Origin of the sequence: Psychrosphaera sp. B3R10 (assembly GCF_018861025.1) — a bacterium.
GTDB lineage: Bacteria > Pseudomonadota > Gammaproteobacteria > Enterobacterales > Alteromonadaceae > Psychrosphaera > Psychrosphaera algicola.
On the sequence record NZ_JAHKQH010000045.1, the window covers coordinates 191,413 to 249,083 of the forward strand.

The 57,671-nt window shown below is 39.9% G+C and carries 56 protein-coding genes and 1 pseudogene (1 of these 57 running past the window's edge); 49 read left to right on the top strand and 8 right to left on the bottom strand.

Annotated features, from left to right (window positions below):
* From KO525_RS18635 to KO525_RS18665, 7 genes are all read left to right on the top strand, one after another.
* Positions 1-202 (top strand): hypothetical protein (locus KO525_RS18635; RefSeq protein ID WP_215965344.1); only part of this gene is annotated, 202 nt, incomplete at its 5' end.
* A 2-nt stretch (positions 203-204) separates the two neighbouring features.
* Positions 205-576 carry a hypothetical protein gene (locus tag KO525_RS18640; RefSeq protein WP_215965345.1) on the top strand — a complete coding sequence of 124 codons (372 nt, stop codon included), beginning with the start codon at positions 205-207 and terminating at the stop codon, positions 574-576.
* A 215-nt stretch (positions 577-791) separates the two neighbouring features.
* Positions 792-1,688, top strand: coding sequence for a DUF6387 family protein (locus tag KO525_RS18645; RefSeq protein WP_215965346.1), 897 nt, complete (start codon positions 792-794; stop codon positions 1,686-1,688).
* An 88-nt stretch (positions 1,689-1,776) separates the two neighbouring features.
* Positions 1,777-2,031, top strand: coding sequence for an AlpA family transcriptional regulator (locus KO525_RS18650; RefSeq protein ID WP_215965347.1), 255 nt, complete (start codon positions 1,777-1,779; stop codon positions 2,029-2,031).
* A gap of 9 nt (positions 2,032-2,040) precedes the next feature.
* Positions 2,041-2,376 carry a hypothetical protein gene (locus KO525_RS18655; protein ID WP_215965348.1) on the top strand — a complete coding sequence of 112 codons (336 nt, stop codon included), beginning with the start codon at positions 2,041-2,043 and terminating at the stop codon, positions 2,374-2,376.
* Positions 2,377-2,381: 5 nt separating this feature from the next.
* Entirely contained in the window at positions 2,382-3,230 is an 849-nt protein-coding gene (locus KO525_RS18660) for a hypothetical protein (protein WP_215965349.1), read from the top strand.
* Positions 3,231-3,305: 75 nt separating this feature from the next.
* Positions 3,306-3,527: a hypothetical protein gene (locus tag KO525_RS18665; RefSeq protein ID WP_215965350.1), complete on the top strand. Its 222-nt coding sequence runs from the start codon at positions 3,306-3,308 to the stop codon at positions 3,525-3,527.
* An 821-nt stretch (positions 3,528-4,348) separates the two neighbouring features.
* Here the strand turns inward: KO525_RS18665 and KO525_RS18670 are convergent.
* The 4 genes from KO525_RS18670 to KO525_RS18685 all read right to left on the bottom strand — a co-directional run bounded on the left by KO525_RS18670 (position 4,349) and on the right by KO525_RS18685 (position 6,963).
* The gene (locus KO525_RS18670; RefSeq protein ID WP_215965351.1) at positions 4,349-4,954 is read right to left on the bottom strand and encodes a MarC family protein; all 606 of its coding nucleotides are present in this window, start codon (positions 4,952-4,954) and stop codon (positions 4,349-4,351) included.
* A 128-nt stretch (positions 4,955-5,082) separates the two neighbouring features.
* Complete coding sequence (locus tag KO525_RS18675) at positions 5,083-5,442, bottom strand: hypothetical protein (RefSeq protein WP_371744433.1); 360 nt, start codon at positions 5,440-5,442, stop codon at positions 5,083-5,085.
* 159 nt (positions 5,443-5,601) lie between these two features.
* Positions 5,602-5,763, bottom strand: a complete 162-nt coding sequence (locus KO525_RS18680; protein ID WP_215965353.1) for a hypothetical protein — start codon at positions 5,761-5,763, stop codon at positions 5,602-5,604.
* A gap of 777 nt (positions 5,764-6,540) precedes the next feature.
* The gene (locus KO525_RS18685) at positions 6,541-6,963 is read right to left on the bottom strand and encodes a MarR family winged helix-turn-helix transcriptional regulator (protein ID WP_215965354.1); all 423 of its coding nucleotides are present in this window, start codon (positions 6,961-6,963) and stop codon (positions 6,541-6,543) included.
* A gap of 213 nt (positions 6,964-7,176) precedes the next feature.
* Between KO525_RS18685 and KO525_RS18690 the strand changes: the two genes are divergently transcribed.
* From KO525_RS18690 to KO525_RS18705, 4 genes are all read left to right on the top strand, one after another.
* On the top strand, positions 7,177-7,659 hold the full coding sequence (locus KO525_RS18690; protein ID WP_215965355.1) for a TlpA disulfide reductase family protein: 483 nt from the start codon (positions 7,177-7,179) through the stop codon (positions 7,657-7,659).
* A gap of 67 nt (positions 7,660-7,726) precedes the next feature.
* Positions 7,727-7,951 (top strand): DUF4266 domain-containing protein, encoded by a 225-nt coding sequence (locus tag KO525_RS18695; protein WP_215965356.1) that lies wholly within the window; start codon positions 7,727-7,729, stop codon positions 7,949-7,951.
* Positions 7,942-9,249, top strand: coding sequence for a DUF3570 domain-containing protein (locus KO525_RS18700; protein ID WP_215965357.1), 1,308 nt, complete (start codon positions 7,942-7,944; stop codon positions 9,247-9,249). Before KO525_RS18695 ends, KO525_RS18700 begins: the two co-directional genes overlap by 10 nt.
* A gap of 32 nt (positions 9,250-9,281) precedes the next feature.
* Positions 9,282-10,244, top strand: a complete 963-nt coding sequence (locus KO525_RS18705) for an FAD:protein FMN transferase (RefSeq protein ID WP_215965358.1) — start codon at positions 9,282-9,284, stop codon at positions 10,242-10,244.
* Between the two features lie 58 nt (positions 10,245-10,302).
* Here the strand turns inward: KO525_RS18705 and KO525_RS18710 are convergent, their stop codons facing one another.
* Entirely contained in the window at positions 10,303-10,803 is a 501-nt protein-coding gene (locus KO525_RS18710; protein WP_215965359.1) for a lactoylglutathione lyase family protein, read from the bottom strand.
* 94 nt (positions 10,804-10,897) lie between these two features.
* Between KO525_RS18710 and KO525_RS18715 the strand changes: the two genes are divergently transcribed.
* From KO525_RS18715 to ybaK, 4 genes are all read left to right on the top strand, one after another.
* Positions 10,898-11,779, top strand: a complete 882-nt coding sequence (locus KO525_RS18715; RefSeq protein WP_215965360.1) for a LysR family transcriptional regulator — start codon at positions 10,898-10,900, stop codon at positions 11,777-11,779.
* A 147-nt stretch (positions 11,780-11,926) separates the two neighbouring features.
* Positions 11,927-12,343, top strand: coding sequence for a GFA family protein (locus KO525_RS18720; protein ID WP_215965361.1), 417 nt, complete (start codon positions 11,927-11,929; stop codon positions 12,341-12,343).
* Positions 12,344-12,472: 129 nt separating this feature from the next.
* Positions 12,473-13,348: a CPBP family intramembrane glutamic endopeptidase gene (locus tag KO525_RS18725; RefSeq protein ID WP_215965362.1), complete on the top strand. Its 876-nt coding sequence runs from the start codon at positions 12,473-12,475 to the stop codon at positions 13,346-13,348.
* The gene (gene ybaK, locus KO525_RS18730; protein ID WP_215965363.1) at positions 13,349-13,816 is read left to right on the top strand and encodes a Cys-tRNA(Pro) deacylase; all 468 of its coding nucleotides are present in this window, start codon (positions 13,349-13,351) and stop codon (positions 13,814-13,816) included. It abuts the gene before it with no gap.
* A 12-nt stretch (positions 13,817-13,828) separates the two neighbouring features.
* On the opposite strand, the gene KO525_RS18735 is transcribed toward ybaK, so the two are convergent.
* The 3 genes and pseudogenes from KO525_RS18735 to KO525_RS20040 all read right to left on the bottom strand — a co-directional run.
* Entirely contained in the window at positions 13,829-15,067 is a 1,239-nt protein-coding gene (locus tag KO525_RS18735; protein ID WP_215965364.1) for an exo-beta-N-acetylmuramidase NamZ domain-containing protein, read from the bottom strand.
* Positions 15,068-15,140: 73 nt separating this feature from the next.
* Positions 15,141-16,106, bottom strand: coding sequence for an N-acetylmuramic acid 6-phosphate etherase (gene murQ, locus KO525_RS19765; RefSeq protein ID WP_368668238.1), 966 nt, complete (start codon positions 16,104-16,106; stop codon positions 15,141-15,143).
* Between the two features lie 129 nt (positions 16,107-16,235).
* Positions 16,236-16,988, bottom strand: a pseudogene (locus KO525_RS20040) (BadF/BadG/BcrA/BcrD ATPase family protein); the annotation flags it as partial.
* A 571-nt stretch (positions 16,989-17,559) separates the two neighbouring features.
* Here KO525_RS20040 and KO525_RS18745 point away from each other — a divergent pair.
* The 34 genes from KO525_RS18745 to KO525_RS18910 form a co-directional block, all read left to right on the top strand.
* The gene (locus KO525_RS18745) at positions 17,560-18,009 is read left to right on the top strand and encodes a hypothetical protein (protein ID WP_215965366.1); all 450 of its coding nucleotides are present in this window, start codon (positions 17,560-17,562) and stop codon (positions 18,007-18,009) included.
* A 155-nt stretch (positions 18,010-18,164) separates the two neighbouring features.
* Positions 18,165-18,503 carry a hypothetical protein gene (locus KO525_RS18750; protein ID WP_215965367.1) on the top strand — a complete coding sequence of 113 codons (339 nt, stop codon included), beginning with the start codon at positions 18,165-18,167 and terminating at the stop codon, positions 18,501-18,503.
* Positions 18,504-18,891: 388 nt separating this feature from the next.
* Entirely contained in the window at positions 18,892-19,068 is a 177-nt protein-coding gene (locus KO525_RS18755) for a hypothetical protein (RefSeq protein WP_215965368.1), read from the top strand.
* 121 nt (positions 19,069-19,189) lie between these two features.
* Positions 19,190-19,540: a hypothetical protein gene (locus tag KO525_RS18760; RefSeq protein WP_215965369.1), complete on the top strand. Its 351-nt coding sequence runs from the start codon at positions 19,190-19,192 to the stop codon at positions 19,538-19,540.
* Between the two features lie 104 nt (positions 19,541-19,644).
* On the top strand, positions 19,645-19,869 hold the full coding sequence (locus tag KO525_RS18765; RefSeq protein ID WP_215965370.1) for a hypothetical protein: 225 nt from the start codon (positions 19,645-19,647) through the stop codon (positions 19,867-19,869).
* A 77-nt stretch (positions 19,870-19,946) separates the two neighbouring features.
* Positions 19,947-20,249 (top strand): hypothetical protein, encoded by a 303-nt coding sequence (locus KO525_RS18770; protein WP_215965371.1) that lies wholly within the window; start codon positions 19,947-19,949, stop codon positions 20,247-20,249.
* Positions 20,250-20,947: 698 nt separating this feature from the next.
* Complete coding sequence (locus tag KO525_RS18775; protein ID WP_215965372.1) at positions 20,948-21,835, top strand: SH3 domain-containing protein; 888 nt, start codon at positions 20,948-20,950, stop codon at positions 21,833-21,835.
* A gap of 30 nt (positions 21,836-21,865) precedes the next feature.
* Positions 21,866-22,954 (top strand): hypothetical protein, encoded by a 1,089-nt coding sequence (locus KO525_RS18780; protein WP_215965373.1) that lies wholly within the window; start codon positions 21,866-21,868, stop codon positions 22,952-22,954.
* A 661-nt stretch (positions 22,955-23,615) separates the two neighbouring features.
* Positions 23,616-24,074, top strand: coding sequence for a division/cell wall cluster transcriptional repressor MraZ (gene mraZ / locus KO525_RS18785; RefSeq protein ID WP_215965374.1), 459 nt, complete (start codon positions 23,616-23,618; stop codon positions 24,072-24,074).
* Positions 24,075-24,097: 23 nt separating this feature from the next.
* Positions 24,098-25,042: a 16S rRNA (cytosine(1402)-N(4))-methyltransferase RsmH gene (gene rsmH / locus KO525_RS18790; RefSeq protein ID WP_215965375.1), complete on the top strand. Its 945-nt coding sequence runs from the start codon at positions 24,098-24,100 to the stop codon at positions 25,040-25,042.
* A complete protein-coding gene (gene ftsL / locus KO525_RS18795) occupies positions 25,032-25,355 on the top strand; it encodes a cell division protein FtsL (RefSeq protein ID WP_215965376.1) in 324 nt (107 codons plus the stop codon). Before rsmH ends, ftsL begins: the two co-directional genes overlap by 11 nt.
* Positions 25,352-27,172, top strand: coding sequence for a penicillin-binding transpeptidase domain-containing protein (locus tag KO525_RS18800; RefSeq protein WP_303523142.1), 1,821 nt, complete (start codon positions 25,352-25,354; stop codon positions 27,170-27,172). Before ftsL ends, KO525_RS18800 begins: the two co-directional genes overlap by 4 nt.
* A complete protein-coding gene (locus tag KO525_RS18805) occupies positions 27,162-28,712 on the top strand; it encodes a UDP-N-acetylmuramoyl-L-alanyl-D-glutamate--2,6-diaminopimelate ligase (RefSeq protein ID WP_215965377.1) in 1,551 nt (516 codons plus the stop codon). The genes KO525_RS18800 and KO525_RS18805 overlap by 11 nt, the downstream gene beginning before the upstream one ends.
* On the top strand, positions 28,709-30,208 hold the full coding sequence (murF, locus tag KO525_RS18810) for a UDP-N-acetylmuramoyl-tripeptide--D-alanyl-D-alanine ligase (protein WP_215965378.1): 1,500 nt from the start codon (positions 28,709-28,711) through the stop codon (positions 30,206-30,208). The genes KO525_RS18805 and murF overlap by 4 nt, the downstream gene beginning before the upstream one ends.
* Complete coding sequence (mraY, locus tag KO525_RS18815; protein ID WP_215965379.1) at positions 30,202-31,284, top strand: phospho-N-acetylmuramoyl-pentapeptide-transferase; 1,083 nt, start codon at positions 30,202-30,204, stop codon at positions 31,282-31,284. Before murF ends, mraY begins: the two co-directional genes overlap by 7 nt.
* A gap of 9 nt (positions 31,285-31,293) precedes the next feature.
* On the top strand, positions 31,294-32,655 hold the full coding sequence (gene murD / locus KO525_RS18820) for a UDP-N-acetylmuramoyl-L-alanine--D-glutamate ligase (protein WP_215965380.1): 1,362 nt from the start codon (positions 31,294-31,296) through the stop codon (positions 32,653-32,655).
* A gap of 1 nt (position 32,656) precedes the next feature.
* The gene (gene ftsW, locus KO525_RS18825) at positions 32,657-33,862 is read left to right on the top strand and encodes a cell division protein FtsW (protein ID WP_215965381.1); all 1,206 of its coding nucleotides are present in this window, start codon (positions 32,657-32,659) and stop codon (positions 33,860-33,862) included.
* Positions 33,852-34,949 carry an undecaprenyldiphospho-muramoylpentapeptide beta-N-acetylglucosaminyltransferase gene (gene murG, locus KO525_RS18830; protein ID WP_215965382.1) on the top strand — a complete coding sequence of 366 codons (1,098 nt, stop codon included), beginning with the start codon at positions 33,852-33,854 and terminating at the stop codon, positions 34,947-34,949. Before ftsW ends, murG begins: the two co-directional genes overlap by 11 nt.
* 29 nt (positions 34,950-34,978) lie before the next feature.
* The gene (murC, locus tag KO525_RS18835; RefSeq protein WP_215965511.1) at positions 34,979-36,385 is read left to right on the top strand and encodes a UDP-N-acetylmuramate--L-alanine ligase; all 1,407 of its coding nucleotides are present in this window, start codon (positions 34,979-34,981) and stop codon (positions 36,383-36,385) included.
* Position 36,386: 1 nt separating this feature from the next.
* On the top strand, positions 36,387-37,316 hold the full coding sequence (locus KO525_RS18840) for a D-alanine--D-alanine ligase (RefSeq protein WP_215965383.1): 930 nt from the start codon (positions 36,387-36,389) through the stop codon (positions 37,314-37,316).
* Positions 37,313-38,059: a cell division protein FtsQ/DivIB gene (locus tag KO525_RS18845; RefSeq protein WP_215965384.1), complete on the top strand. Its 747-nt coding sequence runs from the start codon at positions 37,313-37,315 to the stop codon at positions 38,057-38,059. The genes KO525_RS18840 and KO525_RS18845 overlap by 4 nt, the downstream gene beginning before the upstream one ends.
* A 16-nt stretch (positions 38,060-38,075) precedes the next feature.
* Positions 38,076-39,305, top strand: coding sequence for a cell division protein FtsA (gene ftsA, locus KO525_RS18850; protein WP_215965385.1), 1,230 nt, complete (start codon positions 38,076-38,078; stop codon positions 39,303-39,305).
* Between the two features lie 26 nt (positions 39,306-39,331).
* Positions 39,332-40,495 carry a cell division protein FtsZ gene (gene ftsZ / locus KO525_RS18855; RefSeq protein WP_215965386.1) on the top strand — a complete coding sequence of 388 codons (1,164 nt, stop codon included), beginning with the start codon at positions 39,332-39,334 and terminating at the stop codon, positions 40,493-40,495.
* Between the two features lie 89 nt (positions 40,496-40,584).
* On the top strand, positions 40,585-41,496 hold the full coding sequence (gene lpxC / locus KO525_RS18860; protein ID WP_215965387.1) for a UDP-3-O-acyl-N-acetylglucosamine deacetylase: 912 nt from the start codon (positions 40,585-40,587) through the stop codon (positions 41,494-41,496).
* A gap of 316 nt (positions 41,497-41,812) precedes the next feature.
* Positions 41,813-42,892, top strand: a complete 1,080-nt coding sequence (gene hppD / locus KO525_RS18865) for a 4-hydroxyphenylpyruvate dioxygenase (RefSeq protein ID WP_215965388.1) — start codon at positions 41,813-41,815, stop codon at positions 42,890-42,892.
* Positions 42,893-42,910: 18 nt separating this feature from the next.
* A complete protein-coding gene (locus tag KO525_RS18870; RefSeq protein ID WP_215965389.1) occupies positions 42,911-43,453 on the top strand; it encodes a VOC family protein in 543 nt (180 codons plus the stop codon).
* Position 43,454: 1 nt separating this feature from the next.
* The gene (locus KO525_RS18875; RefSeq protein ID WP_215965390.1) at positions 43,455-44,462 is read left to right on the top strand and encodes a fumarylacetoacetate hydrolase family protein; all 1,008 of its coding nucleotides are present in this window, start codon (positions 43,455-43,457) and stop codon (positions 44,460-44,462) included.
* Between the two features lie 230 nt (positions 44,463-44,692).
* Positions 44,693-46,486 carry a cyclic nucleotide-binding and patatin-like phospholipase domain-containing protein gene (locus tag KO525_RS18880; protein ID WP_215965391.1) on the top strand — a complete coding sequence of 598 codons (1,794 nt, stop codon included), beginning with the start codon at positions 44,693-44,695 and terminating at the stop codon, positions 46,484-46,486.
* Between the two features lie 19 nt (positions 46,487-46,505).
* Complete coding sequence (locus tag KO525_RS18885) at positions 46,506-50,327, top strand: non-ribosomal peptide synthetase (RefSeq protein WP_215965392.1); 3,822 nt, start codon at positions 46,506-46,508, stop codon at positions 50,325-50,327.
* 1,541 nt (positions 50,328-51,868) lie between these two features.
* Positions 51,869-52,483 (top strand): hypothetical protein, encoded by a 615-nt coding sequence (locus KO525_RS18890; protein WP_215965393.1) that lies wholly within the window; start codon positions 51,869-51,871, stop codon positions 52,481-52,483.
* A gap of 40 nt (positions 52,484-52,523) precedes the next feature.
* Positions 52,524-53,462 carry a slipin family protein gene (locus KO525_RS18895; protein WP_215965394.1) on the top strand — a complete coding sequence of 313 codons (939 nt, stop codon included), beginning with the start codon at positions 52,524-52,526 and terminating at the stop codon, positions 53,460-53,462.
* Positions 53,463-53,474: 12 nt separating this feature from the next.
* A complete protein-coding gene (locus tag KO525_RS18900) occupies positions 53,475-53,936 on the top strand; it encodes an NfeD family protein (RefSeq protein ID WP_215965395.1) in 462 nt (153 codons plus the stop codon).
* Between the two features lie 117 nt (positions 53,937-54,053).
* Entirely contained in the window at positions 54,054-56,759 is a 2,706-nt protein-coding gene (locus KO525_RS18905) for a CHASE domain-containing protein (protein WP_215965396.1), read from the top strand.
* 75 nt (positions 56,760-56,834) lie between these two features.
* On the top strand, positions 56,835-57,671 hold the 5' portion of the coding sequence (locus KO525_RS18910; RefSeq protein WP_215965397.1) for an acyltransferase family protein. It continues 366 nt past the right edge of the window; the window shows 837 of its 1,203 coding nt (coding positions 1-837); its start codon is at positions 56,835-56,837; its stop codon lies off the right edge, out of view.

A 57,671-nucleotide genomic window follows, 5' to 3' on the forward strand; every position in this document is an offset into this window, starting at 1 on the left:
TGAATCAAAGAGTGAATCAATAAATGGTTTTGAACTAGGCAACCATACAATTGAAAACCTTAACTTAGAGGCCGCCTGTTTAGTTGATGAATACCTCAAGGCTCAAAAAGTACATGAGCTTAATGAATTTGGTGATCTGATGGATAGCATTAAAGCCAGAATGAAAACCAATCGTGATCTACGAAACAGCATTGGAGCGTAACTATGGCTGAGTTAAAAGCGGTTGTAAGCATTCAGAACGTTTTGGAGGCTGAGTTATATAAGCCTATTTCATTATTGCGGGTTTTGCGGTTAGCGTGTCAGCAGTTAGACACCCCAAGCGCAATATCGTTTATTTCTAAACTTAATTCATTCGAATTGTGGTTACAGGAATTAACCAGGGGCGAATCAAAACAATATTGTTTTATTGAAAGCTCATTAACTCAATTGTCGCTAATTTTAGAGGCTGTTACTGCTGAACGGGTGGTTTACTCAAAACAATTTGGAGAAGATATAACAAACGTTTTGTGTGAGGTTGAAAGCAGCGTTAAACAGATTTTAACTAACGTCAAAAACAGTAAACTAATAGCCGCATAAGTGGAAAATTCATTTATTAAATAGGTTTGTTTTAGATGACCGAGTTCATAAACATGAGAATCAAACAAAGTTATATTGGAGTGACCACCAGCATTAAGGTAGTCTTATTCCATCCCTAAGCGGGGATAGTTAATCAAAACCTAGGGTAGCTCCCGAAAAAGGCGATCACCCAATCGCCTTGGTTTTGGTCTTAATTTGGGTGTCGCGGGGGCGATATGAAAAAGATAAAAACTATCAGTGATATTCCTGATTGGTTTAACTTAGATAATTACTCTTATTTAGATACAGCTGATGCAACAGAAATTTATGATGCGTTAGAAGATCGCGGGCAGTGGGTATCAGGTTTGAATTCTCCCTCCGTTGTAGCTCAAAAAGACGCTGAACTTATCACTAAAATGATAAAATTAGGCAAAAAAACAACTGAACGATATAAAGGTTACAAACAGTCACCATTCATTACCAAGTTCGATAGGGTAGTGACAGAGATAGAAACAGTTGAACGCCTTGATTTGGGTGGTGGTGGTCTTGTTGAACCGCTTTCATGTAATCACTTAGATAAACTTTATTCCACAATGATTAACGAGTTACCAAAGGTTGAGGAATATAAACAAAGACAATCCGAAATTACTAAAACTCTCCTCGAGATGGAAAATAGAAACAGTACTGGTAATAGTAAATTATATTTAAACGAAATAGCCTTATGGGATTGCCCAGTTGACGCAGTGTTTAATGAAAAAAATATTAAACCATTTCGGGAGAAAAGCATTCACATTTCATTAGATTTGGCTGGTGGAAGTGATGAGCAGATCTTAGAAGAGTTATCAAAACTTTTACCTAAGTGGCGCCAGCGTTTAGTGATCCCAGAACCAGACTTACCAAAAATCCGAACAAATGATTTAAACAAAATTGTTGGAAATAAAATTATTCCTTTAATTGATCTAATTTGTATATCTAGTCTAGAGGGGTATTCAATCACGAATGCCGTTTTAGCTCGCATTTTACATCCTACGGGCGATCGTGGGGAGATCCAATTAACCCAGACAGATATCCCATTTAGCCATAAGGTTTTAACTTTGGAATATAGAAAAAGTTTATCTGAAAAAATCTTATAAAAAGAAAATTTTGGTAATTCGATAAACAATCATAATTATATGAATAAAATTTCATACCTGTTACTAACCCATTCAAAGGAAAACAGGTATGAACCAACAAAATCAAACACGTATTATTAGAAAGCCCGAAGTTATCCAGCTTTTAGGTATTTCTAAAACCACTTTACACTACCGCATTAAAGACGGCCTTTTACCGCAGCCTTTCCCTCTTGGCGCTAATTCCGTTGGTTGGTTAAACACAGAGATAAGACATATACAGGCTGTTATTGTTTCTGGCGCATCCACCAGCGAGCTAAAAGCGGCAGTTAAAGAAATTGTATCGCAACGTAAAGAAATGGCTTAAGGGGGTTGTATGGATAACAAACACAGCAACCAAAACAAGCGAACGCAGCCAACTAAACAAGAATTATGCTTAAGAGAGTTAATATCCAGAGGTAAACGAGGCATGTTCCAATTGGAGGCGTTAAGTTCTTATGGCGAAACGTGCTTAAATTCCACTATTTCAACTTTAGCCAATGAGCATGGTCTTATAGTAAGGCGTGTTCCTCATTACCACAAAAACCAGCATGGAGGTAAAACTAGGTTTACTAGATATAGCTTGGTTCATCCGGCCTCAATAGTTAAAGCTCAATCAATGATCGAGCATTATAAAGCGGAAAGGCTTAAGTTAATTGATGGCCTGAGGTAATTCCTATGCTACTAAGAGAGCATTTAGCCTCCGGTGGCCTTGTTGAGTTACAAAGCGGCCTGTTAGTAATGAAATGCGCAGAGGGAAAGCCAATGCCCGCTGAGTGGCAGGAAAAACACCAATCTGAAATAGTACAATCAATCGCTAAGTTGATTAATATTCCTGTATTTCAATATCTAGGCTTTAGTACTGGTAGGTTCGCTGGTGGAAGATACTCAGGTGTTAAACTTGATTACTTGAACCTATTAGATTGGACAAGCCCATTTGCCATATTTAACGCTGAACTAGCACATAAAAGAAGTACTCGATCTCACAAAGCGGGAACGCCATACAAAGGTAATAAGTTTCTTGTGGGTGATCGTTCAGCCTTTAAGATGATGTGGTTAAAGATGGGTTTGTCTTTACCTCAAAACAATTCTAAATACTTTGAATGTATGGGAAGACTTAAACCAATTTTTATTACAGCTCAGGGTAAACAGCGCCATTCAGTAAGCAAAACAGTAAAGCTAGATAACGGAACTATTGAACCAGTCCATGTAACACGTAACACTTTATGTGGTCTTTTAGGTATCGATATAACTACTAATTTACTACCTAATATCTACCAAAATACTACTAATTTACTACCAACAGTAACTACTAAGGAAAGCCACCAAAGCGCCACCATTAAAGGCTTGGAGGATGATTTAAACTGCGGGGTTGATAACTACGGGTTAAGTGTAAAGGGGGAACGGGTAAAGGGTGTTAATGAAACCTTTAATAATGAATTAATAAGGGAGCAATCTATAAAAGAACAATCTACAAAAGAGTGGTTATCAAGTTATGGCGAAGTAGACTTTAATATCAACAATTAGGTGGTGTTATCCCTAAATGGGATTAAGTAAAAAGAGAAAGATCATTCAAGGCCTTAATTTAAATCTGGGCAAATTATGAATAAAAAATTAAATAACTTAAAAGAAGAATTAAACGACTACAAAGACGAACTAAGCTTTGTATTGAGGGCTACACACTGTTTAGTAAGTGATAGTGGCCTAGTAAGCGATAATTACATCATGGGCATGTTACACACAGAACGAAGACTATTAGAAACGCTTTCAAGGCTCATTGATGGTATTAGTTATCCAGAGGAAGATAACGGCAGCATTAAATAATAAAAAGGTACTCCGGCAGGGTTTCACCTAAGGGTACGCAGCTCCGCAGAAAGCACATTGTGCGAGCATTTTTGAACCTGTTCAACGACAACATCGATTTGTTAAGAGTTGATAAACAAAGCGGTAAATAAAAAAGTAACGCACAGTCGAAAACGTATTGGTACCAAAAACGGTAACATTTAAAACTACTGGCCAGAATGGGAGGGGTAACAATTCGTTACCCCTCGAGGTTAAGCAATGTTCGACCAGGTCAATACATGAAATAGAACGGTGATATTTAAAACTACTGGCCAAAATGGGAGGGGTAGACGAAATCTTTAGGCCTTTTAAACATAGTACCGCTGCCATAGCTTTTAATATACCTCCGCAACTTACAGACTTTTTTTGTGGTCGGTTTTGATCGGATCAATAAAGTTAACCTAAGTATTATTTAGGGTAAAGCTGGTGGATTATTATCATTGGGGGAGGGGTGGTTTTATACCTGGTCGAAAACATTTATTAAAACCGCCCTCTTAGACAAATTTAGACAACCGCATAATTAAAACTTTTTTAGCATTAGAAAAATAATTGATTTTATTTTTTGGTGGTACTGCTGGTGGTACTGGCCTAAGTTGTGATTATTAAAGTGTATGAAATACAGTGGTTTAGATTGGATTGTCGGGGTACGGTGGGGACGCCAACTTTCCTTTCTAACCAATTCAAACAAATTCAAAGCGGTTACGGCAAAAATTACAACTGGCTAAATGCGTTTAGTGTGAACAGCGACAGCCTTGGTTTTAAACCAATCGCCGCTGTTTTTTATGTTTAGTAATTGAGAAGTATTAATAATATTCGCCGAGGCCCGCGAGGATGTTAGTTGTTGCAATCGAAGATAATATTAGCCCCATAACTCGGCTAATAACGCTTGCGCCACTCTTGCCAACAACCTTGTTTATAAACCCTGCAAGTAACATAAAAATGTAAGTGATAAGTAAAACCGACAACATAACCATTGCAGTTTGCGTTTGTTCCCAAATCGTATAAACCGAATTTTTAGTTAGTAACACAGCTGCTAACATTGCCCCTGGACTGGCTATCGATGGCACAGCTAATGGGAATATTGCCGTTTCTTTGTGGGAGTCCTGTAGTAGTTTTATTTCTTCATCGGGTTTGCTGTCGCCAAAGATCATATTTAATGCGAATAAAAACAAAACAATTCCCCCTGAGATTTGAAAAGCAGGAAGTGGTATGGCTAAGGCGGTTAGTACAATTTCACCCACCATTAGAAAGAACATAAGGACACAGGCGGAAACGATAGTGGCAAGCAAAGCGACACGGCGTCTGGTCTTTTGATCGTATTGTTCGGTGACCGCAATAAATACTGGGATGGTTCCGATGGGGTCGATAACAGCAAAAAATGTAATAAATACGGCAATAAAATCTATCATTTAAAGTTGCTCCAATTTAAGAGAATTGAGAAGTAATCGATGTCATTACCGGCATCGATTTAAGGGTCATCATTTCAACCATGTAGATGGTTTGAAAAGAGTAATAAGTGATCTCTTGGTTGATAAGGCTATGCTAAATACGCTTTGATAAAACATATTGTACTCACTATTAAAAAAGCGATCCAAGATAAATGTTTGCCTTTAGTGAACCAAATTGCGAGTAAGGCACTGAGTAGAAACACAACACCAATGACCTTGAGGGTAAAAACGTCACCTGTAGAAGCGTTATGTAAAATAGCCGCAAATCCCAGTGCGGCGACCGACATAATATGCCAACAAAAACGTAGCGTACCTTTTGTGAATTGATCACTGCCAAAAAGGTGTGGGATATTATCGCGTTTAAACAACCTCATTAGAATGTATTTTTCACCAAGGTATGAATGTACAAAAGCAATTAAAATCAAAATAATTGATGCGACTAAAATCACAGACATACTCCTGAGTGATGGAGGTTATAAAAATAATTCGTGATCACCGACGCAGTTGAAAAAGCGCAAGCAACACAACAATTGCATTAAATATCGATAAGTGAATAGCACAGTTATACCAATTAAAATGTTAACGTTGTTTTAACTCAAGCCAAACAGCTATTCGCTCTCTACATTGCCACCTGGTGTTGTATCATCTTGACTAATTTCATCTTGAGGTTCTTCTTTTGCCTTTGCTTTTAGTAGACGTTTTTCTTCTTTCTTTTTCTTTTTAGCGAGTTCTTTTTGGCGCTTTTCGTAAGCGTAGTTTTGCTTAGCCATGGTATCGTTCTCTCATTACTTGAATAGCAGTACCTTTAGAATACGATATTTTTCAAACGATTACGCAGATGATTACTTTTAAAAGCCAAAAATATGCTCTTACCCTAAATATCTTTGGGGTAATGTCTTAAAAAACTACGCAATAATATAAAAATAGTGTTCATTTATGTTTATACAAACTGAGGTGGTTTTAATTTATTAAAACATTTAAATATTATAGGGTTATGGAATTTCGTGGTCCTTAAGGGGCGAACTTTTGAAAGTTGAAAGTTTAAAGATAAGATCTGGGTTCATTTAATTGCAAATATAAAATGCTCTGGCCGCAGGAAAGCGAGCATACACTTAGCCGGTAATAAAGCAGAAATGGTTTGTGTTGCTACTAGGTTGTGTTTCTAAATTGGGCACTTAAAAGAGCGCTACGAGCCAGTCGAAAGTTAAAACGGTTGTAAATACTTTAAGCGCGATAAGTCCAATAGTGGAAATAATGATTAAGAATTTAACCCTGCGGCTTTTTAGATTATTCCAATACAATAACTTTGCACCGAATTCCCGCTTAATTTGTTCAACTGAATTTTTCACATATTCCTGCTTTTACGTAGTGATCAATGATAAATAGTTCTTATTAAAAAGGGGCAATGACTTTAACAAAGTTACTGTGCTTGTTTTTATTACCACATTCTATTTTTTGTTGGTTTCTTCGTAACCGTAATTCAGTAGGTTATTTTTATAAACTGATTTTTACCAACAGAATCGAATAGTGCGCCCCTTTGATGAAAACTAACATTTAATTTTGTTTAATAAATGTAACAACATATCTATTTCTGACTCGTCAAGTAACGAAAAAGCCGATGTACAACTGTGGACAAAAGTAACATAAGCGTCGTTATATAAGGTGCGACCGACATCGGAAAGTCCAACTAAACTTTGACGAGCATCACGTGGATTTGCCAACTTTTCCGTTATATTATTTTTTTCCATTGGTGCGAGTAGGCGAGTGACACCTGAAGCCGTAAGGCCTACCGCATCAGCGAGGGCGATTCTGCTCATGTTACCCGTTGCTGAGGATGCAAGCTTATGCATGATAACAAATTCTGTCGTACTTATACCATGAACGCTTAATCCACCATCGAGCCGTTTATTTAGCAGCGTGCTTACATAGCCTTGTTCTAACATTAAGGTAACGATTTTTTTAGAGTTCATATTTTAACCTCTTAGCAATGTGTGTTTGAATTTGATTGCAATATACTTGAATAATCAAGTATATTGCAAGTTGTTTTTTGAAGCCATTAGATGAAGTCAGGAGTAGTATGTGTCTAGGGAAATGCGAAAGTTATAGTATTAATATAATAATTAAGCACCCTAAACTGATAAAATCCGCTAGAGTTAAATTAGACGTTTATGTTTTGGACCGTTATGACTAAATCTTTACTAAGTTGTTCCACGTTATTTTTATTGATATTTAGTTTAGCAGTAACTGCTTTGGAGCAACCTAAAGCGTTGAATGATCCGCAGGCTCAACTGCAACAACTGTTAGAGCAAAATAAAGGGAAAGTTATTTATCTCGACTTCTGGGCGTCGTGGTGTATTCCTTGTCGACGCTCTTTTCCTTGGATGAATCAAATTAAATCAGATTTTGGTGCTGAGTCATTTACAGTTATCAGTGTTAACCTCGACGAAGAACGTCAACTTGCCGACGAGTTTCTACTTCAAAACACCGCTAACTTTGCTGTAGTTTTTAATCCAACGGGCAGCATCGCAGAGCAGTATAAAATTTTAGGCATGCCAAGCAGTTTCATTATCGACAAAACGGGTCAATTTCGTTTTGCTCACACTGGTTTTTTTAGCAATAAACAAGACCAATATGAATTGCAAATTAAGCAATTGTTAACTGAATAGAACGCCTAGCAATAAATTAGAAAACTCAACCGTGGTTTGAGAAAAAGAATCGAAAGGAGTGAACACATTGTCGTTTCAAGTTCGTAAATTACTACTGGTTATAGTGGTATTGCATGTTTCTGCGTGCAGTTCGTTGGGTGTTAAACCTTGGGAGCGAAACCTATTAGCTAAAAAGCAAATGGCGTTAACATCGTCACCGATTAATGCGGCTCTGGATGATCATATTTATTTTAGTAAAGAGGCATCGAGTGGCGGTCGTGGATTTGCCGGTGGTGGTTGCGGATGCAATTGAATAAATCCTTAAGTTTTTCTGCTGCCTTATCAGCGGCGGTTAGCGCATTATTTGTTGCGCCAGTAACGTCAGTTAAGGCAGAAGAAAGTAATGCTTGGAAACTCGACTCAGCTGTAATGTATTACGGAGAAACCGACCGAGTTCAAGCGGTCGAAGTTATTGTTGGTGGTAAAAAAGAATTTGAAGACGGTCACTTTTTGGATCTGAAATTTACCTTCGATACGCTAACTGGCGCATCGGCAACCGGCGCGGTGGCGCAACCCAATATTCAGTCCTTTACGCGGCCATCCGGTAATGGAAGATACACAGTTTCGGCAAATGAAACGCCTCTGGACGATACGTTCAAAGATACACGTGTGCAACTTAATGCTCAGTGGACACAGCCACTTAAAGGAGAGTATACATTAAGCACTGGGGCTCATTTATCAAAAGAATATGATTATTTGTCATTGGGGATAAATGCTGGATTAGCACGAGAATTTAATCAAAAAAATACGACGGTATCGGCAGGCCTGTCTTTAGGTCAAGACACGATAACGCCGGAAGGTGGGTTGCCAATTCCACTTTATGAAATGCCTCATTATATTAACTCGCCAAATGGTCAGCCAAATAATACCGAGGGCTCGAGTAGTGACTTTGACGCGAGTCGCGATCGTAGTTCAGATTCTAAGCAAATTGTCGATCTATTGTTTGGGGTAACTCAGGTGATAAATAGACGATTTATTACCCAATTTAATTACTCTTATTCTAATGTTGATGGTTACCAAACGGACCCATTTAAAGTCGTGAGTGTCGTCGACGAAAACGGTGTAACCCTCAATAATATCTACGAATCTCGACCTGATAAACGTCAAAAAAACAGTGTGTATGCTCAAGGAAAATACCACCTAAGTAAGTCAGTTGTTGACGTGTCTTATCGTTATTTTTGGGATGACTGGGGAATAAAATCAAATTCAATCGACGCTAAATATTGGATGCCTATGGGCAAGGGGTATTTAGAGCCACACATTCGTTATTATCAACAAGACGAAGCTGATTTCTATCAACCTTTTGTGACACGGCAACCTGAGGTTGATTCTAATGTCAGTGCCGATTATCGCATTGGCAAACTGACAGGTCTAACATTAGGGCTCAGCTATGGATTTCCGTTAAATAACGGTCATGAGATCTCTTTTCGTGCAGAGTTATATCGCCAAAAAGTAACAGATCCAGGAGTGAATAACATTGGCGTCATTAATCAACTTGATATTTTTCCGGATGTAGACGCGGTCATTTTTCAAACCAATTATTCGTTTTGAGCGAATGGTTAAAAGCCATATTTACAAGCAACATGAAAGACCAAAAAATCGATAAACGTACATTTAAAATAAGCCAGCGGCCAAACGGTTTAGCCATATTGTTCAACGCAATGGCTAGCCCCTGCGAGGTGTTAATAGAAACTGACGATTTTAATGAAACAGGCCGTATTGCTAAATTAATATGCGAACGTACGTGGCAAATTGAAGATAAATTCAGTCGATATAACCCATTAAGTATTGTTAGCAAGATTAATAACTCAAACAACAAACCTGTAGCAATAGACCCTGAAACCTACAGGTTATTACAGTTTTCCCATTCATGTTTTCAGATAAGTGGTGGTTTGTTTGACATCACTTCCGGAATTTTACGACAAGTTTGGACTTTTGATGGCAGTGATAGAATCCCTAAAAAATCGGACGTTAATCGGTTGCTAAAAAGTATTGGTTGGCAGCATGTAAAGTGGGATGAGTCGTCGATTACTTTGCCTAACAATATGGAAATAGATTTAGGTGGCATTGGCAAAGAATACGCTGTAGATGTAGCCGTTCAGTTACTCAGAGCCGAAACACCGTACTCTGCTTTAGTTAATTTTGGTGGTGATATTGCCGTTACAAATCAACCGAAGTTTGACCCAGCACCGCAACAGCAATTACATCAAAATAAAACAATAAATAGGGTAAAAACGGCTCACCCTTGGCATATCGCTATTGAACTGGGCGATAAACAAACATCAGATTTAACGACAATTGAACTAACTACAGGAGCAATCGCCACAAGTGGTGATGCCAATCGATATCTAGTAAAAGATGGTCAACGTTACTGTCATATATTAAATCCAAAGACTGGCTGGCCGGTTGCTGGGGGACCGAGTTCAGTAACGGTCGCCGCGCCAACATGTATCGAAGCCGGCATCGCGGCTACGATAGCAATGCTGAAGGGGAATTCTGCGAAAGCTTTTTTAACTGAGAATCAAATTCAGCATTGGATTTATTGATCAAACTAACATTATTCAAGGCAACCAAACTGTCTCAACAGTTCAATACGTCGAGGGTTTAATAAGCGCCAGCTGCGTATGTCAACTCATAACTGTGGCTATATATTTCAAGAATATTGCCAAACGGGTCTTCCATATAGATCATTCGGTATGGCTTTTCATCTGGGTAATAATAGCGCGGCGCTGCCATTCGTTTTTTTCCGCCAGCGTCGACAATTTTTTCAACAAGTTCTTCTAAATTAGGATCTTGCACACAAAAATGGAATACGCCTGTTTTCCAATACTCAAAATTGTCTTCTGGTTGTTGTTGATTAACAAACTCAAACAATTCTACGCCAATGCGGTCGCCAGTAGATAGGTGCGCTATTTTAAATTTTTGCCAATTGGCACCAAATACATCAGTACACATTTCACCAATTGGACTTTTGTCTTCCGTTATTTCAGTCGGCTCCATAATGAGATACCAACCTAAAACGTCGGTATAAAATTTAACGGCTTGCTCTAAATTAGGTACTGAAATTCCAATGTGTGAAAACGTTCTTGGATAAGGTTTAGTCATGTTTTTTTCCTTTATTCATTTGATGGTTAAACTATACCGCCAGTGTTAAAGTATAAAAAATTATCGATTGTTATATTTATGAGTACATTTTGTAATGATTAATCAAACTTGGTTAAATACGTTTTGCACATTGGTTGAGGTAGGGCACTTTACCAAAACGGCAGAGAATCTTTTTATGACCCAGTCTGGTGTTAGCCAGCATATAAAAAAATTAGAAAACCAACTTGGTGTAGCTTTGTTAATTAGGCATGGCAAGTCATTTTCGCTAACGAATGCCGGAGAGCAACTTCATAAACGCGGAAGAGAATTACTTAATTCTTTCCAAGAATTAGAGGGGGTGATCAAATTTGACGAGCAATACGAAGGTAAAGTTAAAATTTCATCGCCGGGTAGCATTGGTCTAAAGCTATACCCCCATTTGCTCAACATTCAGCAAGTACATCCAAAGTTGATAATGGACTATACGTTTGCGCCGAATAAAAACATTGAGCAAAACTTATTAGAGCGAAAAATCGATTTAGGCCTGCTGACCGAACTCAGCGATTCAAGTCGGTTAGTGAGTAAAAAAATCGCAAATGAACCTTTGGTTTTAGTAACAGCAAGTGATGTCAAATCAATAGATTGGGGGGTATTAATCGAGCTTGGGTTTATATCACATCCAGATGCAGCGCATCATGGCCGACTTCTCCTCAGTAAAAATTTTGAACAATTCGAAACCATAGAACAGTTTCAAATCAAGGGGTTTTCTAATCAAATAAGTCTTATTTTAGAACCGGTTAGCAAAGGATTCGGCTTTACCATTTTACCACTTTATGCAGCCAAGGCATTTTATCAACAAGACAAGATTTACATTCATCAACTCGCCAAGCCTGTAGCCGAAAGTTTATTCCTGTGCACTAATCGACATTCCATAATGGCAAATCGAATTAAATTTATTAGCCAAGTGGTGACGACTTACCTTGAAAGCAGCGATTAATATAATCAAAGGTTGTTATGCAACGCCTTGCTTAAATCTATATCTTCAGTACATTAGAATTTGGTGTAAGTAACATCAACTTAAATTTGATGGATATATTGAAGGAAAGTGATTACTTGTATTGATAACGGTAAATGGAAATTAGAAATGTTAAATGCGAAAGCGAGTTGTCTGTGCGGTAACGTTAAGATTACCGCCAATGAAATAAATCCTAAATTCACGGTTTGTCATTGTGATTCCTGTCGAGTGTGGGGCGGTGCGCCATTTTTCGCGGTGCAGTGTGGCACAAATGTCGAATTTGAGGGTGAGAATAACATCACTATGTTTGATTCATCGAGTTGGGCATCGCGTGGTTTTTGTGCACAATGCGGTACGCATCTGTTTTATAAACTTAAAACAAGCGGTGAATATAATATGCCAGTCGGCTTCTTCCAAGATTTGACTGACCTAACCATGGATATGCAATATTTTAGTGACCAACGGCCAGCTTATTATTGTTTTTCTAACCAAACCAAAGAAATGACAAAGGCTGAAATTATGGAATATTTCGCCAATAAAATATGACAATCCATATTTTGTAGCGCGTAAAGTGTTTAATTCTTTTTTCTGTTTAGACTCATATCGATTTTGAGTTTTAGTGATCTAGTTAGGTTGAAATAGAAATATTATGCAATTGCAAAATAAGGCAAGCTAATGATAATACTCCGCACTTTAATGACAATAATGATTAAAATTGTATTAGCTTGTCTGGCGATATTTGCAGGGATATTCGCGGTTAAGTTTTTGTTGTTTCCAGCCGTCTATTTTATTTTTAACATGCAAAGTGGTCAGTTGAAAGTAGTAGAGCAGTTTACAACGCTCATGTTTATCGGCTTGGGATACTACTTATATGTTAAATATTATGAAAAGCGCAGGCCTGACGAGCTAACGTTTAGAGCGAGTCACCTCTTTTACGGCGCAGTTTCCGGTGCGGCTTTGATCTCGGTAACTAGCTTATTGCTCTTTTATTTGGGCTATTATGAAGTTGTGTCGTTTCAGGGATTAGAGGGCATACCGATTGTAGGGAGTACGATATTAGTCGCTGCAATGTTAGAAGAGTTTTTGTTTAGAGGTGTACTATTCCGTGTAATTGAAGCGCATGTTGGGACACTTTTCTCGTTGTCTTTTGTTGCAACCCTGTTTGGTCTGCTTCACCTCTTTAATGAAAATACGACCGTTGTAACCGCATTTTCTGTAACCCTACTCGGTGTTTTTTGGGGAGGGATTTATGTATTAACGCGCAATATATGGGTTGTGGGGCTTAACCATGCGGCTTGGAACTTCTCAATTTTCTCTACGGGTATCCCCTTGTCTGGAAATGAAGATTGGCGTGCAGTTGCCCCTTTTGAAAGTATTTATAATGGACCTCTACTGTTAACTGGCGGTGAATTTGGACCAGAAGATTCAATTATTAATATTATTGTTCTACTTATTAGCGTTGTTGTAATATTTTATTTTGCACAAAAAAATAGGGCTATTGTCGGCTTTGGCGAAAATACCACGTCGCCTAAGTCGGAAAAGGAGGTTTAGATGACGCCTGGAATTAATGTCGCAAAGAAGAACAAAATTGCACATACGATACACGAATACACACATGATGAATCGGCCAGTTCATATGGTTTAGAGGCGTCTGAAAAGCTTGGCATACCACAGGGGCAGGTATTTAAGACCTTAGTGGTCGCAACTGATAATAAAGAATTGGTCGTCTCAATTATTCCTGTATCAAGCAAATTGAGCATGAAGCTGATAGCTAAGGCTGTTGGTGTGAAAAAAGCAGTGATGGCGGATAAGTCTGATGTAGAACGTTCTACGGGCTATGTATTAGGTGGCGTCAGTCCGCTAGGTCAAAAAAAACGACTCAAAACCATAATCCATAGTGCTGCCCTAGATTATGAAACCATCTTTGTCAGCGCTGGGCGGAGAGGACTAGAAATAGAGTTGTGCCCAAATGATTTGGCGAAGCTGACATCTGGAAAATTTGCGGAGATCTGCCAGTGAAAACTCGTTCCGTTATAGATAGATAAGGTAGGGTTTTCTATCTGCTAGAAACTTTTGTAAACCCGGTTGCCATTGTTGTTTAATTTGCTCAATGCTATGGCCCGCCAATATGCTTTTTCTTACTTTGTCAGTCCCCGCTAATTTGTCCATAAACTCTGGCCGTTCAAAAAACTCAAGATCATTTTCTTTAAACATTTGGTACCATTTTATAAAAATGGCCAGATCTAATCCTTGGATCTTTGATGAGGATAACAACTCACCAGTTAATAGTTTGCCTTTGAGCTTAGGAAAAGGAGCGGCATGAGCAATGGGTTGTGGCGTGAACTGGAATTTATCCTTGGCCAAAAAGTTATTACTTACAAGGTCATGACCGACAACTTGAAATGGAAATGGGGTGCCCCGACCAATGCTCGCGGGAGTTGCTTCAAAAAAACATAGTGATGGATATAAGCGGACCGCAATCTCATTAGGCAAGTTGGGGCTTGGTGGTATGGGCAAAATATAAGGTGTTGTTCTGTTGTAGTTCGCTACCGGAATAACCCTTAGATCTAATGTGGGCAACTCACTTTGGGTAGTTGTGCTTGATGTATTTGAGTGCTCAATCGACAACCAGTTTTCACCAATAATCATTTGGGCCAATTCTCCTACCGTTAAACCATGTAATAGCGGAATAGGGTGTATACCAACAAAAGAGCGAAACGCTGGTTCCAGCACAGGTCCATCTACATGCATAATATTGGGATTAGGTCGATCTAAGACGATAAACGTAACACTAGATTCAGCGGCGGCTTGCATTACATAATGCATAGAGCTGATATAGGTGTAAAAACGCGTGCCGACATCTTGAATATCAAAAAGCATGACATCAATCGAGTCCATTATCTGCGCTGAAGGCTTTTTGTTTTTGCCATATATCGAAACGATGTCTAGGCCAGTGATAGGATCTTTGCCTGAACTGACCTTTTCACCTGCGCCATGATCGCCTCTAAATCCATGTTCCGGGGCAAAGATATATGTAATGTTGACATCATGGCTTAATAAAATATCAACAAGGTGTTGGTCGCCCACCATAGAGGTTTGATTAACGACTAACCCAACGGATTTGTTTTTTAGTAATGGTAAGTATTTTTTTAATTGAGCGGCGCCAACCACCACATCATTATTAGTTGGTGGTTGAGCATGTTGAGCAATAACAGAAAACGTTGAAGCGGCGAGTAATATCAACACTGTCAAAAATATTCTAATCCACATGATTTACTCTTTATGTACGGCATTGTGGCTACGTTAATAGCCGGTTAGTTACCTAATTATTTGTTTTATCATTTTACTCTGTTGCCTGTTTTACGCTTTGTAAGGCATGCCGTAAAAAACCACCATTACGAACCAATTCTTGTTGGATATCTTGGATATTTTCATTCGTCAAAATATGAACAATCGCCAGTTTGGCATTGTAGTGCGTTAAGTCGAGGGCGACTTGCGCCGTATGGGCGTCGCATCCTGTAGCCTGCATCACAATTCGGATTGCTCTGACATACAACTTTTTGTTGCTGGCGTTTACGTCAACCATAAGATTTTCATAAACCTTACCAATGCGGATCATACTGGCAGTACTCAACATATTTAGAATGAGCTTTTGTGCCGTTCCCGACTTCATTCTTGTTGAACCTGTTAATACTTCCGGGCCAACTACAGCGCAAATATTAATGTCACAATAACTGGCTAACTGACTGCTCGGGTTACAGCTGATGGAAATGGTTTTTGTACCTATGCTTTTGGCATAGTCAATTGCGCCAATTACGTAGGGTGTGCGACCACTAGCGGCAATCCCCACAAGGATGTCGTTTTCACCATAATTGATATTGATAAGATCATTTCTACCGAGTTCAAACGAGTCTTCAGCACCTTCAACGGCCTTATAAATCGCCTGGCTGCCTCCGGCAATAATGCCAACAACTTGTTTACTCGAAACGCTAAAGGTTGGCGGACATTCAACGGCGTCGAGAACACCTAAACGACCACTGGTACCAGCACCAATATAGATAAGTCGACCACCTTTATTAAACGCGTTCACAATCTCTTCAACCGCTTTCCCTATTTCTGGAATACAGGCTTTTATTGCGTTGGGAACAATGGCATCCGCTTGATTTATTTTGGTTAATAGTTGTTCGGTATCAACTAAATCGAGATCTAAAGTATCTGGGTTTCGAGTCTCCGAAACCATATTGTCTAGCTGTGCGAGCAGACTATCGCGTTCATTGTTATCGTATTTACTGCTTTTACTGCGATCAATTACATCGCTTGAGTTACTGCCTAGTTGAAGTTTTGCTAAGAAGCACGCGCCATCTAATGAACTGCCGCCGGTGAGTTTGCAATAAGACTTAATTCGGTCGTTTAGCAAAGGTAATGTGACTTCGGCTAGGCCGCCCATAATTACCACATCAACTTTGCTGTCTAATCGAGTTTGTTGAATAAGTTGTTCTGTGTCTAACACATGTTGTTCAATTAAACTGTTGGCCACAGGACAAGCATTGTGAAGAGAAAATACATCGGTGCTTAATGTTGCATAATCTTTAGCTTGAGATTGCGCCAACCAATTTGCGATTTGCTGTTTATCTGTACCTAGTTTTTCGGCGAGTTTTTTTGTGGTGACTGAGACAGCTTGGTTATGCCAGTTAATGTCAGCTAGTAGCTTTTGAACCGCGTTAAAACCAAGTTTTGCGCCACTGGCTTCGTCACCGATTGGAAATCCCCAACCACCAACATAATGCTCTTTGCCATTTTTATCTAATCGAGCACCAACCGATCCTGTGCCCAGTGCAACCACAGCGATAGGCTCGCCATTGTTTGCACCATATAGCGATGTTTTTGCATCATTAACAACGTCTAATGAGGCAAAAGCAAAGGGGAGTTCATCTTTTAGTTGATTCGCTTGATTTGCCACTCCGCCGCCTGCAACACCGATAAGAACGTGCACGTTTAACGCGGAGGCTTGAAATTTAAGTAGCAGTTTCTCGATTAATTCTTTTAAAACAATTTGGGCATTTGCAAAGTCGTTGCTTAATGACGAAGCGCCAGCTTGCAAGGTGTGACTTTCACCGGTAGAAAGCTTTTCAATTCGACCTATGGTTTTTGTGCCACCACCGTCGATACCGATTACGTATTTTTGTACCACTAAGATTCCTTAGAATATGTGCTGATGCAAGTTTGGGCAGTTGAGGTGGCTTTTTAAGAGATCAATAAAACGTGATAAAGCCGCACCTATGAAACGTTGCCTAACTGATCCAAACTTCATTATCCAGATAACAATTTTACAATTATCAATTTCCATATTGTTGTATTTGCAGAATATATAATTCGCAATGGAATGTAAAAATTAAACTCGCTTATTAGTGCGATATGACGCCAATTCTGCGGCAACTTACCCGGTTGTTTATCAGTTAGGTGGCGATTATGTTTACCACGGAGAGTCTGGAATATTGGACCTCATGACGAATAAGGTCATTTACTTTCGCAACAATCGGCACTGAAAGTGCTGTTAAATCTGCGTTAAGTTATTATCAAAAAGCCCTTGTTTTGGCCAAGAAATACAAAAGTAATCAGTGGTAAATATATAATATAAAGGCTAACATCATGAAAGATAAAGGTTAAAACCTTTTTGATTAATATAAACTTGAGTTGGTTATTTCTACTAGAAACCTCACTCGGTCGTATTCTCATAAAAATGCAGTAAGGATGAGTTAGGAATGCAGTTTTCAGACAATTTTGTGAAATATTTATTTGCCGCGTTATCGACAGGGTTATTTGCTTTTTATTTAGGCGAGTTATTTACAAAAGGTGACGCGAACAGTTTCTTTATTGTGTTCGCAATATTTTCAGCGTTTTATTCGTATAAATTTTCAAGCCACTATAAAACTAAGAACGCAGTGGAACAATTAATAACGAGAAATGGCGAAAGCATTCAATTTTCTTCTGTTAAAACGTTGCTATTTGTTAATCCGTCTCGCGTTGAGAATATTGACGTTAACCGTATATCGGTTGCAAACATAGGTAAAAACTGGCTTTCAATAATCATCGACGGTAATGGCAATGGATTTGACTTTCAATTATGCGGCTCACGGCAAGATATTGAATCTCATATTAAGTCACTTTTAGATGACCAAGAATTATCGAAAATTGACTTTAGGCTGATCTAACGATCTTCTAGCTTACTCCGGTAAATCGTATTAGAGTCACCTAAGGTTGAAATATATTTTATTTTCTTACTTTCAGATTTACGAACGAGAAATTACGGTTTAAAAACGTTTATTTTAGGGCGATAAAAATAGAGAGTTTGCACTATGGCGCGGTTGTGAGATATTTTTTACTTTTTATAGGCTGGTCCTCGGTTGTTGGTAGCTTTGGCGATGGTGCACTTGGCCTTTACGCGCTGTGGATTAATTTTTTGAACGATTGGACGCTATTAGATTTTTCAATTAATGAATTTTTAAAAGACTACGTGCCTTTTATATATTGGGTTAAAAGTATCGCGTTTTATGTGCTGCCTGAAAACATCGTTTTGTGGTTGTTTAATTTACCCGCCTTATTATATTTTCCGACACGAATTGTTATGAGTATTATTATTGGCTGGTGGGCTTTGTCAAAAGCCGAACAGTTGGCAAATAGAAAAGTCCCAGTTAAGCAGAACTAAGCAGAACTAAGCAGAATTAAGCACAACTAAACTCAACATTCCGTCATTCAAAATCAACAGAAAAAACGTCATTCAAAAAGAGCATTAGCGATATTAGGAACAACCAACCGAGTGCAGAGGAAGTTCATAATTTGCCCCAAATTGGCTCGTAATTTCAGAACAAAAAACGTCATCCTAAAAGAGCCTTAGCGATATTCAGGATCTCCAACCAAGTGCGAGGAAGTTCATAATTTGCATTGCAGGTTTCGCCTTTTAGCTAAATCAAAGACCAATTGTTTGCAACAGAGAGTTAGTAGTAAAGGTCCAATAATTTTGATACAAATATGGTTATCGTAAAAAAGAGAGTCGGTTTCCTGTCAATAGGTTGTTAGCAGGTAAAGGAATAACTATGAATAAGTGGAATAATTCTAACAAATTAAAGAAACCTGTGCTTTTTGGTATAGCAATGGGAGTTGCTATTGGCGCAAGTATAGGTGTTGCATTAAACAGTGCTACTTTCGGTATTAGTATTGGAATTGCTATGGCAGTTGCTTTCTGGGCTTCTGCCAAAAACTCAAATAAATAATTGTTTACCGTATCATCCATACAAGCAATTAATCAGGAAAAATATCAGTTGGTTGTGACTCCTGTGCCGCTACTACTCAATCAACTAGATAGCCGCATTTTTATGTGGCCTTAGGTGCTCTATGAATCCAGTCGTCACATTAGGTAGAAAATCTGTCGATTTAAAGTTTAAAGCATTTGGTTTAAAAATAATTCAGGATATTCCAACTGACGACTTTAATCGTATATTGGAATTTCATCTTAAAAATGGCTGGATCAAAACTTACGAATACGATGGTTTTGATGCTTGGATCGATTACGGCAAAGTTAAGTTGTCAAATGAAGGTCGTAAACTTAAGTTTGAGTGGGATAATTGGCGTGAAGGTGAAATATCGGGCAAAGCAAGTGATGTTGAAGCTTTAGCCGCTAAATTTAACTACACCGCGCGAGAAACGCCAAACTGGTGGCCAGCAACTAGCAAAACATTCAAATAGGCAAGAAATTGCGGATATCCTGTTTAGTGCTGTTTCGTTCCGATTTATCAGAGAAATGCGGTCTTAGCTGCTTCATGTCTTGTTTTATATAAGGAGACCTAAAATTGAATATTAACGTAACGTTTTATGGCGAACTCATTTTCTATTCGATGTTTATCGTAGGTGGATTGAGTTATTACTTAGGCAAACGAAAAACAAACAATCCTAAAATTGTGACATTAGTGGGAGTTTTATTATGCATTACGCCACCTTTAAACTTAGTGTATTTGTTTGTTCTAGCAATTAAAAATAAAGAAGCCCCAGAGAGTGTCGTTGAAAACAAAGTTTGATTTGGTTAACACAACTCATTTAATCTGGGAACGTAACGCACAATATGTGTTATTAGACGGGCAAGCTGGGGTTTATTTTGACGGTTTCAGATAAAACGAAGAGAAATTTTTTTGGTGCTTTGTTTATCATATTCATTGTGATTTTAAGTTACAGCGTTGTACCTAATCGTATCCCTGTTGTGTCATGTGAAGATGTAACTTGGAACGACGTTGTGCTGTTAGTTCAACCTCATCTTGATGATACGCTTAACGCGGCACTCGTTATGCAGGGACAAAGTTCAGAATATCATCCATCAGCCGCTGCGATACAGGTGATGGATGAACCATTACCAGAAAATATAAAGCGTACATTAAAAGCAATAATCAAAGCCGATTGCTAGCGGTAAACTTCCCTTACAAAGTTATTCTCAGACGAACGGCTTCCTCTGCATTCTACTAAGAAGTTTGACATCCCATTCATTAACCCTCTACCTGTCTTTATTAGCCTATATAAACCATAACTTAAGCTATTAGAACTTCTCCGATAATACTATTTAGGTCAACTTTTAGTTGAGCCTAGCGTAAATGAAGTCCTATCTTTTTTTACGCGCTCATCTCAATGTTATCAGCCAAATTTGTAGGTATCAGCAAGTTCACTTCATCGCTGCTCAAAATCGGATTTATTGCTCTGAATTTATCAACTACACAATTGTTGTTTCCAGTTCAAGTTTGAAAAATTTTTATCTAACGATTTGAGGTGAGAAGCAGAATCCAATTCGATGATCTGGGCTGTTCCAGTTAAATCCTGAATTATGCCCATAAAGTCCAGATAAACTATGAATTCTACTTTTTCGCATGATGAATCGATAGTTATAAGTAGATCTAGGCAAAGCAAAATATACCTTCCTGAGGTAAATCTTAGTCGGGTTTAACGGATATTCAGCAAAATAAGGGGAGTAGCTATTTGCAATGATGCGGTAATGTTGAAATTGTTCACTAAAACATGTGGTTACGGTGCGTTTTAAACTGGAATGTGTTAAAACTGACAGCGAAAATTATTGCGTCTGCTTTACTGCCAAGAATTTAATAAGGATTGTTGATGTCGCGTTTTAACTGCTCTGCTTTTGTGGGCGTTTGTTCATTACTACTTTTCTCTTTTGCGCCGAATACTGTGGCTTCTTGGGAAGATCTAAAATCTGATGCTCTCATTGAAATCAAAGAGGCGAGTGGTTTCTTACCTGCCATAGTCCAATCTAATGTAAATATTCGGTCTAAGCCTTCTACCGATGGCAAGAAACTAGGCTTGTTGCAAGGTGGAAAATCAATTCGTGCGGAATTTCTAACTGACTCTGATTGGGCAAGAATTAATTTTCGCGGAGATGGCAGTTATGCAAGCCAAGATGCTTATGTTCATAAGTCTGCATTGATAAAGCAGGTCTACAAAGCTGACATTAATTATGAAATGAATAGCAACAACAGTACGGTTTTCGCAATGTCGGGTTGGCATTATTCGTATTTACCAGGCAGCTATTTTTTGAGTTATCAGAGCAACAAATATGGCATTGCGACCTTTGGCCCAATTGATGGCAGTGGATATGCGGCGATAGGCAGTTACTTATACAAAGTCGATTACGACAAACGCGATGTATATTTGGCGACAGGCCATGATTCAGGAAACCGGACTTATTACACGCCATACTTAGCTTTCCCTACGGAAAAAGAGTTGGTTGTTTATCAATTACCGACGTTCACATCCAATGACTCAAATAGCCTTTCAATTGACGGGGATACGCTGATATACGAAGGCAAGTCATATAGTAGCTGCTGTGATTATGAGAAGTTTGAGCTTAGGTTTAATCTGGCAGATTTAAGCTATGAAGGCTCTGAATATTATTACGATCGAGATAGCGAGAATGAAAACCCGCCTCTTGAAAGGGGAAAATTGCAGCTATATCTAAAAAAAATCCCAATGGAAAAAAGCCGTTAGAACTGGTTTTAGAAATTCAAGGAAGTATCAGTGCGTATCTTACAAATTATATTATTGCTATTAATGCCAATGAAGGCCCTTGCTACTCAACAAGCGCCTGATATCTTACTACACAATGGAAAAGAGCTAAGACTTGAGGCTAGTTGGGCCTATCCATCTCCCCTAGAAACTTACTATAAGCAGTCAGGAAAGGTTTCACCATTTAAAGGCACAAGTACAGGTCTTTATCGTGGACATATTGCAACTTGGCTCATCGAAAATGATTACTTCTATCTAAATCAAATTGAGGCCAAAGGAGAGGTAATTGCCCCAACTGAAATAGGCACGGGGTTAGGTCAAAAGCATTCTTCAAATGGTTCGCTTTCCGCGGATTGGTTTAGTGGAGTATTGCAAGCTACGGAATTGAAGTATACCGATAGCGAACGAATCTTTGTGGCTCAGTATTATTTTAATGTTAAACATGGGAAGGTTTTGGAATCTGTTCGTCTAACAAGAGATGACCTAGAACATAAATATAGTGGAGAGGCTAAAGGAGCATCATTACAAAGCTTAGCAATAACAGAGCTTTATCAACGTTATACCGACTATTATTTTCGCTTGAGCACTAAAGATGAAGTCAATTGGAATGGCAAAACGTTAAAATTAAACTCTACTTCAGGCATGAGTCCACTTCTTGAATTGTACGAAAATGACCACTTAAACTGGCCTTTCAATTGGAATAATGAAGCTAAAAATGGTGCACCTAACTGTCGCTGGTACATAGACAAAGACAATCGCCTTTATATTGAAAAGGTACAAATCCTAACAGGCTCAAACATCTATAAAGCCGAAGCGACTGAATTACCTTTAAGCGAGTCAGTCCCTGACAATAAAAGTAACCAGGCAGTATTTGCTAATTGGGTTGATGGTATTTATTTATTGGAAGAGGGCAGCATGGTCGAAGAGTACGGCTACAAATCCTTCAAAGCTGAGATAGGACATTTTGTGACAATAAACAGTGGTGTAGTTGGAGAGCACTATGAGGTAGATGCTACCGCTGATTTGGAACAGATTGAATCAAGCGCAGATCAGAACTTCATTAAGCTTTTTGAAGAATGGAAAGAGAAAGTGGGAAGATAGAATGAACCAAAAATGTTTTGTTTTTCATAGACCTAAATTTGTTCTGTTAGTTCTAGTTTTATCATTATTCTCTAACATTTCAAATGCGAAAAGCCACAAGGAACTTGTTAACGGGCTAGGCCCTGCTGAAAGTTGGTTAGTTGGAGCCAATGAGTTGCTTGATTTGATGTTTGTCGGCCCTCAGGAAGCTTGTTTACTAATGTCCCAAATGAGTAGTTCGACAAAGCTAAGGAAAATGTTAGATTTCTTTAAGAATCAAAGAGGGTTCGAATCACTTGGTTTGTAGTGGCATATCGCTTAAGAGGCGATAACTAATTTTCTCCACCACCCAAAATTAAGAATACAATCCATCCAGTTCAATATAACCGGACAAAGTTCAAAGCTGAACTAAAAACAACACAATGGAACTGGATCCGACACAAAGTCAACCTATTTTCAGGTAAATAAAAATTAATTTCCCACAAATTACCACCAAATCTCTTTTCTAATCAAAGACCTTATTTTTTAAAGGATCTTATAAGTTAAATTGGATGATCCTACCTCTTGACATTGTTGACAGTGAGAGCCTAAACTCTAATTTGTGGGAAAAAGTGGAATTTTTTGGATCTTGTTCCCATATTTACGTTTTTAGTGGAAATAATAACCATAAAATGGAGTAAACATGTTTCGCGGTGCGAATCCTCTTTCAATAGATAGCAAAGGCCGGTTGTCGATCCCGACACGTCACCGGGATATTTTGCTGTCTGAATCTGAAGGACGATTAGTTTGCACTGTGGATTTACATCAGCCGTGTTTATTGTTGTATCCACTTATCGAATGGGAAGACGTTGAATATAAATTGCGCGGGTTGTCGTCGATGAACCCGCAAGAACGTCGAGTACAACGTGTATTACTTGGTAACGCACATGAAATCGATATGGATAAAAGCGGTCGTGTGTTGTTGCCTAATCAATTACGTCAGCATGCTGGATTGGAAAAAGAGATCCGGCTTGTGGGGCAATTAAACAAATTTGAAATTTGGTCTGAGTCTCGATGGATTGAACAGATGGCTGAAGATATCGAAACAGAGCTGACGGGTGACTTTGAGTTAACCGAAAGACTGAAAGACTTTTCGTTTTAACAAAATAACTAAACGGTAGAATCATGACGCAAGCGCACGTTTCAGTGTTACTCAAGGAGTCAATTGATGCCTTGGCTATTAAGCCAGATGGCATTTACATCGACTGCACCTTTGGTCGCGGCGGGCATTCTGGCGAGATACTAAAATTATTAAATTCTGACGGTCGATTAATCGCAATTGACCGCGATCCTAGCGCAATAGAAGCCGCTAAAAAATTCGAAGATAACCCTTCATTTATTATTGAACATAGCCCATTTTCTGAAATTCTCGACGTTGCTAAAAAGCACGGTGTTGTCGGTAAAGTAGACGGTATTTTAATGGACTTAGGTGTGTCTTCACCACAATTAGATGAAGCAGACCGTGGTTTTAGTTTTATGAAACCAGGCCCTTTGGATATGCGTATGGACTATACGCGCGGCATTTCTGCTGCCGATTGGTTGGCTAAAGCTGAAGAAGCGGACATCGTTTTTGCGTTAAAAACCTACGGTGAAGAAAAATTTGCCAAACGCATTGCCAGAAAAATTCTAGAACAGCGTGATGAAACGCCGTTTACCACAACGGACGAACTCGCAAAATTAGTGGCGAGCTGTGTGCCTAAAAGTAAGGCGGAGAAAAAACATCCAGCCACTCGCACATTCCAAGGTATTCGAATTTACATCAATAGTGAATTGGTTGAAATTGAAAAAGCCCTTGAAAGTTCATTAGAAGTTCTTGCTCCAAATGGACGATTGTCGGTGATCAGTTTTCATTCGTTGGAAGATAGAATTGTAAAACAGTTTATTCGTAAAGAAAGCCAAGGTAAGCAAGTCCCAAGAGGGTTGCCAATTACCGAAGCGGAATTGAACCTAGGGATCAAATTAAAATCCGTTGGTAAGGCGATAAAGCCTACTGACGAGGAAATAACGATTAATAGTCGTGCGCGCAGCTCTGTTTTGAGAATTGCAGAAAGGCTCAACAATGATAACTAAAATAAACATTGAAGCCGATCTTGCGAAGTATATTTTTCAAGACTTAAGTAAGTACAAACTTACAATGGGGCTTCTGTTACTCAATGTTATCCTGGCGTTAGCTGTGGTGCATTGGGCTCAGTTAAATAGGCAAATGGTTATCCAACAAGATGTGTTATTACAACAACGTGATGACATAGACTTGCGATGGCGCCATTTGTTGTTGGAACAACGAGCATTAGCCGAACACAGCCGAGTCGAACAAATCGCAAGAGAGCGTTTGGCTATGGGCAGACCAACTACTGAAGCTGAAGTGGTGGTAACCTTGCCGTGAATGACTGGTTAAACTCGAAGCTGACAAAAAAGTCAAAAGCAAGGCGTTCAACACGCTCGAGTTCATCATTGCCTAAAGGCAAACAAGCAAAACAAATCGCGAAACCATCGTTTAACCGATGGCGATTTCAGTTTGTGGTTGTCAGTTTGGTGGTGATTTTTAGTACGGTTGTGTTTCGCGCGGCATTTCTGCAAATCATTCAACCCGAAAGACTGATCAAAGAGGGCGACAACCGCACGGTACGGATTAAACGTTCTACGGTTCAACGTGGCATGATCACTGACCGTAATGGTGTTGAACTGGCGGTAAGTGTGCCGGTACAAACCATTTGGGCTGACCCAAAACGTGTTCTTGAATATCCTGAATTTGAAACCGACGTTCGTTGGAAAGCGCTGGCAAAAGTATTACAGGTTGAAGAACAAGAACTAATTTCAAAGATTACGACAAATCACACCAAACGGTTTATCTATCTAAAGCGTAAAACAAATCCCGCCGTTGCCGATTATGTTGAACAACTCCAGATCCCAGGTGTACGTCTAAGAGAAGAATCCAAACGTTATTATCCTGCGGGCGAAATTACAGCCCATGTTGTCGGTTTTACTAATATTGACGGTAAAGGTATTGAAGGCATTGAGTTACGACATAACGACAGAATGGTTGGCACACCGGGCAAACGTACGGTCATTAAAGATGCCAAAGGCCGTGAAATTGAAGTCCTCGAAGAAGAAAAGGGCTCGTTGCCACAAAACATTCGTTTAACTATTGATCAGCGTATTCAATCTGTTGTCTATCAAGAATTAAAAAAAGCGGTACAAACTTACGAAGCGGCCTCAGGCAGTGCAATTGTTGTAGATATCGAAACAGCGGAAGTTCTTGCTATGGTGAACAGCCCATCGTTCAATCCTAATAATCGCGTTAATGTGCCCATTCATCGATACCGAAATCGAGCCATTACCGATACGTTTGAACCGGGGTCGACAATGAAACCTTTGGCGGTAATGAACGCCTTGGATTACGGCTCATACGGGACGTTAGATTTAGTCGATACTTCACCTGGTTTTGTGCGTATTGGTGGCCGTCGGATCCCTGATCCTAAAAACCGTGGCATGTTAAGTTTGGCCGATGTTTTGAAATATTCATCAAATGTGGGTTCAACCAAACTTGCGTTGTCGACGCCAAAAGATTCATTTTTAAGTTTGTTTTACAGAATGGGATTAGTGGACTCAAGCGGAGTTGATTTAGTAGGTGAAAGCGCTGGTTTGTTTAATGAACAACGACGTTGGTCTGATTCAGAAATCGCAAGTTTGTCGTTTGGCTACGGAATATCGGTAACTGCGGCGCAACTCGCTAGGATGTATACCACGATTGGCGCTGGTGGTATAAGTAGACCATTGTCGATTGTTAAAACTGACTTTGAAAAACCAGCAGATAAAGTCGTGTCAGAAGACGTTGCCCGTGACGTACTGAGTATGATGGAAAGCGTGATAAGCACAGAAGGTTCGGGTAAAAATGCGATTGTTAAAGGTTATCGACTAGCCGGTAAAACTGGCACAAGTCAAAAGGCGACCGCGGGTGGTTATGGCCACGATTATGTCAATACATTTGCCGGAATTGGACCTGTTTCAAATCCTCGTATTGTCACCGTTGTCGTTATTAATGATCCAAAAGGGGATTATTATTACGGTGGCGAAACCGCAGCACCAACGTTTGGTAAAATCATGCAGCAAACCCTCAGGTTACTTAATGTGCCACCGGATGCTGCCGACCAACAAATCCAGTTAGCCGAAATAAAACGAGGCTCGAGCAATGTTAACTAATTGGGCACAGATTAAAGAACAGTTGCTCAGAAGCAACTTCAAATTACCGGCAACAGCACAAATGGTGCAAGATAGCCGGAAGTTAAAGCCGGGTGACGTATTTGTTGCCTTAGTTGGCTATTTAACAGACGGCTCTCGGTTCGTTGATAAAGCCATTCACAGTGGTGCGAGCTTGATTTTGGTATCGTCCAATTGTGACGAAGTTCATTATCAAAACAGAGGTGCTCAAGGGGCACCTTTGTTGGTTATTGAAGATTTGGAAACTAATCTGCCATCAATCGCCAGAGAGTTTTATGAGTTTGAACAAAACAGAATGCCGATCGTTGGCATTACCGGCACAAACGGCAAAACGTCAATTAGTCATTTCCTCGCGCAATTAAGTGAACTGGCCAACTCCCAGCACCTAGCGGTAATAGGGACAATGGGCACAGGCCGTATTGATCAATTGGTTCCTGCAGAAAATACCACACCGGGTGTGACGGAAGTTTATCAACTTATTCAACAGTTTAGTCGAGACTCTAAGACAAATTATAGTGGCGTCGCGATGGAAGTTTCTTCTCACGCGCTACACCAAAGTCGTGTAAAAGGCATTTCCTTTGATGTCGGGATCTTTACCAATCTAACATTAGATCATTTGGACTATCACGGTTCAATGGAACAATACTTTGCTGCTAAAGCTAAGTTATTCACTGAATATGCCACTAAACGTGCTGTGATTAATATTGATGATGAGTTTGGTCAGCGATTGTTGGATATGTTACCTGAGTATGCGTTAGCAGTGGCTGTAGGTCGCTCAAAACAAGTTAAAGCATATTCAGATTATGTTCATATTGTTGATTCTGAATGTCATGCTCAGGGCATCATTTTGTCGCTCGATTGGCAAATTGGTGGGCATCGAGATTTTATCGAACTGCAATTACCAATCTTTGGTGAATTTAATGGTTTTAATATCGCAGCAGTATTTGCCACTTCGATTCTATTGGGTTGGTCAGTCCAAGCGACCCATTTTAGTTTTCTCAAGTCGGTTCCAGGGCGATTGGAAATGTATGTGCAACCAAAGCTTCCTATTGCGGTCGTAGATTACGCCCATACACCAGACGCTTTAGAGCAGTCTATTCAGTCGTTAAGGCAACATTGTTCTGGCGAAATATACACGATATTTGGTTGTGGTGGAGACAGAGATCGAAGCAAACGACGGGTCATGGCCGAAATTGCGGAACGTTTATCTGACCATGTCATAATTACCAATGACAATCCAAGAACTGAATCGCAGGAACGTATTGTCGCTGACATACTTACCGGTTTAACCGGCCAACATAAAGTGATCTACGATCGAAAAGAAGCCATCGTCGATACGTTATTGCGGGCCAAAGCAGAAGACACAATTTTAATCGCAGGCAAAGGCCACGAGACTTATCAAATCATTGGAACTGTGTCCCATGATTACGATGAAAGAGCATTTACCAATCAAATATTGCAAGCACTTGCGGATGGTAAAGATATTCGTTTGGAATTAGAAAAAATAAAGGCGGGTTTATGATAGCCGCAACGTTGAAATGGGTTTCTGACGTATTAAATCGCCCATTTGAAAACTACGGATCAGCAGGACGAACTGTTGATATGGAACAACAGGTGGTTGGTATCACCACGGATAGCCGCAACATTGTAAGTGGCGAAGTATTTTTGGCGCTGAAAGGCCCTAATTTTGATGCCCATAAGTTTATTGCTGAAGTTAAAACTAAAGGGGCGATTGCCGCGGTTGTTGAACAAGCAGATACTACAGTGGATTTACCTCAAATTGTGGTCCCAAATACGCTACGTGCATTAGGTCTTTTGGGGGCCGCTGTCGCCAAAACCGTTAACGCAAAAACTATTGCGATTACAGGTAGTGTGGGTAAAACCTCTGTGAAGGAAATGTGCGCAGAGATTCTAAAGCAAAAAGGTGAAGTTCTCGCGACCGCCGGTAATTTTAACAATGAAATTGGCGTGCCATTGACTTTGCTTAGACTTGAGCCAAAGCACCAATTTGCAGTTGTTGAATTAGGCGCGAATCATTTAGGTGAAATCGCATATACCACAAGATTGGCCTCGCCAGATGTCGCAATACTCAATAATGTTGCTGAAGCTCACCTAGAAGGCTTTGGAGATTTGAACGGGGTTGCAACCGCTAAAAGTGAAATATTTGAGGGGCTTAAATCAGGCGGAACTGCTGTTTTTGATCGTCATTCAGATTATCGTTCACAATGGTTAAGCAAGTTAGAACAGCAGTTTGCTGAAACTCCAGGGCAAGTGGTTGAATTTAATGCGAATGACGAAACGGCCGAGGAAAATCAATTTTCTGCGTCGGATATTACATTAGATGAACGTGGCTGTGCCAAATTTGTCATGCATTTCGAACAACACAAGTTAGCGATAACCCTCAATGTACCGGGTAAACATAATGTGGCGAATGCACTAGCCGCTGCCGCCGCTTGTTATCAAATTGGGGCGACATTGCAGCAGATCGCCGCTGGATTAAATGCAGCAAAGTCGGTTAAGGGGCGTGTCAATTTACACCCGGTAAATGACCAAGTTTTGATCATAGACGATACGTATAATGCCAATGTGCAATCGGTTAAAGCAGCAATAGATCTGTTGCAAAGTTATCAAGGTTTACGAATTTTAGTCCTTGGTGATATGGCAGAACTTGGTGCAGATGCAAGGCGACTGCATCAAGAAGTTGGGGTTTATGGCGTTCAACAAGGCATAGATAAACTGTTTAGTTTTGGTGTGTTAAGCCAAAACACATCGACTGAGTTTGAACGTAATGGAGCACATTATTCTTCCCAGGCACAGTTGATTAAAGATATTCACTTGGTTATAGCCAGCGCGGGTAACGAAGTCAATAAACAGCCAGTAGTCGTATTAGTTAAAGGCTCACGCAGTGCCAAAATGGAATTGGTGGTTGAGGAGTTAATCAAGCAAATCGAATTCAGCGTTAATGATGACAACGATAAAAATAATAACAAAAACAGTAAAGGTACAGCATCATGTTAGTTTGGCTGGCAGAGTATTTAACTCAATTTCATAGTGGCTTTAATGTCTTTTCGTATCTTACGTTACGGGCAATTCTTAGTGTTTTGACAGCAATGTGTTTGTCACTTTATTTTGGTCCTAAATTGATCCGAAAATTACAACAAATGCAGATTGGTCAAACCGTTCGCAATGACGGCCCTGAGAGTCATTTTTCCAAAGCCGGAACACCGACTATGGGCGGGATTTTAATTCTGGCGTCCATTATTGTCTCTACTTTATTGTGGGCAGATCTCACCAACAAGTACGTTTGGGTTGTTATGGCAGTCGTTGCAGGTTACGGCACCATAGGGTTTATTGACGATTACCGAAAAGTGATCCGCAAAGACAGTGCTGGTCTTATCGCCAAATGGAAATATTTTTGGCAGTCGGTGATTGCGATTGGAGTTGCAATTTATCTCTATAGTACAGCGCAACAACCTGAAGAAACTCAATTGTTAGTGCCATTTTTCAAAGACGTTATGCCGCAATTAGGTTTGATGTATTTAGCCGTTGTTTACTTTACGGTTGTTGGTACAAGTAATGCGGTTAACCTCACTGACGGTTTAGATGGGTTGGCAATTGTGCCTACTATTATGGTTGCGGGGGCATTAGCCTTGTTTGCGTATGTAACGAGTAATGTGAACTTTTCAGCCTATTTACATATTCCATACCTGCCATTAGCTGACGAATTAACTGTGGTATGTACCGCTATCGTCGGCGCAGGACTAGGCTTTCTTTGGTTTAATACGTATCCAGCTCAAGTCTTTATGGGCGATGTTGGGTCGTTGGCATTGGGTGGCGCGCTGGGGATTATTGCTATTTTGGTTCGACAAGAACTTGTTCTAATCATTATGGGTGGTGTCTTTGTAGTTGAAACGTTGTCGGTGATTTTACAAGTGGGTTCTTACAAATTACGTGGTGAACGGGTGTTTAAAATGGCTCCTATTCATCATCATTACGAACTAAGTGGTTGGCCTGAACCTAGGGTTATTGTTCGTTTTTGGATCATTTCTCTCGTGTTAGTTTTGGTCGGTATTGCGACCTTAAAGATCCGTTAAGGCCAAACCATGAATTCAATGTTCGATACGCTTAAAGATATGAAAAACGGTAAAGTTGCCGTTGTTGGACTTGGTTTGTCTGGCATTTCTACTGTGGACTACTTGCTTCGTAATGGGATCTCACCAGACCTATTCGATTCGCGAATTACACCACCAAATAAAGATGCAATTGAAGAAAAGTACAAATCATTAAAACAGTCTTTTGGCGTATTCAGTGACAACGAATTTTTAGATTACACTTATGTCATTGTTAGCCCAGGGATCACGCTAAAAACACCAGCATTAGCTAATGCTTTAAGACACAACGAGAACGTATTTTGTGATGTTGAGTTGTTTGCGCGAATTAATACTAAACCTGTTTTAGCGATTACCGGTTCTAACGGTAAATCCACTGCGGTTGGTTGGTTGGAACATGCGTTAAACGGGTTGGGAATTAAAGCCGCTGCCTGCGGAAATTATGGTGTTCCGGTACTCGATGTCATTGATAAAGACGTCGATGTTTTTGTTATTGAACTGTCAAGTTTTCAGTTAGAGTCGGTGCAAAGCTTAGAATGCGCGGCAGCCGTTGTGCTTAATGTGTCAGAGGATCATATGGACAGATATGATTCCTTTGAAGACTACAGTAAAGCCAAAAACAAGATCTATCGACATGCCGATCTTTGTATTTACAATCAAGATGACTTTCAAACAAAACCCCTTATCAGCCATGATAATGTCGTTTCATTTGGTTCTTTTGATGAATGCTGTGAACAAACTTGTTGGCAGTATGATGTTATAAATAAATTGTTACTTAAAAATGGTCGCGAGATCGCATGTTTAGACGATTTTAATATTAGTGGGAATCACAATGGCCTGAATGGTTTAGTGGTACTGGCGATGGCACAGGCAATTGGGGTCGATGTTGAACTAGATTCTACCTTAGCGGTATTTAAATCTTTTGCAGGATTACCTCATAGATGCCAGTTGGCCCTAGACGCTAATGGTGTTCGTTATATTGATGATTCCAAAGCGACAAATGTAGCGTCTACCTTAGCTGCATTAAATGGTTTAGCGAATGACAAAAATATTATCTTAATCGCAGGCGGCGATGCGAAAGGTGCAGACTTAGCTGAACTTGCTGATGCAATAGACCGTGATGTGAAATTTGTGGTGGCGTTAGGCAAGGACAAACAGCAATTTGAATCATTTGTACCAGCCGAAAAATTGAGTATTGTAGATGATCTTAAACAGGCGGTGGAACAAGCAGGTAAAGTCTCTGTTAGTGGTGATTGCGTTTTATTGTCACCCGCGTGTGCCAGTATTGATATGTTTAAAAATTATCAGCAACGCGGTTTGATGTTTCAATCTCTAGTAAAGGAATTGAGACAGTAAAATGAGTCGTATCGGATTTGGCTTAGTTAGCTTAACTGCACGAAATAAAGAACCTGAAGCAATGGTTGAACCTATGTACGACCGCCATTTGCTATTTTTGGTTTTGAGTTTGATGTGTTTTGGTTGGGTAATGGTGACCTCAGCGTCAATGCCTGTTTCGGAAAAGCTTTATGTAAACGAATTTTATATTTCCATTAAACATGCAGTATTTATTGTTATCGCGTCTGTTGCGATGTTGGCCGTGATGTTTTTCCCAATGAGTTGGTGGAAAAAATACAATATGGCATTGCTGTTTGTTGCTCTAGTGTTGTTGATAGCCGTATTAGCTGTAGGTTCAACCGTTAATGGTAGTCGGCGTTGGTTGCCATTGGGCATATTTAACCTACAAGCCGCGGAAGTCGCGAAGTTGTTTTTCTTTAGTTTTTTAGCGGGTTATTTGGTAAGACAACATGAACAACTTAGAGAAAATGTATTTGGTTTTGCTAAACCCTTAGTCATCTTTTTTGTTCTCGCAGTATTGTTATTAATGCAGCCTGATTTAGGCACAGTAATCGTGATGTTTGTCACGACAGTTGCTTTATTATTTTTAGCAGGCGCAAAACTTTGGCAATTTTTTGCCTTGATAGGTGTCGGCGCATTTGCCGTTATAAGCTTAATTATTCTAGAGCCCTATCGGATGCGCAGGGTCACGTCGTTTCTCGCACCTTGGGACGACCCATTCGGTAGCGGCTATCAGCTAACACAGTCTTTGATGGCATATGGTCGAGGCAATTGGTTTGGTTTGGGCTTAGGTAACAGTATTCAAAAATTAGATTACCTACCAGAGGCGCATACAGACTTTATTGCGGCCGTTATCGCTGAAGAACTTGGTTTTATTGGTCTGAGCATTGTCGTCTTAGTTATGGGCTTATTGGTTTTAAGAATTCTAAAAATTGGTCAAATCGCGATGGAAAAAGAACATCACTTTGAAGGATTTTTTGCCTATGCAATAGGTATTTGGATTGCGTTTCAAGTGTTTGTAAATATCGGCGCAAGCGCAGGTATGTTGCCTACAAAGGGACTGACTTTACCATTTATCTCCTACGGTGGTAGTAGCCTTATTGTGTTTGCCGTCGCCACGGCAGTTGTCGTGCGAATTGATTACGAATTACGGATACACGAACGGAACTCCGGTTCGACAGAAAAAGGTGCGGCTAATGAAGTCTAAAACCGCTTTGATAATGGCTGGTGGTACCGGAGGCCATATTTTCCCAGGGCTGGCGTTAGCTGAAAAGTTAATTCAACATGGTTGGAATGTGGAATGGATGGGAACGGCAGACAGACTGGAAGCCGACCTAGTTCCAAAACATAATATTCCTATCCATTTTATCGAAATTAAGGGCCTGCGTGGCAATGGTTTGCTGCGAAAATTAGGTTTTCCTTTTTCGATTTTAAAAGCGTTTTTACAAGCTAAAAAGATCATTAGTAACATGAAGCCAGATGTTGTAATTGGTTTTGGGGGTTATGCTTCAGGCCCCGGTGGATTGGCGGTGAAAGCCTTAAATATTCCGCTAATTGTGCATGAACAAAATGCGGTTTTGGGCATGACCAATAAATGGCTAAGTAAATTTTCTGCCCATACCTGTCTGGCGTTTGAACTTTCAGGCGGGACTAAATTACCTAATGCAGAAGTGATTGGTAATCCTGTTCGACACGAAATCGTTGAGTTAGGTAAATTACCAAAGCGGACCCTAACGCCGGAAAGTCATTTTAGGATCTTAGTGATAGGCGGTAGCTTAGGCGCAAAAGTATTTAACGAGGAATTGCCCGCACTATTTGGCAACTTTGCGCAAGCACATAGTGTCGAAATTCGACATCAGTGCGGTAAAGACAACAAAACTGCAGTGCTAGCCGGCTATACGCAGTTGGCAATGGACGATGGTCAATTACTTGTCGAGGTAGATGAATTTATTCACGATATGACTAGTGCACTTAGTTGGTGTGATTTGGTAGTATGCAGAGCAGGCGCATTGACTGTGTCGGAACTCGCGGCGTCGGGAAATGCCGGAATTTTTGTGCCATTGCCACATGCGGTAGACGATCATCAGACCGCTAATGCAATGTGGTTAGTAGAGCAGAGCGCAGGGTTACTAGTGCCTCAGGCAAATTTAGGCAAGTTAACTTCTGTGTTGACTGAACTTGCCCTTAACCCAAATAAAATTAATGAAATGCAAAGTCGTGCAAACAAGGTTGCACGTAATGACGCAACGCAAGAGTTGTATTCTTTGTGTCAAAAATTGGAAATAAGCAATTGAGTATTCAAGATAATATCGTAAATCCAGCGATGAGAAAGTTACAGGCAATTCATTTTATCGGCATCGGTGGTGCGGGTATGGGTGGCATTGCGGAAGTATTATTAAATGATGGTTACCAAGTCACTGGTTCAGATATAAATCAAAATGTCGTATGCGAGCGATTGACTCGATTAGGTGCAAAAATCTACATCGGGCACCGTGCTGAAAATGTATTAGACGCTAGTGTTGTCGTTGTTTCTAGTGCGATAGATGAAAACAATGTCGAAATCATGTCTGCAAGAGAGCACCGTATTCCTATCGTTCGCCGAGCAGAAATGTTAGCTGAACTTATGCGATTTCGCTTTGGTATCGCAGTCGCGGGCACACATGGTAAAACGACCACAACAAGTTTAGTCGCCAGTATTTTTGCCGAAGCGGAATTAGATCCAACGTTTATCATCGGTGGTTTGTTAAATAGTGCAGGGACCAATGCACGACTAGGAAAAAGTCGTTATTTAATTGCGGAAGCGGACGAGAGTGACGCGTCATTTTTGCATTTACAGCCAATGATATCGGTTGTAACTAACATCGAAGCCGATCATATGGAAACCTATGACGGTGACTTTGAGGTAATGAAAAAAACCTACGTTGAATTTTTACATAATTTACCGTTTTATGGTTTAGCAACAATGTGTGGTGATGACCCTGTTATTCGTGAGCTTATTCCGACCTTAGGTCGCCGAGTTGTGACCTATGGTTTTGAAGATTCGAATGATTATGTGATCACTAACTTTGTTCAAAAGGGCACGCAGAGCCATTTTACTGTAAGCCACAATCAAACATCGTTTGAGTTAACCCTGAACTTACCTGGGGTTCATAACGCGTTAAATGCGACAGCAGCGATTGCAGTTGCACATGAAGAAGGCATAGATAATCAACATATTATTCAAGCCTTGGAAAAATTTGAAGGCATTGGCCGTCGTTTTCAACAATATGGTGAATTTGAAACCGGTAATGGCAAAGTGAGATTGATGGATGACTATGGCCATCATCCAACTGAAGTTTTGGCGACCATTAAAGCGGTTCGTGCCGCATGGCCTGAACAGCGGATCGTAATGTGTTATCAACCACATAGATACAGTCGTACGCGTGATTTATATGACGATTTCACAAGAGTATTGTCGCAGGTAGACTGTTTATTATTGTTAGAAGTTTACCCGGCGGGTGAAAAGCCGATTAACGGTGCCGACGGACGCAGTTTGGCGCATTCAATTCGCCAACGAAACCTAGTCGATCCGATTTATGTGGCGCTGCCTGAAGATATTCCAGCTGAATTAGCAAACATCATCCAAGACGGTGATATTGTTATTACACAAGGTGCTGGCAACATTAACTCGATTATTAAAACGTTGACCGATTATAAGATGGATATCTCCTTAATGGCGGAGGCAAATTAAGATGAGCAGTACGTTATCTCAACAATTTGGTAAAGTCGCCGTCATGTTTGGCGGCAAATCAGCAGAGCGTGAAGTGTCGTTGAACTCTGGTCAAGCGGTACTAAATGCGTTGGTTTCTCAAGGGATAGATGCCCATAAGTTTGATCCAAAAGATCAGCCTATAACCGATTTAATTGCCGGTGAATTCGACCGAGTATTTATCGTTTTACATGGTCGCGGAGGCGAAGACGGCAGTTTGCAAGGCGCACTCGATTTGTTTGGCATACCGTATACCGGTAGTGGCCAGCAAGGCTCCGCATTGGCGATGGATAAAGTTAGAAGTAAATATTTATTTGTTGGTGCCAATTTATCTACTGCCCCGTTTGCTGTCGCCACTGAAGGCAAACCTTTTGATGCTGAGGCCATTATGAAGTCACTCGGTGACAAAGTAATGGTAAAACCCGCTAATGAAGGGTCGAGTATCGGCATGTCTCAGGCTAACTCGGCGGAAGAATTAGAAAAAGCTTTGGAAAATGCGTACCAATACGATCATGAAGTGCTCATAGAACAATGGATCACGGGCCAAGAAGTCACTGTTTCGATATTAAATGGCGAGGCCTTACCCATTATTGAAATGAGAACTCCACACCAGTTTTATGATTACGACGCTAAATATAAAAGTGATTCAACGGTATACTTATGTCCAGCACCACTAGCTCAAGAATTAACCGATAAAATAAAGCATCTTGCCGTTGAAGCATTTGCGTTACTTGGCTGTAAGGGGTGGGGGCGAGTTGATTTGTTAATTGACGCTAATGAACAGCCTAAATTGTTAGAGGTAAATACCGTCCCAGGGATGACAACTACGTCTCTAGTGCCAAAAGCGGCAAAAGCCGAAGGCATTAGTTTTGAACAATTAGTAGTCAATATTTTGCGTGGAACACTTGCATGAGTAGTGAAGCCGTACAAAAGATCAAACAATCCAGTTTTATAGTTGGAATTGTTTTCTTTTTAACGGTTATTTTATTACTGATATGGGGGTATAATGGACTGCTGAATTGGGCTCAGGATAAAAACGATGCGCCGATTAATGAAGTCGTTATTCACGGCGACTTTATTTATATTGATAGAGACGAGTTAACGTCTGGAATTCAGCAAAAATTAGATGGTAGCTTTTTCACGCTTGATGTTGATTGGTTACGTGGCCAAATAGAAGAAAACCCTTGGGTTTATGCCGCATCAATTCGTAAAGAATGGCCGCAAAAAATACATGTCTTTGTTGTAGAACAAGATGTATTTGGTGTTTGGAATAACGACTTATTACTCAATAAGTTTGGCGATGTGTTTTATGCCGACGGAGTTGCAGTGGATGAGTCTCTACCGCGCCTATTTGGACCGGAAGGAAATGAAAAGGACGTACTTAAAGGGTACGTTAAAATGCAGCATTTACTTGACCTGCATAAGTTTAAAATTAAAGAAGCTGTGTTGTCGGAGCGATATGCTTGGCAACTCTGGCTAGAAGTCGGCATACATTTAAATTTAGGCCGCTCAGATAAGATGAAAAGAGTACAACGATTTGTTGATTTGTACCCTATTTTATCTGAGTATGGCGACAAGGACATCGCGCGCGTTGATTTACGTTACGACATAGGTCTAGCGGTAGCGTGGCGAGATAAACATAATAATGAAAGTTAAGTGCGTAATATAAAATATGAACCCAGGTGCAAAAGCCGTTGAAAGAAATCTAATCGTTGGACTTGATGTTGGCACTTCTAAAGTGGTGGCGGTCGTCGGCGAAATTACACCAGACCAACAAATTAGTATTGTTGGTGTTGGTCACCATACCAGTCATGGAATGGATAAAGGCGGCGTAAACGATTTAAATCTAGTCATTGGTTCGGTACAAAGCGCGATTAACGAAGCAGAATTAATGGCGGATTGCCGTATTTCTTCGGTTTACTTAGCGATAAGCGGTAAACATATTTCATGTCAGAATGAGAGTGGCATGGTGCCAATTCACGACGCTGAAGTGACAAACGAAGATGTAGAAAATGTTATTCATGCAGCCAAAGCAGTACCAATGGCCGCAGAGCGTAAAATGTTACATGTTTTACCTCAAGAGTTTTCGGTTGATATGCAAGAGGGAATTAAAAGCCCAGTGGGTATGTCAGGCGTTCGAATGGAAGCAAAAGTTCACATAGTGACGTGTGCCAATGACATGGCAAAAAACATCGTTAAATGTGTAGAACGTTGCGAACTTAAAGAAGACCAATTGATTTTTAGTGCACTGGCCTCCAGTTATTCTGTTTTAACAGAAGACGAAAAGGAGCTTGGTGTATGTGTTGTTGATATGGGCGGCGGTACGCTGGACATTGCTATTTATGCAAATGGGGCCATCCGTCACTCAGCTGTATTACCTATTGCAGGTAATCAGGTAACCAACGACATAGCTAAAATTTTCCGTACGCCTATAAGTCATGCGGAAGATATAAAAGTTAAATATGGTGCGGCTTACAGTAATTTAGCCAGTGCCGAAGACAATATAGAAGTACCGAGTGTCGGAGGCCGCCCTGCGCGAATTATGTCACGACACACGTTAGCTGAGGTAATTGAGCCTCGCTATCAAGAGATATATGAATTGATTTTAGATGAAATTCGAAAATCAGGTTTGGAAGATCAAATTGCAGCTGGCATAGTACTAACAGGTGGCACCGCAAAAATGACGGGCGCCGTAGAATATGCAGAGCTGGTATTTCAAATGCCTGTTCGAGTTGGCACCCCAGTCGGTGTAAAAGGACTAACAGAATACGTGCAAGACCCCAGTTACGCCACAGCAGTTGGTTTGTTGTTATACGGTATGGAAAAACAGCAAGGCAATGATGAAGAAAAACAACAGAATTGGTGGCAGAGAATTGCAAGTTGGTTCAAAGGTGAATTTTAAAAGGTTTTTAGACGGAGAGTATGACAATGTTTGAGTTGATGGACGATCATAACGAAGAAGCTGTCATCAAGGTATTTGGTGTAGGTGGTGGTGGCGGTAACGCTGTTGATCACATGGTGAGCGCTTCGATTGAAGGTGTAGAGTTTATTGCTGCGAATACGGATGCTCAAGCATTACGTAAGTCAGAAGCGGGTACGACTTTACAATTAGGTTCAGAAGTAACTAAAGGGTTAGGTGCTGGGGCGAATCCAGAAATTGGACGTCAGGCAGCTATCGAAGACAGAGAAACAATTTCTGCCGCAATGCAAGGTGCAGACATGATCTTTATCGCAGCCGGAATGGGCGGCGGTACAGGTACAGGTGCAGCTCCAGTTGTTGCTGAAATTGCAAAAGAGCTAGGCATTTTAACGGTTGCTGTTGTAACTAAACCGTTTAACTTTGAAGGCAAAAAGCGTTTGAGCTATGCCGAACAAGGTATTGCACAATTGGCGAATTCTGTTGATTCTTTGATTACAGTTCCAAACGATAAATTATTAAAAGTACTTGGTCCTAAAACCAGCTTACTTGACGCTTTTAAAGAAGCAAATAATGTATTACTTGGTGCGGTTCAAGGTATTGCTGAGTTAATCACCCGTTCTGGTTTGATTAACGTTGACTTCGCCGACGTAAAAACGGTGATGTCTGAAATGGGCAATGCAATGATGGGAACTGGCGCATCGTCTGGTTCTGACCGTGCACAAGAAGCGGCGGAAGCTGCGATTTCTTCTCCACTATTAGAAGACATCGACTTGGCAGGCGCTAAAGGTATTTTGGTTAATGTTACTGCAGGTATGGACTTAACAATTGAAGAGTTCGATACCATCGGTAACACAGTTAAAGCATTTGCCTCTGAAAATGCGACGGTAGTAATTGGTACTGTTATTGATATGGATATGCAGGACGAATTGCGAGTTACTGTAGTTGCTACAGGCATCGGCGGTGACAAACGTGCGGATATTTCTCTTGTTCCAGCAACGCCATCAGCAGCGACTGCGACGGGGACTATGGGTTCAATGGGCGGTTCTTCTGCGGCAAGACAACCACGTTCTCATGTTCAGCCAGAACAACAACCGTTGATTGAAGCTGAAGAGAAAAAGGAAGAAGAAAACTACTTCGATATTCCTGCATTTTTGAGAAAACAGGCTGACTAAAAAATAATCACTTGTTAGCTGGTCTGATATGTAGTAAAATGTCTGCCGCTTTTTATGATTGATATACAAATAGAGAGAAAACAGCTTAAATGATTAAACAACGCACTATCAAATCACAGATTACAACTACTGGGATTGGATTGCACAAAGGCGAGAAGGTCACCCTTACTCTTCGTCCAGCAGCCGAAAATACAGGTATTGTATTTCGACGTGTGGACTTGTCGCCTATTGCTGAATTTCCGTCAAGCCCAGAGCTTGTTGGCGATACACAGATGTGTACGTGTTTGATTAATGCCGACGGTCAACGTTTGTCTACGACAGAACATTTGATGGCGGCGCTTGCTAGCTTAGCAATCGATAACTTGATTGTAGAGGTGGACGCAGCTGAGATCCCAATTATGGATGGCAGCTCGCTACCATTTATCTATTTGTTACAGCAAGCTGAAATAATCGAGCAAGACGCATTACGTCGCTATATAAAGATCACGAAACCGGTTCGCGTAGAGATTGACGACAAATGGGCTGAATTACGTCCATATGACGGGTTTAAAATTGATTTTGAAATTGAGTTTAACCACCCAATTATTTCTCAGTCTAAACAACGTGTCTCTTTAGATATCACTGCTGAATCGTTTTTAAAACAAATAAGTCGTGCACGTACATTTGGTTTTATGCGTGACATCGAATATTTACGTAACAATAATTTAGCCCTTGGCGGCAACATGGACAATGCAATTGTATTGGACGAGTTTAGGGTATTAAACCCAGATGGATTACGTTACGAAGATGAATTTGTTAAGCACAAAATTCTAGACGCTGTTGGCGACCTATATATGGGAAGCAAACCATTGTTGGCAGAATTTGTGGCATTTAAGTCAGGACATGACTTGAACAACAAGGTCTTAGTAGAATTGATGAAAAATCAAGATTGTTGGGAATACGTAACCTTTGGTGATAAAAAGCCAGAAGCAATTGGCGACATTGTACCGCAATTTGCCTAAGTTATTCTCATATTAAAATTGAGCCAGCGTAAGCTGGCTTTTTTGTATCCGCACTTTAGGTTCTGCTCACTTCACGATAAAAACACAAGCTCTTGTTTTATTGCTGTATCTAATTCTATACACCCCGTAAAACATCCCCTGTAAGCCAATCAAACCGCCACTTCATTGATGTAAACAATACTTTCCCAATTCGCTGTAGCCCTTATTTTTAAAGGCTTTGGAAAGAAGTGTTAGCTGGGTATGATGGCGCAAAATAAAGTAGTAATTCTTACTATAGTTAATAATCAATAGCGTAAGCTGAAATGAGGAAAATGCGGTGGCAGATTTATTTGAAAATCCAATTGGGTTAGATGGCTTTGAATATGTAGAATTCTGTGCCCCCGAAAAAGGTATATTAGAAGCTGCTTTTGAAGTGATGGGCTTTACCTTAGTTGCGCGACATAAATCAAAAGACGTTGAACTGTGGCGTCAAGGTGATATTAATTTTATTACTAACTACGAAAAAAACAGCCACGCCTTTTATTATGCTGAAGAACATGGTCCATCTGCTTGTGGCCTAGCGTTTCGAGTTAAAGATGCACAGCTAGCTTATGCTGAAGTTCAAAAACGTGGTGCCCAACCCGTTAAAGTTGAAACGGGTCCTATGGAATTGCGTTTACCAGCGATTAAAGGCATCGGTGGTGCGAACTTATATCTAATAGACCGTTATCAAGGCAGTAATACAATTTATGACATCGACTTCAATTGGATTGAAGGCGTTGACCGTCATCCTGAAGGATGCGGCTTCCACACGTTGGACCATTTAACCCATAATGTTTACCGTGGCCGTATGGATTATTGGGCTAAATATTATGAAAGCCTATTTAACTTTCGTGAAATTCGTTATTTTGACATTAAAGGCGAATATACCGGATTGTTGTCAAAAGCAATGACGGCACCAGACGGCAAAATTCGTATTCCGTTAAATGAGGAAGCGGCTGGTGGCGGCGGTCAAATCGAAGAGTTTTTGATGCAATATAATGGCGAAGGTATTCAGCATATTGCCTTCTCCTGCGATGATTTATTGGCATGTTGGGATCGCTTAAAAGCTAACGGTGTTAAGTTTATGACCGCACCACCAAGCACCTATTACGACATGTTGGAAGAGCGTTTAACCGGACACGGCGAACCTGTAGATGAATTACAAGCTCGTGGTATTTTGTTAGACGGAACAACCGAAGGTGAAACACCTCGTTTATTGTTACAAATATTCTCTGAAGCAACGCTTGGTCCGGTATTTTTTGAGTTTATACAGCGTAAAGAAGATGATGGATTTGGTGAAGGAAACTTCAAAGCACTGTTTGAATCAATCGAACGTGATCAAATGGCCCGTGGCATTATAGGCGAAGACAAATAGTCGTCGTTAGGAGTGGTTATGAAAATTAATCGAATACATCACGTTGCATATCGCTGTAAAAATGCGAAAGAGACGGTAGCGTTTTACCGTGACCTTTTGGACATGGAATTCATGTTAGCGATTGCTGAAGATGAAGTGCCGTCAACTAAAGAGCCAGATCCGTACATGCATGTCTTTCTTGACGCAGGACAGGGCAACGTATTGGCATTTTTTGAAATACCTAATGCTCCTGATATGGACCGCGATAATAATACGCCACTTTGGGTTCAACACATTGCATTTGAAGTCGATACAATAGATGAATTAACTGAAGCGAAAACTCGTTTAGAAGATGCGGGGATCAGTGTTTTAGGTCCAACAGATCATACTATTTTTAAATCAATATACTTTTTTGATCCTAACGGGCATCGAATTGAACTTGCAGCAAATACTGCTAAACCAGGTATGCTGGAAGAGTTAAAGCGCGTAGCGCCTGCGATGTTAGACGAGTGGGACAAAACAAAAAAAGCACCTCAGCATGCAGCTTGGCTGCATTCGGGTGAAGATTTTCCGGGGAAATAAGATGAAATTAGCAAGTTTAAAGTCAGGTCGTGATGGTCAATTAGTTGTTGTTAATTCGGCACTCACTAAAATGACGCGTGTAACAGACATCGCGCCGACCATGCAAGCAGCAATAGACCAATGGCAAGAAATTGAACCACAACTTAAAGTTCGTTTTCAGCAACTGGAAAACGGCCAAGTAGAGGCAGAAGATTTTGATCAAACAAAATGCGAATCGCCACTTCCTCGGGCTTATCAGTGGGCCGATGGCAGTGCTTATGTCAATCATGTGGAGTTAGTTCGCAAGGCTCGAAATGCTGAAATGCCAGCCACGTTTTGGACTGATCCACTGATGTATCAAGGCGGATCTGATAGCTTTTTAGCACCGCGTGACAATATTGTAATGCCTCAAACTGACGGGTTTGGTGTTGATTTTGAAGCAGAAGTCGCAGTAATAACAAATGACGTACCTATGGGGGTTAACCCAGAAGATGCATTACAACATATTAAACTTATTATGATTGTAAATGACGTTTCATTACGTGGACTTATTCCAGGAGAGCTTGCAAAAGGGTTTGGTTTTTTCCAGTCTAAACCAAGCAGCGCATTTAGCCCTGTGTGTGTAACGCCTGATATGTTAGGTGACGCGTGGCAAGGTGGAAAGTTATCATTGCCTTTAATGTCACATTACAACGGCACACTATTTGGCAAGCCTGAAGCTGGAATTGATATGACATTCCATTTTGGACAGTTAGTGGCGCACGCCGCTAAAACAAGACCGCTGTGCGCCGGTACAGTAATCGGTTCGGGTACGGTTTCTAATAAATTAAATGACGGCCCTGGTAAACCAGTTGCTGAAGGTGGTGTTGGTTATAGTTGTATTGCTGAGATTCGAATGATTGAAACAATCCAAAATGGTGCACCAACAACTCCATTTATGCAGTTTGGCGATAACATCCAAATTGAAATGTTCGATAAATCGGGTCAATCTATTTTTGGGCAAATAAACCAAAATGTAGAGCCTCAATAAATATTAGGCACTCTATTTAGGGCACTCTGATTAAGGGCGCCCTATCTTTTTTATCTAAACCTTCTACATTTGCTCTTATATCGTCGCTAAACCTCACATTTTTGTCATAATATCCGCTTAAATTATCTAAAAGTTGTTTTAACTTTATTTTACATTGTGTTTGTTTTTACTTTTACTGGTATGATTCTTAACTTATAGATTGGAACTTAAAGTAATAATTTGAACAGAAAATGAACGTATCAACGGAATATTTAATTGAGTTGCTAAAAGCGAGCTCTGACTTTAATCAACTGTCAGAAGGTGCCATGATCGGACTTGCGGAAGCGCTTGAAGTTATTACGGTTGCCGGCGGTGCAGAAGTTATTCGGGAAGGCGCTGAATCTGATTCAATGTTTATTTTGGTTAGTGGTCGTCTTAGGGTTTCTCGAACCGATAAAAATGGCCAACGTTTGTTATACAACGAAGTTTTGCCAGGTGATTGTGTTGGCGAAACGGGAATGATTTTACGCCAAGCGAGAACGGCAGACATTACGTCTATGCGGGAGTCGCAACTTGCTGTCCTTTCTGATAAAGCCTATGAAGAACTTATAGCGAAACATCCATCGGAGTTAAACAGAGCGTTTTCTCAGGCTATTTATCGTCATCTCAGACATGACCGTAGAGTCGCAGAACGTCGCAGAGCACAAAGCTTTTTCTTAATCCCAATCCACGAAACGGTAGATATGTCGGTATTCACTTCTCAAATGAAGTTGAACTTGACCAAGTATGGTTCAACCGAGGTTGTGCCCGTTAGTTTAATTGATGCTGAACGCACTGTTGGCGATGACGGTTACCTTAATCTTGATAAATTAGAAGCGGATTTCGATTATATAATTTATCAGGGTGAATTAAATCTTGATGAACAATTAAATGAAACGTTTGAACATGCTGATCAGGTAATATTTGTCGCTGACGGCACCAAAAGTTCGTCATTAACAAAATTAGAAGAGTCACTTCGATCACGTTTTGATATAGCCCTGATCCGTAGTCATTTAGCGCTAGTTTATCCAGAATCTGAAGTGAGTTGTGGTGACCGGGCTGAGTGGAATAAAGAACGAAAAACCGAGCGTGTCTACCCGATTAAATTGGCGAGTAGTGATGACTTTGGGCGGTTAGTTCGATTTTTACTTGGCAAAGCCATCGGTGTTGTTTTAGGTGGCGGGGGCGCACGTGGTTTTGCTCATTTAGGTGTATTAAGAGCATTTGAAGAGTCAAATATCCCCATTGATCTCATTGGCGGCAACAGTATGGGAGCACTTATTGGTGCTTGTTATGTTTCGGGAATGCCTCGAGAGTCTATCCATAAAGAAATATTGAGGTATTCAAAGGGGGGAATGAAACTTACTTTCCCACTTGTCGCACTTATGTCGAATAAAAACCTAAAAGGTGCGTTTCAAGAAGCCCTAGGCAATTTAGATATTCAAAGAATTTGGACGCCTTATTTTGCAGCCGCGTGTAATTTAACAACAGCAGAAACCTTGGTACTTGAAGAAGGGCCACTTTGGCAAGCGGTATTGGCAAGCAATTCACCAGCCGGGTTGTTTCCGCCAGTAGTGGTTGATGGGCAATTATTAGTGGACGGTGCAATACTTGAAAATGTTCCAGTGCAAGCAATGCGTCAACGTCTATCGACGCCACTTGAGCGCCGTCGAGGTAATGGTGCGGTAATTGCTATTGATGTTGATGTTAAAGATGCGTTTGAAGTTAATAAAAATGTCACGGATCTATCCTCATGGAATAAGCTTAAATCTCATTTTGAAAAAGCCCATGATAACTTACCGGGCATAGTTGATATTCTCATGCAAGTCGCACATATCGGTGGGTTGGCTCAGCGTCAGCAGACAAAACATGCAGCGGACATTTATTTTGAGCCGCCGTTAAGTAACTTCAGCATAATGGACTATAAAAAAGCTGAAGAGATAATTGAAGTTGGGTATGAATATGCGATGCAACAAATAAACGTGATTAAATCGAGTATTCAGTAAACATATAGCAAGGACGGCAATGGCAACTATTCCCTTATCACTAAGTCAAAAAGACATATGGACTGAGATTTTAGCTTGGTCAAATAGTTGTCATCTAAATATTGGTGGTTTCTCTCGGATTGTAGGAGAAATTGATGCCGCTTTATTTCAGCAAGCGTTAGACAATTTAACGGCAGCGGAAGATGCATTGAGGCTTGTGCCGACAAGTGAAGGCAATCAAATATTACTCGATACTTACCGTTATCCGCTAGTCATTAAAAATTTTACAGATCAACCAAATGGTGAAGATTTAGCAACGTTATGGCAACAAGGATGGATGTCGGAGCCGTTTGAAATAGGCAAGCAGCCAACAATACGTTTTGCTTTGGTGACTGCCACCCCTCAATTACATTATGTGGTAATTCAGAGTTTGCACATTGCTATGGATGGCTGGAGTTTATCTAATGCAGTGCAGAAGCTTGGGCAACATTACACTTCATTATTAACAAATGACCCCTCATTGATTGCGGAAAGCCGAGACTATCAAGACTTTATTGTCGACTCGAATAGTTATAAGTCAGGTAAGCAATTTCAAAAAGATGTCGATTATTGGAACTTAGCAATACCGCAACTTCCTGAGCCGGTATTTGAAGCACGGTACAATGCGCCTATCATTTCCGGAGTGTCTCGGGCCTATGTCGAAAACTGCAAAATTCAACGAGCACTAATAGACCAGTTAAAAACCTTATGTACTGCCAATAAACATACTATTTTTCATGGGTTTTTGGCGCTGTTGGCGATTTATATATTTAAAAGTCAAAACCGTAGTGAGTTTATAATTGGCGTTCCAAGTCTCAATCGTGGGGGAAACAAGTTTAAGAATACCCTCGGTATGTTTGTTGGGGTTATACCGATAAAGGTCACGCTAGAGCAGGACGATACACCAGCAACCGTCGTAGAAAAAATATCGAAATTTCTAAAGCAAGCTTACCGGCATGCAAAATATCCTTTGAGTGAGCAATTTAAACGATTAAAAGCGATAAAGCAGGGGCGAGATCGTTTATTTGACGTCATATTTTCATACGAAGAATTTGAGTTTGCTAGTCAATACGGAGATGCTAAAGTCGGTGCGACAAATCAAACATTCGCCGGGTTTAGTCGCTATCCATTAGCAATCTCGGTATGTGACTTTCTGGATGGAGACGATGCTGAAATTGTTTTAGAGGGTAACGAGCAGTACTTCACAGCACCTGAAACCAATTTGATTGGCAATCGACTTATCTACTTGGCTGAGCAAGTCATTAATGACTTTAATATGCCAGTGAGTTCACTTGATATTTGTTCATCAGCCGAGCGCACCAGACAATTGACGGCAGGTATAAGTCTGGCTGAAAACCCTCAGGCAGTATTGCCTTTTGTGAAGCAATTTGAACAACGTGCATTATTACATCCAAAATCCAACGCCTGTATTTCAGCAGAGGTAAAACTGACTTACTCAGAACTGCTGCATTGCTCTAATCAGTTAGCGCTGCAACTATTGGCAAATGGGGTCGGCAAAGGCGATATCGTCGCTTTTGTTCTGGACAAAGGCGCAGAGGTTCTCATCGCGCAGTTAGCCATTACTCAAATTGGCGCAGCGTTTTTGCCTAATGACGTTGAAATACCCATCACCCGTTTGGAATTGATATTAAGTGAAAGCCAGTCTAAATGCTTATTGGTAAACAACAATATTGATAGTCGTTTTAAGGCGTTAGACGGTACACAAATTACAATAAATGTTGGTTCACTTTTAAAAGAAAAAGCATCCACAGCTCAACTGGCCGATATAACCGTTGAACCGGATTTATGCGCTTATGTGTTGTTTACATCTGGTACAACAGGAAAACCGAAAGGGGTAGCCGTAAGTCATAGAGCATTATCGCTACGATTGTCGTGGATATGCGAAAAATGGAGCATAACTTCCACTGATAGGTCTCTCAATGCGACTCAAGTTAATTTTGATCCTGCATTAATCGAATTGTTAACGCCAATAATACGGGGCGGCAGTGTGGCCTTTCCACCGCCGGGCAGGCTATTACCTGAAGCTTTACCAGCATATTTGGTTCAATTTAACGCGACAATGATGGCGTTTGTTCCCTCTACATTAACGCGTTTCTTAGATGGCATTAAACAACCAGATAAACTGAAATTACGAGTTTGTTGTTGTGGTGGCGAAATTTTGTCAAAGGAAATTGCAGTTCGTTTTATCAAACAAACAAATGCCATTTTATATAATGTCTACGGCCCGACCGAGGCAACTATTTTTGCCTCGAGTTGGCAAGTTAAGTTAAACGATGACAATCATAAAGCGATGCCAGTCGGCGCCGCACTTACCGACGTTCAGCTTTATATACTAGATGAACAACATGCTTTAATGCCCTATGGTGTCGTGGGGCGAGTGTTTATTGGTGGACTGACACTGAGCGATGGTTATCTTCGTCAAGATGACAGTAACGCGGATAAGTTCATTACAGTTGATTCTATTTCGAGCCATCCGCTTTATGATACAGGTGACAGCGGCTGGTTAGATACCGATGGGGTACTGCATTTTAGTGGTCGCAATGACAGACAGATAAAACTTCGCGGTTATCGTATCGAGTTAAATGAGATCGAGAATAGCCTGCTGCATTTGCCTGGTGTGAAGGCCGCAGCCGCAAAACTGGTAGGGCAAGGATCTAAATCTCAAATTCACAGTTGGGTCGTTATAGGATCAGAAGCACAACCTGAAGCGTATCGGTCTAAGTTATCTGGGATCTTACCAGACTACATGTTACCAAATCGGATCCACATTTTAGATCAAATGCCTTACACACCAAACGGTAAAATTGACTACCCTAAATTAATAAATAGCGGTCATGTGATCGAAAAGTCAGCTGCCCGTGAACCGGTAGGTCGGTTGGAAAAGTCGATATTAAAAATCTGGAAAAACGCGCTAGAACAACCTAATTTAACGGTACTTGATAACTTCTTTGAAAGTGGCGGCGATTCATTATCTGCTGTAATTACCCTCCACGAAATAGAAAAGCTACTAGGAAAAAGGCTGTCTTTGCATCAGTTGGTTGAAAACGCAACCGTATCGTCATTAGCCGAGTGCGTCGAAGCCGAATTAAATTTACCGCAGTTGTTGGTCAGCCTTGGTGATACAACTCGTAAAGTGAGTATGTATATTTGTGCGTCCGGTAACGGCGATATGCTGCGATTTAAAGCGCTTGCCAAGGAGATGTATGGTGTCTGCGATCTGCATATGTTGCAACCTCCAGGAAATCAAACAAGCATTGAAATAAAAGAATTAGCGACACTTTATGCAAATAAAATAAAGCAACGTGGCGAATCTGAAGTCTATATTGCAGGGTTTTCGGTCGGGGGACTCGCAGCGCTAGAAACAGCAAAGTTACTTCAAAAAGATAATATTAAAGTAAATGAGTTATTTATTGTCGATACAATATTGCTCCGTATGCCAAAACTCGGACTCATGGCGTGGCGTCTTATAATGAAGATGTTGGGTGAAAACGGAGGGCGGCATCGACGATTTATTTCGACTCAATTGGGCAATACACTTAGAGATAAGGGATTGTTTATGCAAGTTAAAGCGATGAAGGGTTATCGATTGTCTAAGTATGACGGTTCGTTAGTGCTATTAAAATCAACGGCTTACCGATACTTACAAAAGTGGTTATTAGGCGGTTGGTATAAAGAAGTAAATGCGGATCTGGTGTCGTTTAAAATTGATACGCCGCACAATGGCTTTTTTGAACCAGGCCGTGTAAAAATGTTAGCTCAAAAATTAGCTGAACGTATTAACCTACAAAACGATGGAAGTTAAATTTAGACAAAAAAAAGCGAGCATTAAAAAATGCTCGCGAATAAAACAACAACTTTCAGGGAATAAAACTTAATAACTATAAAGTTAGACAGGCTAATTCAATTTAGTTCAAATAAACCCAAATTAATTTTTCAATCCATCGTCTATCGGCATTTACCAATAACCCCTGTGTGATCTACAAATTTTGAACAAAAAAAAGCGAGCATTAAAAAACGCTCGCGAATAAAACAACAACTTTCAGGGAATAAAACTTAACAACTATAAAGTTAGACAGGCTAATTCAATTTAGTTCAAATAAACCCAAATTAATTTTTCAACCCTTCGTCTATCGGCGTTTACCAATACCTTGCGTGATCTACAAATTTTGAACAAAAAAAAGCGAGCATTAAAAAATGCTCGCGAATAAAACAACAACTTTCAGGGAATAAAACTTAACAACTATACAGTTAGACACAGCAATTGGATTTAGTTCAATAAAATGAGAAATAAATTTAAAGCTTTATTTTTAGGCGGTCAGGAGCTGTATTTTCGCTGCTTATTCCGACCTCAAATGTTAGGCAAAAAAAAGCGAGCATTAAAAAATGCTCGCGAATAAAACAACAACTTTCAGGGAATAAAACTTAACAACTATACAGTTAGACACAGCAATTGGAATTAGTTCAATAAAACGAGAATTAAATTTAAAACTTTATTTTTAGGCGGTCAGGAGCCGTATTTTCGCTGCTTATTCCGACCTTAAATGTTAGGCAAAAAAAAGCGAGCATTAAAAAATGCTCGCGAATAAAACAACAACTTTCAGGGAATAAAACTTAATAACTATACAGTTAGACACACTCATTGCATTTAGTTCAATAAAATTCGAATTAAATATAGAGTTTTTAATTGGGGCGTTAAGAAATGAGATTGAGGTTTTTAAGAAATTTAAATTTTAGGCAAAAAAAACGAGCATTAAAAAATGCTCGTGAATAAAACAACAACTTTCAGGGAATAAAACTTAACAACTGTACAGTTAGACACGCTATGTGAATTTAGTTCAAAAAAATCGAAATTATTTTCTCAACGACTTACTATTTACTAATAAACGCGAATATCAAGCAAAAAAAAACGAGCACTAATAAATGCTCGTAAATAAAACAACAACTTTCAGGGAATAAAACTTGAAACTATAAGGTTAGACAGGCTAATTTTAAAAAGTTCAAATAATTTGCAAACTAGTTTAATTAGGTGAGATTTCGTCTTGTTTCTGATGTAAAAGATCAATCGTTAATATTTAAATTAAAGGCAAAACGACAGATTTGACTTATGTGTCGCAGTAAGTTCGAACCCCTGGGCATAAAAAAGCTTAAGCACGACGTTAAAGCGATAGAATCGTAAATAACGACAATGTTGAATTTAAAGTAATAGGTCTGAGCGTTACGAGTCGGTAAAAAATAAAAAGCGGATTATTAAGTGCCAATAGGTTTAAAATAGTTAAACTAAGGTTAAAGGTAATGAAAGTTTATGAGAGAAAATTCATAAACGTTATATAGGGAGACTTCATTATGTTCACAAAAATTATAGCCACAATTTTTTTTAGCTTGCTTCTTTACGGTTGCACGACCCCCCCGCCAAAAAATGTAAATAACATTTGCGAAATTTTTGAAGAACGACCGGATTGGTGGGATGCAGCTAGTGATATGCAGGACAAGTGGGGAACCCCGGTGAATGTCATCATGTCTATGATGTATCAAGAGAGCTCCTTTAGAGCCGATGCTGCGCCTCCAATGGAGTATTTTCTCGGATTTATTCCTATTGGGCGGGCGAGCAGTGCGTATGGTTATTCTCAGGCTAAAACTGGTACCTGGGATGAATATATAAAAGAGACTGGAAATAGTTGGGCTGACAGGGACGATTACGATGACGCTATTGATTTTATGGGGTGGTTTACAAATAAAACAAATAAAATCAATAAAGTATCGAAATGGGACGCTAAAAATCAGTATTTAAACTACCATGAGGGGTGGGGTGGTTATAAGCGTAAAACTTACCGTAAGAAACAATGGCTAGTTCGTGTTGCAAATAAAGTTGATAGTCGAGCTAAAACCTATGGACAGCAATTGAAAGGGTGTGAAGATTATCTAAATTCAAGCTGGTTGTGGCGCCTTATTTTTTATTGATTTTAGCAAGTAAATTAATTTAGGAAACTAGGAAATGATAATGGAAAGTATTTTTGAACATGTTTTAACGTTTCAATTTGCGTTATTGGTATTGATAGTTGTATTACTAAAGTCGTCAATTAAATTTGTACCGCAAAATAGAGCTTTTTTAATCGAACGTTTTGGTAAATTTAATAAGTCGATAGAAGCGGGTCTTAACTTTATCGTGCCATTTATTGATAAAGTTGCTTACGACAGATCGTTAAAAGAGCAAGCTGTAGACGTGCCAAGTCAGTCCGCAATTACCCGGGACAATATATCATTGACCGTTGATGGCGTATTATATTTCCGTGTTCTTGACCCATACAAAGCATCGTATGGTGTCGACAATTACATCTTTGCTGTTATTCAGTTGTCACAAACAACGATGCGAAGCGAAATCGGTAAAATGGAATTGGATAAAACGTTTGAAGAACGTGATAGTTTAAATAGTAATATCGTGTCTGCTATTAATGATGCCGCGGCGCCATGGGGTGTTCAGGTTTTAAGATATGAAATAAAAGACATTGTCCCACCTTCTTCTGTTATGGAAGCGATGGAACGACAAATGAAAGCTGAACGAGAAAAACGCGCGCAGGTTTTAGAATCGGAAGGTGATAGACAAGCGGCGATCAATGTAGCAGAAGGACAAAAGCAGGCCCAAGTATTGGCGGCTGAAGGTGAGAAAGCTGAGCAAATATTACGTGCTGAAGGTGAAGCACTCGCTATTATGCAAGTTGCCAAAGCTCAGGCTGAGGCGCTTGAAACGGTTGGTAATATCGCGAAAACAGAACAGGGTCAAAGTGCGGTTCAACTAGATTTAGCTACAAAAGCAATTGCGGCTAAACAAGCAATTGCTAAAGAATCATCTGTGGTTTTATTACCTGACAGTAGCACAGACGCGTCAAACATTGTGGCGCAAGCGATGACCATAATTAACACACTAAACTCAAAAAAGTAAGGTGGAAAGCCAATGACGCTATTTAGTGAAACTTATCAAGTATTGTTAGCGGCGGGTCTTATACTCGCGGCCATCGATATTCTCGCTATGGGATTTGCTACATTTTTCCTGACTATTTTGGGTTTAGCCACTATATTGACTGGTACGTTAGTGTTCTTTGGCCTAATTGGTGAAGGTATGCTCGCCATAAGTTTGTCTATAGCGTTATTTTCTATCGTTTGTACGTTGTTGCTTTATAAGCCATTAAAATTATTACAAAGTAATTCAAGTGCTGCTCCGGCAGCAGTACATTCAGATTTGACTGACATGACCTTCATTCTTGAAGACGATGTTGGACCAAATCTAGTAGTCAACTATCATTATTCAGGCATTGATTGGAAGCTTAAAGCGAATGAGCATATAGGCTCAGGGACATTGGTTGCTGTTTATAAACTTGAAGTTGGCGAAATGTATGTCCAACCTTTTACAGATTAGTTGAATATACGACGTAATGTTCACACTAGTAAATTTAAACCCTACTTTCTATCTTTTGAAACGAGATTGAGCGCCTATAGTAAACCTGTAGGCGCTTCCGTTGGTTAAAGGAATATTTTGAAAAACATATCAATTGTATTATTTGCATTTATTGCAGAATTTATTTTCTCGAAAATTGGGTTAATGTTTGCTATTCCCTTTGGCTTTGCAAGTTCTATCTGGCCAGCAGCCGGCATTTCGTTAGGTATTTATTTATTATTTGGGCGTCCTGCTCTTGTTGGTGTGTTCTTTGGTTACCTTCTCGCTGTCTATCACTCAGGTATGGCGTTTGATTTGGAAACATGGGCTCTGCCAGTGACCTTATGTGTGTGCAGTTTATTACAACTGATTATTACAAAACGCATAATATTCAAATATATAAAGCTACCAGTGGAGACCTCTAAGCTTTCTAAACTCGTTAAATTTTTGCTCATAATTGGACCGCTATCCTGTTTAGTTGCAAGTGCCTTAGGCGCGTCAATTCTTTATGTTGTAAATGATTTGAATTACCAAGAAGCCATTTTCACGTGGGCTATTTGGTGGGTCGGTGACTTTACAGGCGTACTTTTTTTTGCACCTTTAGTTCTATTTATTAAACCCAACGCCATTGTTGAAACCCCTGCACAACCTTTAAAAATAGTATTCTCTAACGTCATTGTTTTTTGTTTTATTAGTCTGCTGTTTGCATTCTCAAGTGATAAATATCAAGCGCAAAATCAATTAACATTTGAACAAAAAACAACAGCATTTATTAAGCAATTTGAAAATGCTCAGGAATCAATTAAACATCAACTTTTAGCATTAAGTGGCTTGTTTCAATCAAGTGACTTTGTCTCGCGTAATGATTTCGAAAACTTTAGTCAAAAAATAGCGGATAAAAATATTAATTTACGTGCTGTTGCGTGGATCCCAAAAGTAACCCGAGGCAATAGAGCTGCGTTTGAACAAAAGGCTAAAAGTGAAGGGTTCGACGATTTTGAGATTAAGTATCTTGCTGCTAAAGGGTTTAAAACATCCCCTCAAGCCGCCGTATATTTTCCAATTTTATACTCCGAACCGTTAAAGTCCAACAGAGCCGCGTTGGGGTTGGACTTAAATAGTCATCCGTCGGTAAAAAATGAGCTTCGCGAAGCAATGGAGAATGATAAGTTTACTGTTACCGCAACTCTACCGCTTGTGCAACAGCAAGATAAGTTCACTGGAGTGATTGTCTACTATCCGGTATATAAGTCAGGTGCGCTCGATCCTACTCGTCCTCATTTGGAGCAACTTCTTGGTTCGGTAGAGGCTGTGTTCGAACTCGACGTTTTGCTCCAAAATCTACCTGCCGCCGATCAAGACGAGTTTGCGTTTGAGTTTACGTATGGCGCGGGCAATACGTTTCAATCAAAGGGGTTTAACAGTAATGGATTGTTTTCCCATCAAGTATTAGTCGATGTATTTGATAAACAAGGGACATTGCGATTTACCAGTTTAAAAGAGTTTGAAAGTCATTTAGTCGATTGGGCAAGTTGGTTGGTTGTCGTTGGTGGCACCTTGTTTGGGGTTGTCAGCATTATCTTTTTATATTCCATCACAAGTTTTAGTGCCAATTTAGAAATGCAAGTTTTGAAAAAGACTCAAGACTTAACTGAAAGTAATAAAAAACTGGAATTAGCGAATAGGGCCAAAACCATGTTTTTAGCCAATATGAGCCATGAATATCGTACACCACTAAATGCTATTATTGGGTTTACCGAAATTGCAAAACGACAAACCAAAGATGTTGAAGCAAGCAAATACCTAGGGAAAATTGAAGCCAGTTCACAAACCATGCTAAATATCGTCAATGATGTGTTAGATATTTCTAAGATCCAAACAAATGAGTTTGAGCTCGAAAATTCCTCGTTTCAACCAACTGAAAGTTTGAATCATGTCGCAGACATGCTTAGAGAAATTGCCCTTGGCAAAGGTTTAGATTTTATAGTTGATATTGATGACCTTGGTGATATTTGGGTCAAAGGTGATAATTATCGCTTTAAACAAATCGCAATTAATTTACTAAGTAACGCCATTAAGTTTACAGATAATGGGTTTGTTAAATTGTCCGCCACAGTTTTTAGCAAAACAGTTGATAGTTACCAGCTTCAAGTCGTCGTTAGTGATTCAGGTTTGGGAATTGAAGAAGATAAGCAAAAGATTATTTTTAAACCGTTTCAGCAGGCGGAAAGCACTACAACTCGGCGGTTTGGTGGAACAGGGCTAGGACTATCGATAGTCAACGAACTAACGCACTTAATGTACGGTGATATTCAAGTATCAAGTAAAGTAGGTGCGGGCAGTGAGTTTAGAGCAATGTTAATGTTTAGTAAAAGTGAGCCACAGATTCTAAAAGCCACCTTAGACGATAAAGAAGAGGTTAATGAAGAGAGTTTTGTTGGCTTAAATGTCCTTATTGTTGAAGATAATTTAGTTAATCAAGAAGTTGTTAAAAAGCAATTGGAGTCGCTTGGTGCGGTACCTTCAGTGAGTAATAACGGGCAAGAATGCTTAGATTATTTGCAATCAAACACGCCGGATATCATTTTGATGGATTTACAAATGCCGGTTCTCGATGGTTTTATGACGTCTAAAGCTATTAGAAATAATCCAAATTGGGATGGTATTTCAATCATTATCCTCAGTGCCAGCGTTACGCAAGAAGATAGGTTAATTGCAAGAGAATTAGGGATAAAGTCGTATCTTGCAAAACCATTTTTCCTAGAACAGCTCAAAGCGGTTTTAAGAGTCAACCTGCCTTCATAAGTCTGGGCGCGTTGTTGTACAAGTGCATTTCAAAATTGAAAAATATGTAGTTATCGAAAGTAGGAGATTTGGTTGATGAAAGGTTGGTTTAATCGATTTTCAGCCCAGATATTAGCCACTCTACCACCGCAAAGATTATTGTCTCTTGATGTTTTTCGTGGCGTTACGATAACGGCGATGGTGCTCGTCAATAATCCCGGTAGTTGGTCCTATACATATGCCCCTATGGCCCACGCGAAGTGGCATGGTTGGACCCCGACAGATCTTATATTTCCTTTTTTTGTGTTTATCATTGGCATATCTATGGCCATCGTTATGGATAGAAAACCCAAAACCCCTGAAATAAATACCAAGTTGATTAAAACAGCATTTGTCCGGGGAGCTAAATTATTTGCGCTTGGGTTGTTTTTAGCCGTTTTTTATTATGATTTTACAAATCCAAAATTTGATTGGCTCGAACAGCAAGTTATGTCTATTCGTATTATGGGCGTTCTACAGCGCCTAGGCCTAATATTTTTTGCAACAGTTTGCATTGTACTCTGGTTTAAACAAGTCGGCAGAGCGTTGATTATGGCAACGTTATTATTAGGATATTGGGCGATATTGATGTGGGTGCCATACGGTAACGAACATACTGGCCTTTTTGTGGGGAAATTGGAATTTGGTAATAATATAAGTGCGTGGTTGGATGACACTTTATTTGCTTCTAAAAATCTCTATTTTTCTTCTGCAACGCCGTTTGCGTTTGATCCCGAAGGTGTTTTAAGCACGTTTCCTGCAATTGCCGGAGCATTAGCCGGGGTATTCACTGGTGAATTATTGTTAAAAAAACATATCCCTTTAATTAAGAAGGTAAAATTAATGTTGATTGCCGGAGGGGTATGTTTATTCGTGGCAAAAATTTGGTCTATT

Bases quoted from the DNA above. Each gene is read 5' to 3' on its own strand.
- KO525_RS18705 (WP_215965358.1), top strand. From the start codon at position 9,282: ATGAAAGACCAAAAAATCGATAAACGTACATTTAAAATAAGCCAGCGG.
- KO525_RS18710 (WP_215965359.1), bottom strand. From the start codon at position 10,803: ATGACTAAACCTTATCCAAGAACGTTTTCACACATTGGAATTTCAGTA.
- murC (WP_215965511.1), top strand. From the start codon at position 34,979: ATGAGAAAGTTACAGGCAATTCATTTTATCGGCATCGGTGGTGCGGGT.
- KO525_RS18870 (WP_215965389.1), top strand. From the start codon at position 42,911: ATGAAAATTAATCGAATACATCACGTTGCATATCGCTGTAAAAATGCG.
- KO525_RS18645 (WP_215965346.1), top strand. From the start codon at position 792: ATGAAAAAGATAAAAACTATCAGTGATATTCCTGATTGGTTTAACTTA.
- murF (WP_215965378.1), top strand. From the start codon at position 28,709: ATGATAGCCGCAACGTTGAAATGGGTTTCTGACGTATTAAATCGCCCA.
- KO525_RS18745 (WP_215965366.1), top strand. From the start codon at position 17,560: ATGCAGTTTTCAGACAATTTTGTGAAATATTTATTTGCCGCGTTATCG.
- KO525_RS18650 (WP_215965347.1), top strand. From the start codon at position 1,777: ATGAACCAACAAAATCAAACACGTATTATTAGAAAGCCCGAAGTTATC.
- KO525_RS18735 (WP_215965364.1), bottom strand. From the start codon at position 15,067: ATGTGGATTAGAATATTTTTGACAGTGTTGATATTACTCGCCGCTTCA.
- ftsA (WP_215965385.1), top strand. From the start codon at position 38,076: ATGAACCCAGGTGCAAAAGCCGTTGAAAGAAATCTAATCGTTGGACTT.
- murD (WP_215965380.1), top strand. From the start codon at position 31,294: ATGAATTCAATGTTCGATACGCTTAAAGATATGAAAAACGGTAAAGTT.
- KO525_RS18720 (WP_215965361.1), top strand. From the start codon at position 11,927: ATGTTAAATGCGAAAGCGAGTTGTCTGTGCGGTAACGTTAAGATTACC.
- KO525_RS18640 (WP_215965345.1), top strand. From the start codon at position 205: ATGGCTGAGTTAAAAGCGGTTGTAAGCATTCAGAACGTTTTGGAGGCT.
- KO525_RS18665 (WP_215965350.1), top strand. From the start codon at position 3,306: ATGAATAAAAAATTAAATAACTTAAAAGAAGAATTAAACGACTACAAA.
- mraY (WP_215965379.1), top strand. From the start codon at position 30,202: ATGTTAGTTTGGCTGGCAGAGTATTTAACTCAATTTCATAGTGGCTTT.
- KO525_RS18880 (WP_215965391.1), top strand. From the start codon at position 44,693: ATGAACGTATCAACGGAATATTTAATTGAGTTGCTAAAAGCGAGCTCT.
- KO525_RS18700 (WP_215965357.1), top strand. From the start codon at position 7,942: ATGCAATTGAATAAATCCTTAAGTTTTTCTGCTGCCTTATCAGCGGCG.
- ftsW (WP_215965381.1), top strand. From the start codon at position 32,657: ATGAGTCGTATCGGATTTGGCTTAGTTAGCTTAACTGCACGAAATAAA.
- rsmH (WP_215965375.1), top strand. From the start codon at position 24,098: ATGACGCAAGCGCACGTTTCAGTGTTACTCAAGGAGTCAATTGATGCC.
- KO525_RS18725 (WP_215965362.1), top strand. From the start codon at position 12,473: ATGATAATACTCCGCACTTTAATGACAATAATGATTAAAATTGTATTA.
- ybaK (WP_215965363.1), top strand. From the start codon at position 13,349: ATGACGCCTGGAATTAATGTCGCAAAGAAGAACAAAATTGCACATACG.
- KO525_RS18660 (WP_215965349.1), top strand. From the start codon at position 2,382: ATGCTACTAAGAGAGCATTTAGCCTCCGGTGGCCTTGTTGAGTTACAA.
- KO525_RS18900 (WP_215965395.1), top strand. From the start codon at position 53,475: ATGACGCTATTTAGTGAAACTTATCAAGTATTGTTAGCGGCGGGTCTT.
- KO525_RS18685 (WP_215965354.1), bottom strand. From the start codon at position 6,963: ATGAACTCTAAAAAAATCGTTACCTTAATGTTAGAACAAGGCTATGTA.
- KO525_RS18760 (WP_215965369.1), top strand. From the start codon at position 19,190: ATGAATCCAGTCGTCACATTAGGTAGAAAATCTGTCGATTTAAAGTTT.
- KO525_RS18655 (WP_215965348.1), top strand. From the start codon at position 2,041: ATGGATAACAAACACAGCAACCAAAACAAGCGAACGCAGCCAACTAAA.
- KO525_RS18755 (WP_215965368.1), top strand. From the start codon at position 18,892: ATGAATAAGTGGAATAATTCTAACAAATTAAAGAAACCTGTGCTTTTT.
- KO525_RS18890 (WP_215965393.1), top strand. From the start codon at position 51,869: ATGTTCACAAAAATTATAGCCACAATTTTTTTTAGCTTGCTTCTTTAC.
- KO525_RS18895 (WP_215965394.1), top strand. From the start codon at position 52,524: ATGGAAAGTATTTTTGAACATGTTTTAACGTTTCAATTTGCGTTATTG.
- KO525_RS18690 (WP_215965355.1), top strand. From the start codon at position 7,177: ATGACTAAATCTTTACTAAGTTGTTCCACGTTATTTTTATTGATATTT.
- KO525_RS18875 (WP_215965390.1), top strand. From the start codon at position 43,455: ATGAAATTAGCAAGTTTAAAGTCAGGTCGTGATGGTCAATTAGTTGTT.
- KO525_RS18845 (WP_215965384.1), top strand. From the start codon at position 37,313: ATGAGTAGTGAAGCCGTACAAAAGATCAAACAATCCAGTTTTATAGTT.
- mraZ (WP_215965374.1), top strand. From the start codon at position 23,616: ATGTTTCGCGGTGCGAATCCTCTTTCAATAGATAGCAAAGGCCGGTTG.
- KO525_RS18670 (WP_215965351.1), bottom strand. From the start codon at position 4,954: ATGATAGATTTTATTGCCGTATTTATTACATTTTTTGCTGTTATCGAC.
- lpxC (WP_215965387.1), top strand. From the start codon at position 40,585: ATGATTAAACAACGCACTATCAAATCACAGATTACAACTACTGGGATT.
- KO525_RS18840 (WP_215965383.1), top strand. From the start codon at position 36,387: ATGAGCAGTACGTTATCTCAACAATTTGGTAAAGTCGCCGTCATGTTT.
- KO525_RS18680 (WP_215965353.1), bottom strand. From the start codon at position 5,763: ATGGCTAAGCAAAACTACGCTTACGAAAAGCGCCAAAAAGAACTCGCT.
- KO525_RS18885 (WP_215965392.1), top strand. From the start codon at position 46,506: ATGGCAACTATTCCCTTATCACTAAGTCAAAAAGACATATGGACTGAG.
- KO525_RS18715 (WP_215965360.1), top strand. From the start codon at position 10,898: ATGATTAATCAAACTTGGTTAAATACGTTTTGCACATTGGTTGAGGTA.
- KO525_RS18775 (WP_215965372.1), top strand. From the start codon at position 20,948: ATGTCGCGTTTTAACTGCTCTGCTTTTGTGGGCGTTTGTTCATTACTA.
- KO525_RS18805 (WP_215965377.1), top strand. From the start codon at position 27,162: ATGTTAACTAATTGGGCACAGATTAAAGAACAGTTGCTCAGAAGCAAC.
- ftsL (WP_215965376.1), top strand. From the start codon at position 25,032: ATGATAACTAAAATAAACATTGAAGCCGATCTTGCGAAGTATATTTTT.
- murG (WP_215965382.1), top strand. From the start codon at position 33,852: ATGAAGTCTAAAACCGCTTTGATAATGGCTGGTGGTACCGGAGGCCAT.
- ftsZ (WP_215965386.1), top strand. From the start codon at position 39,332: ATGTTTGAGTTGATGGACGATCATAACGAAGAAGCTGTCATCAAGGTA.